Consider the following 57,671-nt stretch of genomic DNA (forward strand, 5'->3'; position numbering starts at 1 on the left):
TTCTAATTAGCAGAAGAACAAAAGTATTTCTTTTGTAGGAGAACATGTTAGACCATTAACTCGTAAGAGTTAAGGCTATGTTCGTTGAATCAGGAATCCCGTGACTTTTAGTCATGGGTAGTTCAAATGTTTTTGGTATTTAGTAAAAGAGCTGATGTTGATTTTTATAAAGATAGATTTTTTAAGGTTAGTTTTGAACAAAATTAATGATTAGATTTAAAAATAAAATGTAATTCATGGTAGTAGTTTATTTTTAAATGTAAAAGTAAACACACCAGGGGGTGAACTTAGATAATTTTATTGCTGTCGCTAAATTTATTCAAATCAGCATATTTATATATTATCCTTTTAATACAAGGAGTCACTTCATGTATTTTCAAATCAATCACACTCATGTTATTAAAAGTTTCATTTGGAGAGCATTATTTGAAATTTATATATTTATTTGACTTCTATTGTTATTTTTAGTATCATATAGTTAAGAGTGGGCATACTCTAGTAAGAAAGAAGGTTTAAAAATGAAAAAATTATCTACTATAAAACTTGCAGAAATTATAAAAATAAAACGTGAAGATAAAGAATTAACACAAGACCAACTAAGCGAACTTACTGGTATAAACCGAATAATGATAGGTCGCATAGAACGTAAAAATTTTATTCCTTCCATTATCCAGCTTCAATCTTTGGCTAGCACACTAGAATTTGAAATCACTGATATGTTTGTTGATAAAGAAGAAACAAATTCTTTTATTGCTATGCGCAGTGAGGCTTTAAGCAAAAGTGAAGAAGAAGGCGTAGAGAAACTTTTTGCCATGATGCTATCTCTTAGACAGCAAATATTGTTAAGGAGCAAATTTGAAAATGAATAATTCAGTCACGCTTAATGAAATACAAATTGAAGAAATATATAAACTTGCTGGTGAACAACGACGTACTTTGGGATTTGTAGGGGACCCAGCGATTGCAAATGATATTTTTACTATTCTAGATAATATGAACATCTTATTGCTAGAATATCCAATAGAGTCAGATAACGAAAAGCCTGCATTCTCTGCAGCACTCATGTACTCTACAGAAGGTGAAAGAGAATTTGTTTTCATCGGTCTAAATACTGCCGATTTTTTCGATAAACAAATTTTTGCAATTGCACATGAGCTATATCATTATTTCATAAAGACTGGCTCGCATCTTAGTCGCTTATCTGAAGAACAAAATGACCTAATTGAAGTTAAAGCTAATTTATTTGCGGCAGAATTTCTATTGCCTGAAAGTACATTAGCGAGTATTGTTCTTAATGAATTTAAAACGTCCAGTCTTCAACAAATACAAAAGAAGACATTACTACGGTTTATAGCCAGAATGCAATGCACTTGGTGGCTACCATACCGCTCGCTTGTAAGGAGACTTAGAGAAATTAAAGCTATTTCTGATGAGCAATACAATCAACTATATGAAATTGATGAGCGAGATATGAATGGTGAATACGTACGCATAGGAAAAGCTATTAACAAGGAAATATTTATAAAACTTAACACGGCCACAAATAATATTGGTACATCTCCCAAAAATATAGAAATTGTCATTCGTAATTTTGAAGATAATATTATAGATGAAGACCAATTTAATGATACATTAAGTCTCTTTGATAAAAGAACTGATGACTTTGGCTATGAAATTGAAGTTGCTCCCGAAGATATAGATGAATTTGAAGAATTCTTTAACGCGGAGACTAAACATGAAAATTGATTTAACCTCCTCAAACCCTGCATTAGAAAGCATTTTTAGTAATCCAAGCCAAATCATTACTTTAGATGCCAATTTTCTAATTCCACCGGATAGAAGTATTTTTGGAATAAGATCCTTTGATTTTAACACTTTTGAGCGCATATGGTTAGCACCAATATTTAAATCATTTCCTAATTTGGCTATCCATGAATCTGTGTATGACGAATTAATATCACCAACTGTTAAGGACTATATTAAGGCAACCATCAATGATATACCACCACGGTTATCTGTTCACAAGGATTCATCTTTGACATCAGAGGAACGTATACTCAGAGATTCAATTGAAGCTACAATCTCTCCTTATACCAAATATGATCCAATGCTTAATAATAAGGATGATCGAGGTGAAGTTAAATCTCTATCGTATATAGCTGTAAAGGGATTGCTTTATTTTGCTGCACATGATTACAATGCTATTCAATTGGTAAAAAAATCAGAAGAGTGGAATATAGGTTTGGATAATGTACAATCCATACAGATGTATGAACTCCTTTTTTATCTTTATAAGGCAGGTATTTGTGATAAAAAGAACCTGAAAATTCTGTATAAATATCAATATTATCTAACCAAAAATGAGAAAAGTATAAATCTAGAATGGGGTAAATTTGTTAAAAGAATGGAAGCGTTGTATCCCATCAATTTTATTCAAGAGTAGGAAAACCCACTAAGTATCGGTATATCAACTAATATGCCAACACAGTGGGTTTCTTTATTTCTTATTATCAATAAGCCAACTGAACTTAATACAAAAACACCAAGACCATGAAATAATAATCTTGGTGTTTTCCATATAGCCACATGTGGATGATGGAACAGTAGTATTTGTTCGCAAGAAATCTAGTGAAATAGTATCTATCAAGTTGAAAAATAGCTAATGAAGCTCTGGTGTTTTTGGCAAGCTAAAAACCATGCACAGCGGAACTTAATTTTTCCAGCACCTTATCCCCATTACTGGGGATTCATGGTTGAATGTGTTAATCGGTAACTTGGGCCGGTTATGCGAATGATATTAACGAAGATACATTCTCACTAAATTTAGGCTATAAATTCTTAGAAAGTTATTATGGAATATGAGCTGACATGAAGCTTAAAAATTCTTAGGTACACTCAGTTCGTACGATTAAAGTTTTACATGAATTCAAAAATCATAATAGATTTTACAAATGTCATCAACCAAAAGGTAAAGACTCTCCATGTCAATTCAATTCTATTTTAGAAGAATACATCCAGTTGCAACAGGTACTTCAATTAAGTAAAAGAACAATACAAGGCAAAAGAATAATGCTAATAAACTTTTTATCTTTTATATCCAAACAACAAGCGAAACGTATTCAAGAACTGACTTCTAAGCATGTTTTGCTTTATATTAATACCTTATCTACATAAAATATAAAATGGAAAAAGATAATTGCAATAATATACTATGTGTTATGCGTGCTAATGTTAACAAGTGGAATAGGTTTGTTTTTAGCATCTATTTCCCTTCCATTTATAATTTTTAGTATTAAAGATATTACAAAACAAAGAAGTAAAAAAGTTATATTAACACTCATCGGTGCTATACTAATATTCAGTGTAGGGGCAAAACTTAATGGAACAACTTCTGAAGACAAAATAGTAACTGCAACAAAAGAAGTTACTGCTCCTGTAGTTAAAGAAAAAACTCCAGAAGAACTTAAAATAGAAGCAGATGCGAAAGTAAAGGCTGATGCTGATGCAAAGGTAATTGCAGATAAGAAAATTAAAGATGATGCTGTGGCTAAAGTTATAGCAGATAAGAAAGCTATAGCAGATAAAAAAATAGCAGATGCAAAAGCAGCAATAAAAAATGCTTTAATTCAACCAGGTATGTATAAAGTTGGAACAGACATAAAAGCAGGAGAGTACGTTGTAGTCAGTGATCAAAGCGCTTACATGCAACTATCAAAAGATAGTACTGGAACTTTAGATAGCATAATCGCAAATGAGAACATACAAAACAGAACAATAATTACAATAAAGGCTGGCCAATATTTTGAAGTTAAAAATGGTGACATATATCCTATAAGTAAAGCACCTAAAGCAGTACCTACTAATAACCAATTGCCAGCAGGGATGTATAAGGTAGGATTAGATGTTCAACCAGGAGAATATAAGGTTGTGGCGGAAGGTACTGGTTACGTTGAAGTTTCAAATAATAGTTCGCATGACCTATATAGTATTGTTTCTAATGATAATTTTGAGGGTGAAAAATATGTTACCATAAAACAAGGCCAATATATAACATTAGGCAATGCTACATTAAAATTAAAATAATCTAAAGAGGATATAGCCTAGAGCTACATCCTCTTTCTATGTTTTTAGCTAAAACAATACATCAATTTTAATGCTATGCAATATGATTAGGTAATGTCACAAGGGTAATATAGTTAGATCACCATTAGATGCCAAATTTTAGAGGTAGTCTCCTAATGTAGTCTAAAATTAATCTACCTATACTAATAGTGAAGATAAGTGTTTTAATAATCCCCTTTTTCTTATTTTTATATATGATTAATTTTCTTGGAGTTGTATCTAAAGCCCATGCAATATTACATAACAGTGATAATTTTATGTCATATTTATTATTCTCAATTTCGCTTAAGAAATTTCTACTTACGCCAACTTCTCTGGTTAATTCTGTTTGTGTTAGTTTCTTAGTTAATCTTATTTCCTTGATTTTTAATTTATAATTATCCATAACTTAGTTATACAAACATAGTCGTACCCTTGTATAGTGGTAAGTTATGTAAGGTGTTGTAACCTTATGTGTCTTGAATGTGACTTAGGAGATTTATATAATATTTATATGGGGCGATGCCATGTTAGTAAATAGGGTTAGATTCGGTAGTTCTATGGATAAAAAGCTTGATAAAAAATTGAGAAAGTTATCTGAAAAATCTAGAATAACTATATCTAAATTATTGGATGAAGCTATAGAAGACCTTTTAATAAAACATTCTGCTGAAAAGTAGGATGCTTTGTAATTTTATGTAATGATTTAGTGCTAAAATGTCGAAACTGTCGGTGAGCTCGACGTAGTATCAACGCTTTAAAGTAATTATAATACCTATAATTACCATTGCATTTTGAATAACATTAGATAATAAGCGGACAATTTTCGGACAAGCGGACAAGCGGACAAAAGACGGACAAAAAACGGGCAAAAAAAAAGCGAGAAAACTAACAGAAATAGTGGGTTAGAGAAGATAATAATATAAAGAAAAGATAAGGAAAAGATAAGATTATAAATGATTATGAACAAGAATTTTGGTGCCAAGAGATTCACAAGAAGTTAGAAATCTTTATGGATTTCTTTGATGGTTGTAGATAATTGATGTATAATAATATCAATTACATAAATTTATGACAAGGAAGTTTCAATTTAAAGAAGAGCTTCTTTTTAAAGAAGAACTATCTTTGACCATTGTATAAATAAGTACACTAGATATTAAGAGGAGTGATGTATGAAATGAGTAAATATTATTATCTAAAATATTATGATAAAACAGTTTCAGAAATTGACATAGATAATAAAACAATGGAAATCATAAATTTAGATTTATTTTTTGATAGAAGAAATAAAAATATAATGAGTTCTGTAGAGTTTGATAAATGGGTTATGAATAGAATACGACCAGTAAGTCAAGTCGGATTTAATTCATTTCTAGCATCATTAGATTTAAAAGAAGATGAAGAAGATTTATATTTTAAGGTATTCATAGCGACCAGAGGAATAAATGTTAAGGATAAATTATGGTTAGCATTTGATGAAGATGAGAGCTATGAGGAATTCTCACCGTGGGCATCAATAATGATAGATGATGGAAAAGTAATAAATCATTCTTTTGATGTGATAAATTTAAATGCCACAAAGACAAAACTAAATATTGATGGAGCATGTAATAAAGACTTAGCAAGGATTAAAGGAAATTTATGTGTGGTAAAGGAAAGATTACAAACTAATTCATATGATAATATCGCAGAAGAGGTAGCATATGAAATAGCAAAGAGATTAGGGATAGAGTGTTCTCCAGCAGGAGCATTGCCCAATGGTTTATGTTTCTCAGTAATAGATGAAACTAAAGACTTAATTCCTGCCAATGTTTTAGTTGGATTAGATCAAGGAAGCTTTGAAGATTTTTATAAATTATTCACAAAGATTAAGTCGCCTAATAAGACTAAACTTGATGTACTTAAAATGGGATTATTTGATGTAATTACAAGGCAGATGGATAGAAATTATACTAATTTTTCCTTTTATAAAACGAATGGAATTTTACAATTATATAGGTTGTATGATAATGGGTTATCATTATTTGCATCATCAAGGTATAAAGAAGACTTAGATTGCTCCTTAGGCTATGGAGAAACTTTAGAAAGTAAACTAAAATTCATAGTACGTGAGTTAAAGAAAATAAATGTTGAATTTGCATTTTATGATAGACTAGATAAAGACTTTTTAGAAAAGATTAGCCAAAGTTATTCAGAGTATATAAAAGATACAAATGGAAATAACCTATTAAATGTTATTGATTGGGTATTGAAACAACAATCACAGGTTGAAAAAATGCTTAATGAAAATAATATTAAACTTACAGAATAGCAAAGAGCACATGGCCAGATAATATTCAAATTGTGGATGAGGAAAGAAAGTCGCTATATGAGTTACACATGTGGACGATAGAACAGTAGTATTTGTTTGCAAGAAATCCAGTTAAATAGTATTTATAAAGTTGAAAGGTAGCTAATAAAACTCTGAGGTAATCTCAGAGTTTTATTATTGTGCGCCCGGCATGGGCGCAATCTAATGGGTGAAAGTCCCTAGCACGGGTTAATAGTGCCAAATGCATAGCTTAAGACAAGGGTGTCCATCGCGAGACGGAATCTGAATTATCCGAGTAATACGATTATCCAAGTAATGTTTAGATATGATTGCCAACAGGAAACTTCAATAAAAACTACTCGTATAATCATATACTTCCATTTGAAGTTACTTCATTTTCATAACCTTTTCCAAGAACGGAAGTGTTAATTTGATTGAGGAATCTATTCCATCATCATTTACTACTGTTTCATTTAGAAAGTCTCGATTACGTAAATACTTATTGACTAAATCTTCATTCACTGTTGCATAAATCATGGTTGTTTCAATTGATGAGTGGCCCAAAAAATTCTTTATTACTGGTAATGGAACTCCTGATTCTAACATATGAACAGCGATGGAATGACGAAAGCTATGTGGTGAATAGTGTCTTTCAAGAAAAAGAAATGGCCACTCAATCCTTGCTTTTGAAACATACTTTTTAACAATACTTTCAACACATGAGATTGTCATATGTTCATGTGTTTGGCTTGAGAATACATGATGGCTTCGTTGCATTTCAGTATCTAGTTTATTACGTTTTAGGTGATTTTTAAGAAGCTTAGCACATTTATCCGGTATTGTAATTGTGCGTGCTTTATGCCCCTTTCCGATTAAACGTAAAGATGTTTTGCTGTCAAAACGGATATCATTTACCGTTAGATCGCATAATTCCTGACCTCTTGCCTCACTTGCATACAGTACACTTAGCAGCACTCTATCACGTTTTTCAATGTCTGTTATTGTATCCGGCATCCTTAGTAAAATCGAAACTTCTTCAAGTTTGAAATAAGAGGGATATTTCTTAGGCTTTTTCTTCTGAGGAATGTTTGATACTATCGTATTAAATGTAAGTGCAGACGAAAAATTCTTGTTTAGAGCATATTTTGAAAATGATGATATAGCGGCAAGGCGTTGATTTATTGTTATATAGGAAACAGCTTGCGGAAACCGCTGTGGATAACATTCTAGCTAAAAAATATATGGAAAAAATTAAATGAATATGAGATGATTAGAACATGAAAAAAAATAAAATTACTATAAAACAAATATTTGAAGATAATTATCAAGAATTTTGGAAATTAAATAAAAAAAAATATCCTAAAAAGATGAGAGAACACATTAATTGATTAGTAAAAGACCAGACAAAAAAGTGGAATACCTGAAAATGTTTAAAAATTATCCTAATGGATTCTACATAAATGTCAAATCGAGAATGAAAAGTGCAAGAGGTGCAGCAAGATATATAGGAAGGTACTTAGGGAGAGCAGCAATAGCAGAATATAGGATAATTAGTTATGATGGCAAAAGTATGGGTATATATATGATATGGGAACGTATTAAAAGTATTTTTAAAATTAAAAGTAAAATTAATGAAGAAGAGATACCATTTGACATGGGTAAACCTGATTAGGTGATACTTTTTAAATGTAAATAGTGTGGGTATGAAGAGGAAGTACTTGAATTTGTTGCGTTTGAATGTTATACGCCTGATGAATTTGACAAAGCAATACATTAACTAAGAAAAAATCTAACAAAAAAGCATACAATTCTTTTGATTTCCAACTTTAAAGTTAACCCGTCCTATTTTGTTTTAACCTCCATTAAAGTAAAAGCGGACAAAACAAAGAAAAGAACATTTAGGAAACTTTTTCCTAAGTGCTCTTTTCTTTTAAAAAATTGGTGCCGAAGGCGGGAATCGAACCCGCACGGTTGTTACACCTCTGGATTTTGAGTCCAGCGCGTCTGCCAGTTCCACCACTTCGGCATACCTGACAAAAATTATTTTAACATATATTTATAATTAATGCAATAGATATATTATATTTTTATTTAAAAAATTTGTACTTAACATCTTAAGTTACTCATAGTACTAATCCTCTATGCAATAATGCTAATTTTTATTTTTATATAAACAGTTGAAAATATCCATGGAGATATAGTATTATATGAGATGTAAACGTAAATACTATTTTAAAAAAGTGAATATTAGTGTATTTAAATAGTTAGGGGGACATCATGAAGAGAATATTAGATACTATTATTGAAAAAAATAGACATTTTACAAAGGAAGGTGCGGTTGCATCTTATATACCAGAACTTTTTAAAGCAGATGGAGAAGCTCTAGGCATTTGCGTAACTACTCTTGATGGAGAAGAATTTTTCGCAGGGGATTATGAGACGAAATTTACTATACAAAGCATATCAAAGGTTATCACACTTATGCTTGCCATAATTGATAATGGGGTAGATTATGTGTTCAGTAAAATAGGGATGGAGCCCACAGAAGCGGGCTTTAATTCTATAATAAATCTAGAGAAAAATATTGACCAAAGACCTATAAATCCAATGATAAATGCTGGAGCAATTGCAATAGTTTCATTAATTACAGGTGATACTGCAGAGGAAAAGTTTAATAGAATCTTAAAGTTTACTAGAAAAATAACAGGTAATCCTGATATCAATATTAATGAAGGGGTTTATGCCTCTGAAAAAGCTACGGGGGATAGAAATAGATCACTCGCCTATTTCATGAAGAGCACGGGTGTTATTGAGGGTGATGTGGAAGATGTTTTAGACGTATACTTTAAGCAGTGTTCAATGGAGGTTAATTGTAGGGATATAGCAAGAATTGGAGCTATGCTTGCTAATTCTGGTGTGATAATTTTTAGAAATGAAAGGGTTTTATCTAGAGAAGCCACCAGAATAATTAAAACAATAATGGTGACATGCGGCATGTATGATGGCTCGGGTGATTTTGCAGTACATATAGGAATACCAGCTAAAAGTGGTGTAGGTGGAGGTATAATGGCGGCAGTACCTAGAAGAATGGGTGTTGGAGTAATTGGACCTTCTTTAGATGTAAAAGGTAATAGTATTGGTGGTATAAAGGTGTTAGAAGAATTATCTAGGGAATTAGATCTAAGTATATTTTAAAAACAAATTAAGTTAGTTATTTTTATAAATTTATAAGGTCTAGATAATTTTCTGGATCTTTTCTTTTTTTTATGATTTATAAAACTAAAGAGAGGTTTGTTAGTTTTTGGGGTATATTATTGTTATAATACATTATAAAATGTTATAATTATATAAATGCTTAAATACTATAATAAATGTAAGTTAAAGCACAACTAGAAATGGAGAATTTAAATTGCAAATTTTTTTGAGAGCATGAGTTTTATTGAGGAGTTCTCAACGTTTAATATATAAAATTATAAACAAAGTAGAAAGAGGGAATTTACAATGGCGAAAGAAAGGTTATTGATTTTAGATGGTCATAGTCTGATGTACAGAGCTTTTTATGCATTACCAGCTCTAACAAATTCAGATGGAATATACACTAATGCAGTTTATGGGTTTACAAGTATGCTATTAAAGATGAAAGAGGAGTTTAAGCCAGATTATATTGTTACAACCTTTGATAGGAAAACACCTACTTTTCGTCATGAAGAATATAGTGATTATAAGGCCGGTAGAAAGAAAATGCCTGATGAGCTTATTGGCCAGTTTTCTATAGTTAGAGAACTTTTAGACAAGATGGCTATAGATATTTTTGAACTAGACGGATTTGAAGCAGATGATTTAATAGGAACACTATCTGTTATTGGAGAAAAAGAGGGACTAGAAGTTTTTATAGTAACAGGTGATAGAGATGCACTTCAGCTTGCTACAGATAATGTTAAAGTTGTAATAAACAAAAAGGGAATGTCAGAAAAAGAAATATATGATAGAAATCGTATAATAGAAGATTTTGGAGTAACCCCTACTGAGTTTATCGATGTAAAGGGCTTAATGGGTGATGCCTCGGATAATATACCAGGCGTTCCAGGAGTTGGTGAAAAGACTGCTTATAAGCTTATTAAAGAATATAAGAGCATAGAAAATGTTCTTATGAATATTGATAAAATTAGTGGCAAAAAACTTGTGGAAAATTTAACAACATACAGTGAACAGGCTATTTTTAGTAAAAAATTAGCTACTATTATTACGGCTGTGCCTATGGAAATAGATCTAGACTCAATTAAATCAAAAGAGAATTATGATATTCGGGCTGTTAAAGATTTATTTTATAAATTACAATTTAAATCTCTAATAAGTAAAATCCCAGATGATGAGGATTCCGTTGAAGAGTTATTTTCTGCTGATTTTACAGTAATAGATAAGCTGCCTGCACTTAAAGAGCTTATGCTAAAAATTAAAGATACAGTTTATATAATTTTTGATATTGCAAATACCAACGTATTTTCTAAAATAAGTGTTGAAAACATATATTTGAGTTATAAGGAAAAGAACTATTGTATTAAGGCCAATGACTTATTTAATGAAGATGAGGAAAAAACTATAAGTTATTTGAAACCTATGCTTGAGAATAATGATGTTAAGAAAATAAGCCATTCTGTAAAAAATGTGTACACAGCTCTTAATAAAAAGGGGATTGAGCTGCGAGCAGTAAAATTTGATACGGAGCTTGCTGCTTATTTGATTAGTTCAGCTCAAAAGGAATATAGCTTGGAAACTCTTATTGAGTCGTATCTTAGAATTAGTATTTCAGGTGAAGGCGATGAAAAAGAGATTAATAAAGTAGCATTACTAAAAAAACTTTATGAGATATTAGAAAAGAAAATTATAGAGTATAAAATGGAGCAACTTTTATATGAGGTGGAGCAACCATTAACAAAAGCAATTTCTTATATGGAGGCAGAAGGATTTACAATAGACAAGGATAGACTCACGGAACTAGGTAAAAAGTTCGCAATAGATATAGATGAAATGGAAACTACTATTTATGAATTAGCTGGAGAAAAATTCAATATAAAATCTCCAAAGCAATTAGGCAAGATATTGTTTGAAAAATTAGACTTACCTGTTATAAAGAAAACTAAAACAGGATATTCAACTAATGCGGAGGTTCTAGAGGCACTAGTGGATAAACATCCTATTATTGCAGAAGTTACACGTTATAGAGGGCTAACAAAGATTTTTTCTACTTACATTGAAGGACTACAAGCAGTTATTGATACAGATTGTAGAATACATTCAAACTTCACTCAGACGGTTACAACAACGGGAAGATTATCAAGTACAGAACCTAATTTACAAAATATTCCTATAAAAAATGAAATGGGAAGAGCCATAAGAAAGGTATTTATACCACACAATGACCAGTGTGTTATTTTATCTGCGGACTATTCACAGATAGAGCTCAGAGTGCTGGCTCATATATCTGGTGATGAAAACTTAATTCAAGCTTTTATTGACCATAGTGATATTCATACAAAAACTGCTTCAGAGGTATTTAATGTACCTATAGAAGAAGTTACAAAACTTATGAGAAGTAATGCTAAAGCTGTAAATTTCGGAATAGTATATGGTATTGGGGAATTTAGCTTAGCAAAGGATATAAATGTTTCTAGAAAAGAAGCTAAAATTTATATAGAAACATATTTTGATAGATATCCAAAAGTTAGAAAGTACATGGAAGATATAGTGGTTGAAGCAGAAAAAGATAATTGTGTTACTACTATTTTTAATAGAAGGAGAGCTATTCCAGAAATAAATGCTTCAAATAAAATTGTGCAGTCCTTTGGTAGACGGCTTGCTATGAATACACCTATACAAGGAAGTGCAGCAGATATTATTAAACTGGCTATGGTAAACGTATTTGATAAATTAAAGGAAGCTGGGCTAAAGAGTACTTTAATACTTCAAGTACACGATGAATTAATATTAAATGTATATAAGGATGAGGCTAAGCAGGTGGAGGCTTTGGTTAAAGATCAGATGGAAAATGTTATTAAGCTTCTAGTTCCTCTAGAAGTAGAAATAAGCATTGGCGAAACTTGGTATGAGGCTAAGTAAGTTAGAGCTTAGTCTGGAAGATTGAGAGAAACCCATAACTCTCAACTCTTAGCTATAAAAAATGGGGGGGGAGAAGAAGATGCTAAAGGTAGGTATAACAGGGGGTATCGGCAGTGGCAAGAGCACTGTAACTAATATGTTAAGAGATAAGCACTATCCCATTATTGATGCGGATATTGTAGCAAGGCAGGTTTTTGTAATAAATCCTGAAGTGATATATCAAATTAAGGGCGAATTCGGGTGTGAGTTTTTTGATGAAGAGGGGGAACTTAAGAGAAAAGAATTTGGTAACTATATATTTAAAAGTGATACTCGGAGAAAAAAACTTGAAGGTATAATTATGCCTTTTATAATAAGAGAAATATTTCAAAGAATAAAAGCTTATGAAGAAGATAATTGTAAATTATGCTTTTTGGATGCGCCTACTTTAGTAGAGAACAATTTACATACAAGTATGGATATAACCATATTAGTATGGGTAAATGGTGATGCTCAAATACATAGGACTATGCTTCGTGATTCTATAGAAATAGACGAAGTACTGGATAGGATAAGAGCCCAAATGCCATTGGATGAAAAGAAGAAGTTCGCAGACTTTATTATTGATAATGGAGGAAGCGTTGAAAACACGAGGGCACAACTAGATTTAGTTATTACGGAGTTAGAAAGGTTGAATGTGAAAATATGAAGTTTAAAACACTTATAAAAATGCTGTGCTTAATTCTTTTGTTTATTATAATGGTCAACATTAAAGGTATTTTTAAACATTTTTATCCAATAAAATATGAAGCAAATATAGTCAAGTACTCCCAAAGGTATGAGGTGGATCCATGTTTGATTGCAGCTGTAATTAAAGCGGAAAGTAATTTTGATGGAAATGCTGTGTCCAATAGAGGGGCCTATGGGCTTATGCAGATAATGCCTGATACAGGACTTTGGATTGCGAGTAATATGGAGTTAAAAGGCTATAAGGTAGAGAAATTGTATGATAACGAAATTAATATTGCTATGGGATGTTGGTATATTAATAATTTAAATACTGAATTTGATGGGAATATAGACTTGGTACTTGCAGCTTATAATGGTGGTAGGGGAAATGTTCAAAAGTGGCTTAAAGATAAGCAGTATTCTGATGATGGGAAAAAAATAAATAATATTCCTTTTGAAGAAACAGATAAATATGTAAAGAAAGTAAAGACAAATTATAATATTTATCTAAAATTATATGGTAATAGATTTAAGACAACTGGAGAAAAGAATTAATATACCTGGTAGTTACTTTTCTTCAGTTTCTTTAGATAATTAATTAAAAACAGATAAAAATATTGACAATATATACTATACTAATATATAATGAATCTTGTAGTCATCAGTTGTGTAAATATTTATGGCTATAAGATTTTATCCTTGTACTAAAAATAATTTTTGCGAGAGTGGCGGAATGGCAGACGCGCATGTTTAAGGGACATGTGGGAGACCGTACGGGTTCAAGTCCCGTCTTTCGCACCAAGAAAAACTAGTGGCATCAATACTTTTAGGGTATTGGTGCTTTTTTATTTGAAAAAAATTTTAAAGGAACTCATTTTGAGTTCCTTTAAAAAACATTAAATATCAACACTATTCTTTAACACAGCCAATATAAAACACAGATAATAATTAGAGATAAATGAATTTTAAAAAGAAATGTGGAAAAACTAACATCTGAAAGAGGTGTTATTTATGAAAAACAAAAAGAAAAATTCTAATGAAAAACAACAAAAAACTGAAAACAAAGAACGAAATCCAGTTACTATGAACGGTGATAGTAACATGAGTAGCCCTGTAAAAGGCCTTAAGTAGAAATCCCTGTAGCTACTCTAAAGGAATACTGCTTTACACCCAAAGTAATAAAGAAGATGTAACTTCATCTTCTTTATTTTATTATTACGTAAACTTCATTTGGAAAAGCCTTAGCAATTCTTAACTAATTTTATAAAAGGTACGTAAAGAAAAGTGCATGTTTGAGCGCCAGCGAGTTTGCACTTTTTAGTAGCTTTTATAAAATTAGTTTAGAATTACTTAGCGAAGTGAATTGCATTTGTAGTAATATATACTTTCTTTTATTTTTTAAATGCTAGTATCAAAACACTGTCTCTAGCATAAATTAGTAATGTATTAGTAATATGGCGATAGGGAGGAAAATGATGAATCTAGAGGACAGAAACATTGAGGATATAGACATGCAGGAAGAATATGAAATGATCCCATTCGAACCTATGATGTATGGATATGAGCAAATGAATATGAACCCAAATATGGGTATGAATTCTAATATGGGAATGAACCCAAATATGGAGATGAACCAAGGCATGGGAATGTGCCCATGTATGGGACTTAATCCATGGATGGGAATGAGTCAATTTAACGAAGGTTTGCCTACAAATGGGTTTAATCCTATGGGTATGATGTATGGTGATGCAACAATGAATGATCTAGAGGATGAAGATTCAAGACAATTAGATAAGTACCAAGATAAGGATTCTTATAAAGGTGGATATAACAATCCAAATAAGTTCAATCCAAAATATAATGATGTTGATTCCATTGTAAGGAGGATTGAAAGGTATAATCCTGCAATATTTAGGCTTTTAACTAGGTGTGGCATGTCTTATGTAGAAGCAAGGGAAATAGTTAGAAGAATTGTAAGATTGACACTTATGTATAGTGAGGAATAAAAAATAGTCAGCATTTAACATAGGTCTTATTGTGTGAATCATAAAATCTTTCAATTATAATATAACCCTATAAAAAATATAGGGTTATATTAATTTATAATCAATTTTAAGTATATAGCATAAATTTATAGAAATATATACTTTTTTATAGAAGGAAATTCAAGAGTAACGTAGAATTTAATCATTGAAAAGGAATTTTAAAAGTAACAAAGAATTTAATTATTCAAGAGGTGTAAATATGTTTAGTATAGATATTGTGTTTGATGATGTTAGCATCCAGAGTGTAGAGAAAGAAGATATCTTTAAAATTCAGAGTTGGATTAATAGACAGCAAGTTTTTAACATAGAGGCTGGTAAGAATTATGCTATTAAGGACTTTTATGAAAGGTATTTAGAATATTATGTAAGCGAAGGGGAGTATTTTCTTAAAATTTTATGTGGCAGTGAACTTATAGGAATTATTAAAGGCAGGATTGAATTTAAAAATCCAAATGAAGTGTGGATTATGTGTTATTTAATAGAACTTACTTTATATGATGATGGTCTAGCTACTAAAATTATAAATGAATTTGTAAAACATTTATATAAAAATTACGGAATATGCAACTTTTATACTTTTATTTCAGCTAAGAATCATGATATGTTGAAATTATGGAAAAACAATAACTTTGAGATAAGTAGGATAACAAGTAACTTTTTGGAGATAGATAGTGAAGACACGGATATATTGATTTTAAAAAAAGAAATCAACATGAACAAAATCTAATAATGGTTACATATACTAGTATGACATCAGGATTTTTGCTTACTGACACTTGTTTGGAAAAGCATTTATAATAAATCCAGCTGAATCCTATTTTAATATAGGTACGGAAGCTTTTGAAATAGATTTATCCCATTATATAGGTTCTCAAATAGGCGATGGGAGTTCAGTCCGACATTCATTGTCTGATTTTTTAATTTGTAAATTTTTAATAAATATTTCAACTTTTTCATTCTAAAAACAGTTTTTAAATAATAATATTTAAATGAAGATGTAATAAGTTGGGGGATGTTAAAGTGAGATATACTAGATATAATTATAAACCACCTAAAAAGAAAAATAATTTTATGTTTGTTATTATCTTAATTATAATAGCTGCAATAGCACTGGGAACAATTCTTTCTAAATTACTACCTAAAAACATTGCAAATACAGCTACGGGGGATAACATCACGAAAACAGATTTACAAAAGGATAGTGTAGGTGTTTCTGAAGCAATTTCTGTTAGCGGTATTAAAGGTTTTGTAGCAATACAATGTGGCTTTTTTAGTGATAAGGAAAAGGCTTTAGTTTTGAAAAATAGTTTGATGAAATTTGGCACACCCTTTATTATCGAAGAAGACAAATCCAATAGAGTTTTGTTTGGTATTTATCCTAAGGAGAGTATTGATGTTGTTATTAAACAACTTCAAGCAAATAAAATAGAGTTTGTTAAAGTTAATTTTCAATTAACTTCCAAGGATTCAACCAGTGCTCAAACAAATGAAATGATAAGTGCAGATATTAAAATATTGAACAGACTTTCAGAAAAAGACGCTAATGGATTTGATACAGTGGAATTTAAAAAATGGTTACTAGCTTTACAAGGAGCGGATGAAAAGAGCATAAATTATGCAAATATGAGTGAAATAAAAACATATTTGACAGCATTGCCTTCTGTGGTAAAAAAAGAAAAAGCAGAAGAAGGATATGTATATATATATAAATTTATAAAGAAAATATCCACATAATAAATTTATAACTATATTTGTAAACAAATTGTAATAAATTACACTTAAACATGATGTAAAATAGAATTAAGAATAATAAAAAAATAATAATACAAATAGATTAATTAAGTCTATTTGTATTTTTTTTAAGTGAAATATCTAGTTGTGATGGCTGAAATTTCATGAATAGTAATTATAAACTTTTCTTGAATAATATATTATACACTTGTTAATGAATTTATTAAATGTTAAAATGTATAAGATATATAAGTAAAGTGGGGTGTACAATTTGAAAAATGCAGAAAAAAGAAGTTCGTATTTTATTTTTTTTATATTGGTAGGAGCTATTTCTGGAAGCTTAATAGGTGAACTGTTAGGAAATAACATAGGTGCACTGAAATTTTTGAAGAGTACATACACCATAGGTATGAGAAATCCTATGCTTATAGATCTGAAAGTATTAGCGATAACTTTCGGTATAAATTTTAATATTAATATAATGTCTATAATAGGCATTGTTTTGGCAATAATATTATATAGAAAATATTAGGGGTGATGTAGTGGATATTATTTTAGCTTCTGCTTCGGTGCGGAGAGCGGAACTTTTAAAAAAGATAACTAGTAATTTTAAGATAAAGGTAAGTGAGTTTGAAGAGAGCAACATACCATTTTCCGGAAATTGTGGGGACTATGTTATGAACTTAGCAAGAGGTAAGGCTATGGACATTTGCAGTAGTGTGAAAAAACCAGCTGCTATAATAGGGTGTGATACTATTGTTTATTTTAATGGCGAAGTGCTTGGAAAACCTAAAGATAGTGACGAAGCTTTTCAAATGCTTAAGAATTTAAGTGACAATACACATGAGGTATATACTGGTATTGCTGTAATAAATACAGAAACTCAGAAAATTTCGACAGAATATGTTTGTACAAAAGTAAAATTTTCAAAACTCTCTGATGATGAAATAAACAAGTATATTGAAACAGGGGAGCCTCTTGATAAAGCTGGAGCTTATGGAATACAAGGAGCAGCATCTGTATTTGTGGAAGAACTAAAGGGTTGCTACTATAGTGTTGTGGGGTTACCAGTAAATAAATTGTATCATATGTTAAGGGAAATGGGGGTCAATCTATAAAGGAGTTGTTTTATGGGTATGACTTATAAAATTATGGATTTGCCTCAAAATGAAAGACCAAGAGAAAGATTGTTACGGTACGGTGCTGAAACACTGTCAAACAATGAGTTATTAGCTATAATACTTAGAATAGGTTCGAAAAACGAAAATATTCTAAGTCTTTGTGGTAGAATAATTTCTGAGTGTGGCGGACTAAATGGACTGTTAAATTCAAGCGCAGAAGAATTTATGAATTTAAAGGGTATTGGAAATGCTAAAGCAACCCAATTGTTAGCCCTTACAGAAATTTCAAAAAGATTTAGAAGTTTTAAATCTGGAGAAGAGTACAAAATTACCTCCCCAAAAGATGTTGCAGAGTATCTTATGGAGGAAATGAGATATTTAAAAAAAGAATATCTTAAATTAGTTATGCTAAATACAAAAAATGTTATTATAAGCATAAAGGATATTTCAATTGGTAATTTAAATACTTCGATAGTTCATCCAAGAGAAGTTTTTTATGAAGCTATAAAAAAATGTAGTGCTTCCGTGGTTATTTGTCATAATCATCCTTCAGGAGATCCAACTCCTAGTAAGGAAGACATAAGCATTACTACAAGACTTAAAGAATGTGGTAAATTGCTAGGAATAGAAGTGCTTGATCATATAATTATTGGGAATGGAACGTATACTAGCTTAAAAGAAAAAGGATTGCTTTAGATACGAAAGGAGAAATTATAATGGGAATATTTGGAACGTCTCGAGATATGGGAATAGATTTAGGAACAGCAAATACATTGATTTACTTAAAGGGGAAGGGAATTGTACTAAGAGAACCTTCTGTTGTAGCTATAAATATAAATACAAATAAAGTTTTAGCAGTTGGTGAAGAGGCGAAGCAGATGATAGGTAGAACTCCAGGTAATATTGTTGCCATTAGACCTATGCAAGATGGTGTAATTGCTGATTTTGATATTACTGAGAAAATGCTTAGGCACTTTATAAATAAGGTTAGTTCAAAAGGATTTACAAGTCCAAGAATTGTAGTTGGATTCCCGTCTGGAGTAACTGAGGTTGAAAAGAGAGCAATAGAAGAAGCAACTAAAAGAGCAGGTGCAAGAGAAGCCTACTTAATGGAAGAACCAATGGCAGCAGCTATTGGAGCTGGACTTCCTGTAAATGAACCAACCGGAAGCATGGTTGTAGACATTGGAGGCGGAACTACAGAGGTAGCAATAATTTCACTGGGTGGAATTGTAACAAGCAAGTCTCTAAGAGTGGCAGGAGATAAACTAGACCAGTCAATAATAGCCTTTGTTAAGAAGCAGTACAGTCTTATGATAGGAGAGAGAACAGCAGAAAATATTAAAATTCAGCTTGGATCGGCTTTTGTATTAGAGGATGACGAAACGGACATGCCGATAGTAGGAAGAGACTTAATATCAGGGCTTCCAAAAATTATAGAAATAACTCAAAAGGAAGTAAGGGAAGCACTCTGTGAACCAATACAAGCAATAATTGAAGCAATAATAACAACCCTTGAAAAAACTCCACCAGAGCTTGCATCAGATATAATGGAAAAAGGAATTATGTTAACTGGGGGCGGGGCGCTTTTAAAGGGAATAGATACACTTATAAACCGTGAAACTCATATGCCAGTACATATAGCAGAAAACCCACTTGATTGTGTGGCTATAGGAGCGGGGAAAGCTCTCGTTAATATAGACGTTATGAGCAAAAGAAGATAGATGAAATTTTTAAAGAATAAGCTGGCAGTAGTTATTATAATACTGTCAGTTACATTTTTATCCATAATAGGATATAGTGTAGGTAGAGAAAAAATGTCTTTTGCTGAAAATGGTGTTGGCATAACTATAAATTCAGTGCAAGGCATATTTTATGACGGGTTTTCTAGAATAAGAAATTCTTTTAAATTTATAACAAATCTTTCAGATGTTAAAAAAGAGAATGAAGAGCTTAGAAAGACTAATAGTGAACTGCAAACAAAAGCATTAGAATATGATACGGCGCTAAAAGAGAATATAAGGTTAAGGAAAATGTATGATTTTTCAAAAGATAATGTTAAATATAATTATATAGGTGCTGACATAAAAGGATTAAGTGGAAATAGTTTTTCAGACGGTTTTATAATAAATAAAGGTACAAAGGATGGTATAAAGAGAAGGATGATAGCTATAACAGGAGATGGGCTGGTAGGTCAGGTTACGTCTGTGAGCAGTAATTGGTCTATAGTTCAATCACTTTCTAATGAGAATATTGCAGTGGCAGGTCTTGTTCAAGAAACTAGGGATAATAACGGTATTGTTAAAGGCTATAAAGATGAGAATAATAAAATGCTTGCAGAGATTCAAGGTCTTTCTTTAGATTCAACTATTAAAAAAGGCAACATAATACTTACATCCGGTCTTGGTAGGGTGTATCCTGCTGGAATTAGAATAGGAAAAGTTCTAAGTGTTCAAGAGGATAAAGGTCAAGTAATGAAAAGTGCTATTATAGAGCCATATGTTGATTTTTCCAAAATTGAAGAGGTTTTCATTGTTGTGCAAAAAGATATTATGGATACTGGTGAAATAAAATATTAGGGGTGGTATTATGAAGAGAATATTAACAGTAGTTTTTTTATGTATTCTATTTCTAATACTAGATAATACACTAATGCCTTTAATTAAAATAAATGGTGCATATCCAAGTTTATTATTTGTATTTGCACTATGTTATTCTATTGTTAGTCCTCCAAAAGAAGCTGTAATAATTGGAGTTTTTACAGGCGCATTGCAAGATATATATTTCTTAAATGGGTTTGGGATAAACATGCTATCAAATATGCTTATGTGTCTTGTAGCTGCTCAAATAGGCAAAAGTATATTTATTGAAAAGTCATTTTTGCCAATAATATCTTCTTTTGCGTTAAGTATAGGAAAAGGCTTAATAGTATTTTCTATATTGTTTTTGATAAAGCAATATACCCATATGGAAACAGTATTATATCATGGAATATATAATTTAATAGTTTCTATTTTTATGTATAAATTTACATATAAACTTTCTCAAAAGGAATACATGAAGAAAGAGTGGAAATTTTAAAAGGTTGGTGAAATAGTGAGTAAGAAGAACAAAAGAGGCAATGAATTTTCTAGGTTTAATGTCTTGACTGCCATTATGTTAATGATTTTTTTTGCTATTATTTTGAGACTGATAAACATACAAGTAGTTAATGGTGAGTTATATAAAGAAACTGCAAATCAACAAAATCACAAGATAATATCAACAGTAGCTCCAAGAGGGGATATAATTGATAGAAATGGTAAGAAATTAGCTGAAAGCAAACAAAGTTACATATTAACCTTTACTAATACAAAAGAAAGTGAAGATAATTTCTTTCCAACTATGGACAATGTATTTAAAATTCTTGATGATAACAAGGCAGTTCAGGTGGATGAGTTTTTACTTAAAGTAAACACTAGTTCAGATAAAAAAACCGTAAAATATAGTTTTGATTTTAAGACCTTAGATAAGCCGTCGCAAAATTGGATAGAGCTTAGATTTAAAAAGGATAGAGGCTTTGAAGACATAGTTATTAAAAAGCTTTATAAGGATAAAAAGAAAGATGACTTATCTACTGCTCAGCTTAAAAAAGTTGATGAAGGTCTTTTAAAGATTACGCCTGTTGAAGTTTTTAATGTGCTAATTAAACAATATGGAATGGACAAAATTAAAGATTCTAAAAATAAAGAAATGTTGAGACGATATATGTTAGTTAAGGACACATTAAAGATGCAGAGCTTTTCTGGATACAAGCCTGTAACTATAGCTAACAATTTAACAAAAGATGCAGCAGGCATTTTTGAGCAATTGCAACCTGAAATTCCTGGTGTTAGTGTTACGACGGAGCCAATTAGAGTTTATGCTAATAAGGATTTAGGTTCAGCATTCCTAGGTTATATTTCTAAGATAAATGCTTGGGACAAAGATAAGTATGAGCAGCGAGGCTATGATATAAGTTCTGATTACATAGGTACTTCTGGAATTGAAGCAGCCTTTGAAGAGGTTTTAAGGGGAACTAAAGGGCAAGAAAGTATTGAAGTCAACAAACAAGGACGTAAGGTTAAGACTTTAGGAGAAATTGAAACATATCCTGGGCAAACGTTGCAGCTTAATATAGATAAAAACATGCAATATGCTGCAGAAAAATCTTTAGATGCAGTTATGCTTGATCTACAAAAGCAAGGAAATAATACTGGTCAAAGTGTTAATACAACTAATGCAAACAGAGGTGCAGTGGTGGTGATAGATGTTAATACAGGTAAGGTATTGGCCCTTGCAAGTAGACCTGGATATGATCCTAATTTATTTGCAGCATCTGGAGGACTAGACACTGAAATGAATGACTTGTATATAAATCCAAACATAGCAAAGATGGGACTAGAGTATATTCAAAAACGTGGGCTTGCAAATATTACTGGTGTATTAACTGATACAGATATGGCAGAAAAAACAAAAGCTGAACGAGAAAAAATAGTACTAGATTACATGTTCCCGATAGATAAAAACATAAAAGGTAATACTACAATTAGGAAGGATAATAATGATATTTTTCCAAAAGTGACTTTTAATTATGCAACCAAGTCTTTAATACCTCCTGGTTCTACATTTAAACCAGTAACAGCTGCTGCAGGACTAGAAGAAGGAGTTATAACTAAGGATAGTCAAGTATATGATGATGGACCATATAATAAGCGCTATTCCAGTGTCACTGCTGCTTGCTGGATATGGAATGAGTTCCATGGTTCTCATGGCTGGGTAAATATTCAAAAAGCCATGAGGGAATCTTGTAATTATTACTTTTACGATGTAGCTGATAAACTTTATGCAAAGGGTGGAGAGAATAAAACAGGGTTAGATCTACTAGCTAAATATGCATGGAAATTTGGTCTTGGAATAGAGCCTAATAGCGGTAAAAAACCGGCTACAGGTATAGAAATACCAGAAAATTTTGGGCAAGTATATAATTATGAATCTAGCAAAGAAATATTAGCCAATATTCATAGAAGTAATCTAGTGGGAAAGTTACAAACTATGCCAAAACCGTTTGATCTTGTATCACAAGAGGAAACTGGCACTGGCAGACAAACAGATGAAATAAGAAAATCAAATGAAAGTAAATCTAAGTTTCTTAATACCGTTAAAATGGAAATGAAAAAGGATAAGAAAAGTTCCTATGACTCAATAATAAAAAGCATGCAGATTTCTATTACTAAACTCATTGAAGATTCGCCAATATTAAAAAATAATAACTATACTGATGTGAATATTAGATCTATGGCTGAAGTAATAAATTCAGAAATAGGTGATGCTAATGTTGAAATTAGTTCTGCTGCTAATGCATATTACGCAGCCATAGGTCAAGGATTTAATGCTTTTACACCGTTACAGCTAGCAAATTATGTATCTACTATGGTTAATGGTGGGAATAGATATGAATTGCATTTAGTCCATAAATTTTTAAATCCAGATGGAAAAGTAATTAAAGAAACTAAACCTGTAATTTTAGAAAAAACTGGGATAAGTGCTGAGACAACTAATATAATTAAAGAAGGAATGCTAGAAGTTACTAGTGACCCTAAAGGTACAGCATATGGGGTTTTTCAGAATTTTCCAATCAAAAATGGAGGAAAAACAGGTTCTGCTACATTTAATGATGTTACTCAAACGGCACTAGGAAGGACCTCCTATGGTTACTATATAGGATTTGCTCCCTATGACAAGCCTGAAATTGCTGTTTGTGCAGTAGTTTTTGATGGGGGTCATGGTGGCTGGGTTGCACCAGTTGCAAAAGCAGTGTATGAGCAATATTTTAAAGCAGAATTGCTGAAAAGTAACCCATCCTATGAATTTATGTATGATGCAGATAAGAAAACTAGTAATATAGATTTAAATACTACTCTAACTGGCAATGGTCATGACTAGTCTTGCATGATTTATCCAGCAGGATTAAATTAGAATTATAGATAGACTCTGACATATTTATTTGTTAGAGCCTATTTAGCTTTAAACCGTTTTTATGTAGCTTAAAATAGTAGGAATTATCAAAAAAATAAAAAAAAAATATTTATATTTAAATTAAGCAGGATTTTAGCCATAATATGTGGAAATATTAGCTTAAGTTCAATTGTGGAGAAAAATAATTATTAATTGTTTATTAGCCAGAGGAGAACTAGGAGGTTAAAATATGGTTACAGATAAAATAGTTATTAAAGGAAATAAAGAGGGATTAAATGTAGTTATAAATATGAATCATTTCAGTGATTTTGATGATATGATGGAGTCATTGATTTCTAAGCTTTCACAAGGTAGAAAATTTTATAAGGGGAGTACTTTAAAAATTACTACTGAACTTAAATACATAAATGAAAAGGAAAGTAGAAGATTAAAGGACATATTATTTGATGAATTTTTAATTAGCGATTGCATTTTTCAGGATCAAGATGAAAGTACCGGAAGAGTATTTAATGGTATATATGAGGGGAAAACTAAATTTTTGAGAAAAACCATAAGAAGTGGACAAAGTATAAATTATCCTGGTAATATAGTTATAGTAGGAGATGTAAATCCAGGAGCCGAAATATATGCTGCAGGAAATATAATTGTGCTTGGTACCTTAAGAGGAGTGGTACATGCAGGGACTAATGGTAATGAAAAAGCTATAATTGCTGCATTTAAGTTAGAACCTCAGATACTCCAGATAGGGGACATTGTTACAAGAGCTCCAGAGGATGTCATTAAACCTGAATATCCTGAGGTAGCGAAAATTAAAAATGGAAATATTATAGTAGAGCCGTATTTAGAGAATAAATATATTTGATGGAGGTAGTGCACATGGGAGAATCTATAGTTATAACTTCGGGTAAGGGTGGTGTAGGTAAAACTACTACTACGGCTAATATAGGAACAGCTATTGCATCTATGGATAGAAAGGTAGTAGTAATTGATGGAGATACAGGTCTTAGAAATCTTGACGTTTTAATGGGACTTGAGAACAGAGTAGTATTTACTTTGGTAGATGTTATTGAAAAAAGATGCAGATTAAAGCAAGCATTGATAAAAGATAAAAGGTTTAGTAATTTATATTTATTGCCAACAGCTCAAACAAGAGACAAAAATGACATTAGTATAAAAGATATGCTGATGGTAGTAAATGAGTTAAAGGATGATTTTGATTATGTTATTATAGATTGCCCTGCTGGTATAGAACAAGGATTCGAGAATGCTATTGTAGGAGCTGATAGAGCTATTATAGTGGTTAATCCAGAACTCACTTCAATTAGAGATGCAGACAGGGTAATAGGCAAATTAGATTCCAAGGGAATAGATAGACATGAGGTTATAATTAACAGAATGAACTATGAGATGACAAAGAATGGAGACATGTTATCTGTAGATGATATTATAGAGTGTTTAGCAATTAAATTAATAGGAATTGTTCCGGATGATAGGAAGGTTACTATTTCAACAAACAAAGGAGAACCAATAGTTTTAGATGACAAGTCAGTGGCAGGAATAGCTTTTAAAAACATCGCTAGAAGAATAATGGGAGAAGAAGTAGCCTATGCCTCGCTAGATGGATCATCAAGTAGTGACACAGGATTTTTTGCTTCTTTAAGAAAAATATTTAAAGGAATATAGGAGGGGACATTATGAATCTATTTAAAATGTTTTCTAGCAAAGTTTTCTCGAAAGATATTGCCAGTGATAGATTAAAACTGATTTTAATACATGATAGAGCAGATCTTTCACCAGATTTTTTAGAAATGATTAAGGCTGATATCTTAAAGGTAATTTCAAAATATGCTGATATAGAAGCTGGGGAAATTGAAGTTAGATTAACCAAAACGGAAGAATATGAAGGAAGTTCACCAGCATTAATCGCTAGTATTCCTATCAAGAAAATCAAGAGATAAATTGTAAAAGCTATGCATAATTAACAGCTTGCGCATTGCTTTTATGATATAATCATACTTGAGATGGAGGTAGGTAATGCATGAAGATTTTAGAGAAGCTGAAGCTTAACAGGAAGCTTTTAAGAGAACTGGATTATAGTGTAATTATATTAGCAATATGTATTGTGGTTTTTGGATGCATAAATATTTATAGCGCAACGTATAAGAATGGTGGAAATTATGTTAAGATGCAAATTATGTTCATGATATTAAGTTTAATTACGGTGTATGTTATTTTGCTATTTGATTATATGTTAATAGAAAATTATGCTGTTATAATATATTGGGCAGGAGTTATATTGTTAATAGTTGGGGATGTTTTTGGAAAGGTCACAAATGGTGCTAACTCTTGGTTAAGAATTGGTGGTATAGGGATACAACCTTCAGAATTCGCTAAAGTTGGTATGATAATAATACTGGCTAAGAAATTAGATGAAATGGAAGGAAAAATTAATGAACCTAAAAATTTTTTCCAGCTATTATTTTATGCTGCGGTGCCAATGTTATTAATAGTTGTTCAGCCGGATATGGGAATGACTATGGTTAGCTTTTTTATAGTGTTAGGGATATTTTATTGTATAGGCCTTAATCAGAAAGTTATACTGGGTGGAATAACTTCAATTGTACTGATAATTGTAGGTGTATGGAATTCAGGACTTATTCAATCTTATTGGAAGGGAAGACTCAACTCTTTTCTACATCCAGAGCAATTTGAACTAACCTATGGACTTCAGCTTGCCCAATCAAAACTTGCTTTAGGCTCAGGAGGAATTCTTGGACGGGGTTTTGGAAAAGGTGTGCAATTTAAGAATATTCCGGAAAACCATACAGATTTTATTTTTTCTGTTTTAGGAGAAGAATGGGGCCTTATTGGTGCATTAGTATTGATACTTTTATATGGAATTCTTATATATCGTTTGATAAAAATTGCAAAAAGTTCTAAAGATATTTTTGGAACTGTAATATGTGTGGGATTTATCTCAAATTTATTGTTTTCCATAGGGCAAAACATAGGTATGACAATGGGACTTATGCCTATTACGGGGATAACCCTACCATTTATGAGTTACGGAGGAAGTTCTCTTTTAGCAAGTTTTATGGCACTGGGGCTTGTACTTAATGTAGGTATGAGGAAGAAGAAAATAAACTTTTAACAACATTTTGGAAGCTGCAAGTCTGTCATCTTCTATAAGTGGAAGTTGCACAGCATAAGAAAGTTGCTTTGGTAGTAGGATAACAATTGATAATTGTTATCTACCCCAGAGGTCTACAAGGAGGCAAATTTGCTTCCAAAGTTGTTAATATTGCAGCTTCGCACAAGATGATTTAATCACTATAGGCTATTACTAGCTGTGTCGATTATAAATTAACTACTTTTTAGGAGGAAAAATATGAGAATAGCACTAATAGCACATGATAAAAAAAAGGATGATATAATAGACTTTGCAAATAGGTACAAGGATACGTTAATGCAGCACGAATTATATGGAACGGGAACGACAGGGAAATTAATAACTGAAAAAGTTGGACTGAATGTTTTTAGATTTTTATCAGGGCCAATGGGAGGCGACCAGCAAATAGGTGCAAAACTTGCACAAGGAGAATTAGATATGATAATTTTCCTCAGAGATCCACTTACTGCTCAACCTCATGAGCCAGACATTTCAGCACTTCTTAGAATATGTGATGTCCACTGTGTACCACTTGCCACCAATTTAGGTACAGCAGAAATTTTGATTAGAAGTCTACAAAAACATAAATAATAAGGATATATCCTAACAAGCACTGCAATTTTGCAGTGCTTGTTTTTTTAGCGCCGGATTATATACGTGCTTTTTTAAAAATATGTAATATAAACAGGAAGATTTAAATATATATAAATAGTAAAACCATTGTAAGAGGGGGAGAAAATGGGTAATTATAATACGCAATATCAAAGCTATTATAATAATTTAGCAAAAAAACAAAGGGGTACAAATAATTTTGTAAGTGAAGGTAAAAGACAAAGTAAAATGCGGGAACTTTATATTAAGAGGTTAACTAGGGAACTTATTGGTGTTTTAGCACTGCTTGTTATTGTACTTATTTTTAAGGTAGTAGTTACACCCAAAACTCAGTATGTTTATAATTATTCTAAGGAAGCAATAAATAAAAAATATGATTATAGTACATTAATAGTAAAAGCTAAGAGTCTCAAATTCAAGGATATAGAGGTAATTACAACAAATATTATAGAAAAATTCAAAAATACAATTTCTGTGGGAAATCAGATAAATAATTAAAATTTTAGCAATTACTATGGGGGATTAATTGATAAAAATAAGCAAGCTATTTCTACCGTATGTTATTTTATTAATAATATTAGGATTTAAAGGTGAAATTGTAATAGCTTTTGTTTTTGTATTTATACATGAGTTAATGCATTATTTAACTGCCAGAATTTTAGGCTTTTCGGGTTTTGATATAGAAATACTTCCTATAGGAGCTGTGCTTAAGTTAAAAGATTTAGATGAGGCAAGTCCGAGGCAAGATATGATAATTTCACTATCAGGACCCTTGCTAAATTTATTATTAGCTGCTATTTTTTATGTGTTATTTTTGTCATTTCATAAACCTTATTTGCTTTTAATATGTAATAGCAATCTAGCCATAGGAATATTTAACCTTATCCCGGCCTTTCCTTTGGATGGAGGTAGGGTGCTTAGGGATATACTTAGTATTAAAACATTGTATAGAGTGGCTAATGGAATTTCTATTAAGGTTAGTATGGTCCTTGGAAGCATTTTCATGTTTATATATTTTGTAAGTGTAGCAGCAAATAAAAGTAATTTTAATTTGGGCTTAATTTCTATATTTATTTTAATATCTTCAATTAAAGAGAAGGAAAGGATAGTATATTTGATTATGGGTTATATTATCAAGAAAAAATATAAATTTATTAAAAGAGGATATATAGAAAACAGAAGTATTTCTATCTTTTGTAAAAAAGATCTATTGTCGGCGCTAGGAATGATTGATAAGAATAAGTATAATGTATTTACAGTACTAGATGAAAATATGAGTGTGCTAGAGGTAATATATGAAGAGGAAATAATTCGCGCCATAAAAACATATGGTAATATAAGCTTAAGCGAATATATTGGTGCTAAAAAAATGAAAATACTTTATGATAAGGCTACTTCAAAAGATAACTAGTGAATATATAGATTATTGTAGTCTATATATTCACTAGTTATTTTAATTCTATAGGAAACAGCTTGCGGAAAATAATGTGGATAACTTTTATACTCCACCGTATGGAGAATTTGTTTTTTACACAACTCGATTCTTTTATACGCGTAAAAAGAGTATTTATTACGTATAATGCATTTGAATAAGCTTTAGAACTTCTTATTTTATTTTGAGATTTAACCTTCATGTGTTAAAATAAAATAATGTACTATGCGTAAGGTGGATGGAGTTACAATTATTTGCTACCTTAGAGAAAAAACCAGGAGGGATTTTTATGAACAAAATTTCAGATGATATTTTATTTAAAGTTGAAAAGCCTGCCAGATATGTAGGCGGAGAACTTAATTGTTGTTATAAAGATATAGAAAGCGTTGATATAAGATTTGCTTTTTGCTTTCCAGATGTGTATGAAGTGGGTATGTCCCATTTAGGAAGTCGAATACTTTATCATGTTTTAAATGCTAGAACCGATACTTATTGTGAAAGAGCTTTTGCTCCTTGGCCAGATATGGAAAAAGAAATGAGAGAAAATGATATAGCACTATATGCACTAGAAAGTAAGGATTCACTAAATGAATTTGATTTTTTAGGGTTTACTCTTCAATATGAGATGAGTTATACCAACATACTTAATATGCTAGACATGTCTGGAATAACTATAAGAGCTTCAAAGAGAGGCAAGGATGAACCTATAGTTATGGCAGGTGGACCTTGTGCGTATAATCCTGAACCACTACATGATATAATTGATTTCTTTGAAATTGGTGAAGGCGAAGAAATAATGAATGACGTGATGGACGTTTATAAAAAGTATAAAGGCAAAGGTAAGAAAAGGGAATTTTTGAGAGAAATATCTAAAATAAGAGGAATATATGTGCCTTCATTATATGAGGTATCCTACAATGAAGATAATACTATTAAGGAATTTAAGCCTAAATACGATGATGTACCAAAACGTGTTGTGAAAAGATTTATAGCGGATTTTAATAAGGTTACTTATCCAGAAACAATGGTAGTTCCATATATAGAAATAGTACATGATAGAGTAATCCTGGAGACATTTAGAGGATGCACTAATGGCTGTAGATTTTGCCAAGCTGGGATGATATACAGACCAGTAAGAGAGAAAACCACGGCTACACTTGTAGAGGCAGCAGATAAGTTATTAAAGAGTACTGGATATAGAGAAATATCACTAAGCTCACTAAGCATTTGTGATTATTCAGATATACGAAACCTCATAGCTACACTTATAGAAAAAAACAAGGAAAATCACGTAAGTATATCATTGCCATCTATTAGAATAGATTCTTTTTCTGTGGATTTAATAAATGAAATACAAAAGGCAAGAAAAACTGGCTTAACTTTTGCACCAGAAGCAGGAACACAGAGAATGAGAGATATTATAAATAAGGGTGTAACAGAGGAAAAAATATTAGAAGCAGCTAACAGCGTTTTTGCTTCAGGGTGGTCAACTATAAAGCTTTATTTCATGGTGGGACTTCCTTATGAAACCATGGAAGATGTAAGGGGAATTGCGGAGTTATCAGATAAGGTTGCAGGGGAGTACTTTAAAATTCCTAAAGAGGTAAGAAAAAGAGGGCTAAGAGTTACTGCAAGTTCTGCTATATTTGTACCAAAACCTTTTACTCCTTTCCAATGGGCTGCGCAGTGTACAATGGATGAAGCAGTAGAAAAAATAAAAGCAGTTAAGTATGCTATAACAAGTAGGGCGGTTATCTACAATTATCATGAATCTGTAGTTTCATACCTAGAGGCAGTTATAGCTAGAGGCGACAGAAGAGTTTGTGATGTTATAATAAAGGCTTTTGAAAAGGGTGCAAAATTTGATGGGTGGTCAGAGTATTTCAAATTTGAATACTGGCAAGAGGCTATGCAGGAATGTGGAGTTGACGGTAGCTTCTATGCTTATAGAGAGAGAAGCTATGATGAAGTGCTTCCATGGGATTTCATAGATATTGGTGTGGATAAGGAATACTTAATTTTAGAAAATGAAAAAGCTAAAAAAGGAGAACTAACGCAAAATTGTAAAGAGGGCTGCACAAACTGCGGTATTAATGTTAATTTTAAAGAAGGGACGTGTTTCCATAGTGCGTTATCTAGTAAAGTATAGTAAAGACAGTGAGATCAAATTTATTGCTCACTTAGATTTAATGAGAACTCTTCAAAAAATAATTAAAAGATCAGAACTTCCAATAGAGTATTCAAAAGGTTTTAATCCTCATATGGCAGTGTCAATTGCACAACCATTGTCTGTAGGAGCACATTCTAGTGGCGAATATATGGATATAGTTTTAAGTTGCCATATGGAAGAAAAATATATTATGGATAAAATGAATGAAAATTCGCCCCGTGGAATTAGAATTTTAGATGTGGTAGAAGTTGTTCCTGTGGAGGGGAAAAAGAAGTCCCAAGCTATGGCAAGTATAGATGCTGCAAAATATACAATTAAATTAAAATGTTTAAGGGAAGAGGAAGTAAAAGAGAAATTACACAGTCTTCTTGCCGGTAGTGAATGGAATATTATTAAGATTAGTAAAAAAAGTGGAGAAAAAATGGTTAACATAAAACCCTTAGTACACAAATTCGAATATGAGGTAAGCGGAGGTATACTTGTTATAAAGACACTTGTTGCTTGTGGAAGTCGAGATAACTTATCTGCACAGTTATTAGTAAAGTATATTGTGGATAATGTCCAGAATATAAATAAAGAAGCTTTTGTTGATATTCAGAGAGAAGAAATGTATGGAGTTAAAGATGATAAATTAGTTACCCTTAGCGAGTTTTTCAAAAATTAGTAAAGCAGGAGCTGGGTTAAAGTGAAAGAAATATATATTGAAAGACAAGAGGAATTTCTAAGAATAGCTATAAAAGAAAATAACAAATTAAAGGAATGTTTCATAGAAGAGGATTCTAGTGGACCAATTCCCGGAGAAATATATAAGGGCATAGTAAAAAATATTGTACCAGCAATTAAGTGTGCTTTTGTAGATATTGGGCATAATAAAGATTGCTACATGTACCTTGATGCGCGATTTAATAATACAAACATAAAAAAAGGCGACGAAATAATAGTTGAAGTTCTAAAAGAACAAATAGATAAAAAAGGTGCTAAAGTTACTAGTGCGTTTGGTATTCCAGGTACATATTCAGTGATTGTAAATATTAACAAGGACATAAGTTTTTCAAAAAAAATTAATAATAGTTATTTTGAAAATATGGTGTCTAAAGAGTTAGTTAAGCCAGAGGATATAGGGGTAATGATTAGGACCAATGCATTTAATGTGGATATAAATGTTTTAAATGATGAAGTTAGGGCACTATATGAGATATATAAAGGTATTATGAAACGCGCCGAGTATTCGAGAAATCCCATTTTGTTATTTAGTGATGCTGGAGCAATAAACAGAACCCTACGTGATATTTTAGATAAAAACACATTTAAAATAGTATTGAACAATAAAAGTGATTTTGAATATGCAAAGAAATTTACAGAGGATAGGTCCGATATTTCAGTAAAAGTGGAATTCCATAATGAGAGCAGAATGCTATTTGACTATTATGGAATAGAAAAAGAAATACTCAGTCTTCGCAATCATAAAATTCCACTAAAATGTGGAGGTAATATTGTAATTGACAAAACTGAGGCTATGTATGTGATTGATATTAATTCTGGGAAGAATGTAAAAAGCCACTCACTTCGAAAAACTGCTGAGAGCACTAATATTGAGGCAGCAGAAGAAATCGCAAGACAAATAAGACTTCGGAATCTAAGCGGTATAATTATGATAGATTTTATTGATATTGAGGATTTAGATGTGAGAAAAAGCATATTGAACGTTTTAAGAATGGGTTTTGCTGATGATAAAAACAAGACTGTTATTTATCCCTTTACAGAACTTAACTTGGTTCAAATTGCAAGAAGGCGAAGGGGAAAGTCTATTTACGAGTTTATTGAAGAATCCTGTAAATGCTGTGACGGAAAGGGTAGGAGGGTTAAACTATCCTATATTCAATTCTTGATTAAAAATGACATTTTTAGGATGCAAGCTGAACAGGGTATAAAAGATATATATATTGAAATTGACCAAGTTTATAAAAAAGATATTATGGGAGACGTTTTAGAATTCGCACGTCTTATAGGAGCACTAGAAGATTGCGTTTATGTAAATTTTATTCCTCATTTAGAAAAATTTAAAGTGGAATCGTTAATTTTTGCAAATCAAATAAGAAACTTGCAAACATATAAGATATATGGGTAAATATGCTTTACAAACATATGAATATATGTTAAAATGGCTTTTGTAGACCGCTCACGTAAGGTTATAAACATACTTACACATAAACAAGTTTACATAGTGGTATGTACCTGGGATGGCGAGACTGGATCAAGGAGGTGTATTTTATGTACGCAGTTTTAGTTACTGGTGGAAAACAATACAGAGTTCAAGAAGGAGACGTTTTATTCGTTGAAAAGTTGAATGCTGAAGTTGAAACAACAGTTGAATTTAATGAGATTCTTGCAGTAGGCAAGGAAGAGGGATTAGTAGTTGGAAAACCTCTAGTTGAAGGAGCTACAGTTGTTGCTAAAGTTTTAGCGCAAGGAAAAGCTAAAAAGGTTATAGTTTTTAAGTTTAAGAGAAAGTTAGATTATAGAAAGAAACAAGGACACAGACAATCATATACTAAGATTCAAATCGAGAAGATTGAAGCTTAATTATGATAAAAGTAGAATTTGTTAAAAGCTTAGGTAAAATAGTTTCTTTTAAAATAAAAGGTCATGCTGCTCCTAAGGAAGAACAATTAGATGTAGATTTAATTTGTTGTGCTGTTTCAGCAATTTCTCAAACTACAGTTATTGGGATTGAGGAAGTTTTAAAAATTAAGGTTAAGTATGAGATAAAGGATGGATTTTTGAATTTAAATTTAGAAGGTCAAACTTTAGAAGATATCGAAAGATGTCAAGTTTTATTAGAGACAATGATGCTTGGACTTAAGAGTATAGAAATTATTTATAGTAACTATATAAAACTAGAAACAGAGGAGGTGTGAAACTATGCTAGTTATTAACCTTCAGTTATTTGCTCATAAAAAAGGAGTAGGTAGCTCAAGAAATGGTAGAGATAGTGAATCTAAAAGACTTGGTGCTAAACGTGCAGACGGTCAATTCGTTCTTGCAGGTAATATTTTAGTAAGACAAAGAGGAACAAAAATCCATCCTGGAACTAATGTTGGAATAGGTGGAGATGACACTCTTTTCGCTAAAGTTGATGGAATTGTTAAATTCGAAAGATTGGGAAAAATGAAGAAAAAAGCAAGCGTTTATCCTGTTGATTTAGAAACAATTGCAATGGCTGAATAGTTTAAGGCACCCCTAAAGGGTGCTTTTTTAAAATTCTCTTTCGGAGGATAGAAATGAATGAACTAGAAGAGTATATAAGTCTACTTAGAAAACAAAGGCACGATTTTATGAATGATTTGCAAGTTATATACGGTTATTTGCAAATTAAAAGACCACAAGGTGCTTTGGATTATATAGAGAAATTATCCAAAGAAAATCAAATTATTAGTGAAATTTATAAGTTAGAAGATAATAGATTTTCACTATGTCTTGAAAGCAATATTAAGAAATTATGGGCAAATGAAGTAAAAGTAGAAGTAGATATTGAGATTAGTAACTTTAAAAATAAAATCTTTGTAAATGAATATACTAAAAAAAATGATTTAGTCAACACTATATTTATGGAAGTAGAAAAGACTAATAAGAAGTTTGTTTACATTTATATATTCCAAGATGAATTAGGCGAAAGTTTACTTGTTACTAATAATGAGTCCATGATAGGCGACATAAGTTGGATGGAAGAATGGCAACAAATAAATACACAAATAGATGATTTTAAAATTTATAGATATGGGTTTGATAATAATATAGCTTATAGATTAATATTCTAAGAAATTAGAATTTAGTAAATAGATTAAAATACAAAATAGAAAATGCGGTAAGGTAAGGTGAAATATATGTTTATTGATACAGCCAAGATTTTTGTTAAATCAGGCAACGGTGGAAATGGTGCCGTTTCGTTTAGAACAGAAAAATATATACCACTGGGTGGACCAGATGGTGGAGATGGTGGAAATGGTGGAGATGTAATACTGGTAGTTGATGCTAGTATGACAACTTTATTAGATTTTTCATATGCAAGAAAATTTGTAGCTAAACCTGGAGTTCAAGGTTCTGGCTCTAAGTGTTATGGAAAAGCAGGAGCAAATTTAGAGGTTAAAGTTCCAATGGGGACAATTGTAAAAGACTTTGAAACAAACAAAGTAATGTGTGATTTATCTCGCGTTGGTCAAACTTATGTAGTTTGTAAGGCTGGAAAAGGCGGCAAGGGTAATGTTAAGTTTTGTACACCTACAAGGCAAGCACCTAATTTTGCTGAACCTGGAATGCCAGGAGAAGAAAGATGGATTAGACTTGAACTTAAGCTACTAGCTGATGTTGGGCTACTAGGATTTCCAAACGTTGGTAAATCAACTTTGCTTTCAGTAGTATCTAAAGCAAGACCTAAAATAGCTAACTATCATTTTACTACTTTAAAACCAAACTTAGGGGTAGTAAGTGTTAAAGGTGCACATAGTTTTGTTATGGCTGATATACCAGGAATAATTGAAGGAGCAGCTGAAGGAGTAGGTCTTGGAATAGGTTTCCTAAGGCATATAGAAAGAACTAGAATGCTTATTCATGTAGTTGATATTTCGGGAATAGAAGGTAGAGATGCTGTAGAGGACTTTGTTAAAATAAATGAAGAACTTAGAAAATATAGTATTAAACTATGGGATAGACCACAAATAATAGCTTGTAACAAAAGTGATATGCTATTTGATGATGAAGTCTTTGAAGATTTTAAGAAAAGATTAAATGAAATGGGATATGATAATAGTAAGATATTTAAAATATCTGCAGCTACAAGTCAAGGTGTAGAAGCACTGATGAAAGAAGCAGCTAGAATGTTATCTACTATTCCGGTTACGGAACTTGTAATAGAGGAAGAAGATAAGTTTGTAATAGAACAAAAGAGATTTACCTACACTATTGAGGTAGATGAGGAAGGAACTTTTGTTGTTGATGGAACCTTTGTTGATAGATTGTTAAATGCTGTTAATATTAATGAACCGGATTCTCTTAAATATTTCCACAAAGTTTTAAAAAACAAGGGAGTATTTGATGCATTAGTTGCAAAAGGAATTCAAGATGGGGATTTAGTAAGATTACAGAAGTTTGAATTTGAATTCTTATTATAGTGGATAATATATTAAAATTGTTATCTTATAAGAATGTAGCTAGGAGGATATTATGATTACAAGTAAGCAAAGAAGTTATTTAAGAACTATGGCAAATACATTACAACCTATATTTCAGGTTGGAAAAGCTGGAATAGAAGAAAACTTTTTAAAACAGGTAAATGATGCACTGGAATCTAGAGAACTTATTAAAGTTAAGGTTCTAAATAATAGTGGATTAACTGCTAGAGAAGCTTCAGATATAATTTGTGAAGCCATAAGCGCTGAGGCAGTTCAAGCTATTGGAAGCAAATGTGTATTCTATAAAAAGTCTTTAAAAAAGCCTAAAATTGAATTACCATAAAAGCATGTAAATTTACATGCTTTTTCCTCTATGAAAATTATAACTTGTGTTATTATTTTCCAAGCTATTTTCAGAAAAAAATGTATTCATCCAGTTTAATATTCTATTATTGACTAGTTCATTTCAGATGCCTTACTACAGTATAAAGAGGGTGCTATATTGAAAAAAGCTATTTTTGGAGGAACTTTTGATCCAATTCATATTGGTCACCTTCATATTGCCTATGAAACATTGTATAATTTACAACTAGACAAAATTTTATTCATGCCTGCAGGGAATCCACCACATAAAAACAATAAAAAAATTACAGATGCTAAAATTAGATATGATTTGGTTGAAAAGGCCATTGAGTCCGAAGCTTACTTTGAAATAAGTGATTATGAAATAAATAAAAGTGAAAATAGCTATACCTATGAAACTATTGAAGTCTTCAGCGAACTGCAACCTAATATAGATTGGTATTTTTTAATTGGGGTTGATAGCTTAATGTACTTAGATAAGTGGAAAAACGTAGAGCGGATTCTAAGTAGTTGTAAGTTAGTGGTTTATAACAGGGCAGGTTTTACAGTGGAAGCTGTGGCTAATCAGTTAAGATATATAGAACAAAAATTTCATAAAAAGATAATTTTTATTGATATGCCAATTATAGACATATCTTCAACGAATATTAGGAATAATATAAAGGTTGGTAGAAATGTTGATTATCTACTTCCAAAAGGTGTAGATGAAATAATTCATGAGCTTAATCTATATAAATAGTAATATTGGGGGGATTTAAATGTGGAATGAGGGTGAAATGCTCTGTTATTTGCAATTAAATTTAAGTGAGGGTAGATTGCAACATAGTTTAAATGTTAGTGAAACTGCAGTAGCACTAGCAAAAAAATATGGAGAAAATATAGAAAGTGCTAGAATTGCAGGACTAGTCCACGATTGTGGTAAGAATATGAAGGATGATCAGCTTTTAAAAGTGGCCAGTGAGCATGGAATTCATAATGACGAAATATATTTACATAATCCTTCAATTTTGCACGGATTAGTGGGGAGTATAATTGCCAGAGAAATAATGAATATCGAAGATGAGGATATTTTAGCATCTATTCGCTATCACACTACAGGTAGAAAAAACATGAGCATTTTGGAAAAAATTATTTATATTGCAGATTATATTGAACCATTAAGAGTGTTCGAAGGTGTAGAAAAACTGAGGCTTTTAAGTTATACAGATTTAGATGCTGCTGTAATACAATCTCTTGAAAATACAATAAAATATGTTATAAGTCGAAAAGAATTGTTACATATGGATACTGTAGAAGCAAGAAATTATTTATTAAGTAAAAATAAGGTGAAAAGATGAGAGAAAATAAAAAAAAGAAAAAAAAGAAAAAAATAGTAAACTATAAAAGATTTGCGTTGGTTATCACCACTTTAGTGGTGTCTGTTTTTTTATTGATTTTTGGGTATTTTTATGTTTACTTAGATAGTTTGAATAATAATGCAGTAGATTTAAATAAAATAGATGTAAGTTCAAATTTAAACAAGGATGAAATAGATAAACTAAAAAATGATGGGAAATCCTGCAACATACTTGTTATGGGTGTAGATGTCGGTACTGCTGGTTCTACTAATGCTAATGATCCGAAGAGGACAGATACAATGATCGTGGCACATTACAATGCAGAGGATAAAAACATTAGTTTGGTTTCAATTCCTAGAGATACACTAATTAAAATAAATAACAAAAATCAAAAGATTAATGCTGCCCATGCTATTGGTGGTGTAACTTACGCGGTTGATGCTGTAGAAGAACTTTTAGGTATTAGAATTGATTACTATGGTAAAATCAATTATGAAGGCTTTAGGAATGTGATTAATGCTATAGGTGGTATAGATATGGATATAACAAGGAACATGCATTATGATGATTCAACTCAAAACTTGAGCATTAATTTTCAAAAGGGTACTACAGTTCATTTAGATGGTAAGAAAGCTGAAGAGTTTTTCAGATGGAGAAAAAATAACGATGGTACTGGCCTGGCAGATGGTGATTTAGGTAGAATAGAAAATCAACATTTGTTTATTACTAAAGTAATGGAAAAATTAAAAAGTCCTATTATAGTGCTTAAAATTCCAAGTATTTTATCAGCAATTCAAACCTCAGTAGAAACAAATATGGATGCTAAAGATATATTTAAGTATGGATATATATTTGCCACCATAGATAAGGATAAATTTTCTATGGATACTATTAAAGGTGAATTAAAGACTTTAAATGGTCAATCGTATTTAATATACGATGAAGCTCAAAATAAATCCATTCTTTCAAAATTGTATGATGAGAGCGCATTAAGCATTGATAAGTCAAAGCTTAGAATAAAAGTAATTAATGGCACTAAGAAGGCAGGTCTGGCTAGCGATTTTGCAACGTATCTTCAGCAAAAGGGATACAAAAAGCCTGAAACATCAAATGGTGATAGCACCAGTAAAACTAAAATTTTAGTATACAATGGTAATGAGGGCATAAAAACTTCACTAGTAAAAGATTTTAAAATAGATAATATTGAATTTTCATCGTCAAAGCAGGATAACTTTGATATAATAGTTATGTTAGGTGAAGATCATAAGTATATGAAATAATATTTTTATCTAAAAGCAATATATAGTGGATAGGGTTAACTTTATCTACATTTATGAGGAGGAGAAAAAATGGAAAAACACATTGTAAGCACAAGTAAAGCACCAGCAGCTCTTGGACCATATTCTCAAGCAGTAAAAGTTGGGAACTTATTATTTACTTCAGGATCATTAGCAATAAATTCAACTACTGGTGAATTTATAAATGATGATATAAAGAAAGCAACAGCACAATCTTTAGAAAATCTAAAATTTATACTAGAAGAAGCAGGTACTACCTTAGACAAGGTGGTAAAAACTGTTGTATTTTTAAAGGATATGAATGATTTTGCTGAGATGAATGAAGTATATGCAAAATATTTCACAAGCAATCCACCAGCTAGATCTTGTGTTCAGGTAGCCAAACTTCCTAAGGATGCATTAGTAGAAATAGAAGTTATTGCAATTGCCGAATAATAAATTAGTTCCGAATAACAAATTAGCATTGGATAATAATTTAACCTACGTGGTGGGAGAAAACATTAAAGATATAAAGTTAAGAGATTATCTAAAATATACAGAGAATTTATCTAGTAGATTTATAAAAAGCTCAGGTATTAGTGGAAAAATAAGGGTAAATGGTAAAGTGGTTAAGCTCAATCACAGAATAAATTCAGTTGATAAAATAGAGATTGATATGAAGAAAGATGAGCATCAAAACATTGAACCTGAGAAAATGGATTTAGATGTGGTATATGATGATATAGATCTTATTGTTATAAATAAGAGTCCAGGTATAGTAGTTCATCCCACTCGTGGAGTTCCCTTTGGAACTCTAGCCAATGGAGTTTCATATTATTTTAAAGAAAGAAATGAAAATTGCATTGTTAGACTAGTGAGTAGACTAGACAGAGATACTTCCGGTCTTATAATAATTGCAAAAAATCAATTTGCACATATGGCATTAGCTAGAGACATGCAAAGTAGCGATGTTGGGGTCATAGAAATGCAAGGGAAATCAGCACAAGGAATAGATATGCAAGATAAAATTTTTGAGAAGAGTTACATGGCTGTTGTACATGGTAATATGGAAAACAAGTCAGGGACTATTGATTTGCCCATTGGGAAACCCAATGAAGATTCTATAAAAAGTGAGGTTTTCGAAAATGGACAAAGAAGTATATCTCATTATGAAGTTATAGATTCTTTTAAAAATGCTGATTTGGTAAAAGTTACTCTGGAAACTGGTAGAACACATCAAATTCGTGTTCATTTTAGTCATATTGGTCATCCGCTTTATGGGGATAGCCTTTATGGAACACCTGAAAGTCAGTATATTGATAGGCAGGCATTACATGCTTATAAATTAATCTTTCCACATCCAAGAACTGGTGAGCAGCTTATACTCCAGTCAAAACTTCCAGAGGATATAGAGAGTTTAATAAGTAAACTAAAAGCTGAAAGTTAAAGCATCTCTTACTGAGCTGTTAATCATCTCTTACAGAGTTGTACAAAAAAACACTAACTATAAACTGTTAACAGTTTATAATTAGTGTTTTTTAAATATTACCTTTTATTTTTAATATTTTGCATTAATCTCCTCAATTTGTTTTTCTTTTTTCTTCTTATATTTCTTACTCTCAGAAAGATTAATATTAAGGCAAGGACAATTGCAGAATATTTTATTATGTTCATTTTGAGAGAAGATTGTGTAAAGTATTTTGTACTATTCTTAAGAAATGAAGCGCTGGGAATAGAGACCTTTTTACTGTAATTCATTCCACTAGATAAATCTAGATTATAGGAATCACTCCCAAAAGTAATTAGTGCTTTACTTATATCATCACCTTTTTTTATGGAGGAGAGATCTAAATTCATTTTCTCAGTTTTAATATTAGGTGCTATTGATGAGCCTTTAGTTTTAACAATATAAAAATCTTTTGAAGCAAGTAGGGGAATTACTGTGCCATCTTCTAATGTTAAATTTGATACTTTAGCACCTTTATCAAAATATTTAGAGAGCTCAAAATTATCAAAGCCATAATTCAATAGTTTTACACTGTCTGGAAAAAAAGTTTTTATAGAGTCATGTACAAGAGCTACTATAAGTTTTTGACCATTTTTAGTGGCTACAGCAATATAAGAATGCTTTGATTGAATAGTATAGCCTGTTTTTCCACCCTCACAATACTCATAATAGTATTGGTCATCTTTATGTATTAATCTATTGCCATTCCAAAGGGGACGTTTTTCCTTGCACTTATTTGTTGATGCCATTATATACGAAGGGGTTGTTGCAATCTTCTTATATTCATCATGTTTAATAAGCTCCTGCATAATCAAAGCTAAATCATAGGCCGAAGTTTTATGATTTACATCATATAGTCCATTTGGATTGACAAAATTAGTGTCTTTACAACCTAATGAAGCTGCCTTTTCATTCATAAGTATTGCAAATTTATCTGTGGAACCACTTATATGTTCTGCTAAGGCTACAGCACAATCATTAGCAGAAGCCAGTATTAATCCATATAACAATTCTTTTACAGATATTTTTTCGCCTTGCGTGATATATATTTTTGATCCATCAGTTATTTCTGCGTTTTTACTTACGGTTACCACATCGTCTAATTTAGAATTTTCTAAAACTAGAAGTATAGTCATTATCTTAGTGGTAGAAGCTGGAGGGTAAGCAGAATTCTTATTTTTTTCATAAAGTAACTTGCCCGTGGTTGCATCCATTAAAACTACACTATCAGCTGATACTGTTGGTGGTTTTACTAATGCTTGGACTGATGGGGCTGTGTTAAAAAGTAACAAAAATGATGCAATTATTATTGTGATTAATTTTTTCATAGATTACCTCCAGTTTTCAATAGTTACATTATATCAATAAAATTCTTTCTTAGCGACAATATTTATGAAAAGTTGTCAATAATTTTATATAGGAAGGTAAAATAAATTATAAGTTGTTACGTTTACAGAGCTAACAAGGAGGAGTTATGAAAAATAAAGAAAAAATAATTGGATCTATAGCTATTTTGTGCATAAGCATTATTTTTATAATTACTGGTTTCGCATTGTCAAGTCAGAAGGGAAATGTTAATGCTGCAGATTATAAGGATATATTTGTAGAAGATGATAAAACTACAGAAGCTTATAAAATTGCAGAAAAAAAACAAGCAGCTGTAGTTATTGCACCCTCATCCAATATAGTAGAGGATAGTAATATTAAAGTGGATATAAAAGGAGAAGTGAAAGCCCCAGGTGTTTATGAAATAAAAAAGGAAAGTAGAGTAACTGATCTTATAAAACTAGCAGGCGGGGTTACAGATGCTGCTGACCTTGATGCTACTAATCTTTCTGAAAAACTAAAGGATGAAGAGTGTGTTGTGATTTATAAAAAAGGGGAGAAAGATAAAGTACAAAATTTACAGGGTAATATTACAACTCCTACAGTTTCAATCTCCACTGTGAAAGAAGCCATTATTAACTTAAATACTGCAACCAAAGAAGAGTTAAAAACTCTTACAGGTATAGGAGATGTTAAAGCTGATGCCATAATTAAATATAGAGAAGAAAATGGAGGATTTAAAACAGTAGATGAACTAACAAAAGTGGGTGGTATTGGGGAAAAGACCTTAAGCAAATTCATTGATAAGGTAGACATAAAGTGACTAATGGTATAAAATTATCTTGGAGATTTAGTAAAAATGAATGTGTTTTATTTATCTTTGAAAATACAATGAGGGAAAACAATTAGTAATTGTTTTCTACACCAGAGCACTAGAAGGAGGACAATATGGATAAGAGACTTACAGAATTTTCGAAAACCTCTGGCTGAGCAGCTAAAATAGGGCCGGGGGCCTTGGCGGAAATATTAGATAAATTACCTAAAATGGAAAGTGAAAATTTGATTGTTGGAATAGAAACATCGGATGACGCAGCAGTATACAAATTAAGTGATGAAATTGCAGTTATTCAAACCTTAGACTTTTTTACACCTGTGGTTGACGATCCATATATCTTTGGACAAATAGCAGCAGCAAATTCATTAAGTGATGTGTATGCTATGGGAGGAAAACCAACACTTGCATTAAATATAGTATGTTTTCCTAATTGTTTAAATATAGATATACTTGGAGAGATTTTAAAAGGTGGAGCAGATAAAGTACTAGAAGCTGGAGCAATAGTAATGGGTGGCCATTCAGTACAAGATGATGAACCTAAATACGGTCTATCAGTGATGGGAATTGTGCATCCTGATAAAGTTCTTAGAAATTATGGCTGTAATGTAGGAGAGGTATTAATTTTAACAAAAACATTGGGTACTGGTATAATCAGCACAGCAATAAAAGCTGAAATGGCATCGAAAGAGGCTTATGATATTGCAGTAAAAATTATGAGTACTTTAAACAAATATGCTGGAGAAATTATTATGGAGCATCAAATAAGTGCTTGTACGGATATAACAGGCTTTGGTATTATGGGCCACTGCTATGAGATGGCCCAGGGATCAAATATAAGTTTGAAATTATTTAAAGAAAACATACCATATATAAAAGAGGCCAAAGAGTATGCAAAGATAGGTCTAGTACCTGAAGGAACTTATAACAATAAAGCATACTTAGAAGGTAAATATCAGCTTAATAACATACCAGAATGGTTAGAGGATATACTATTCGATCCTCAAACTTCGGGTGGACTTTTAGTATCTTGCACAAAAGAAGAAGCAAAAAAACTTATGATTAGGTTAAATGAGTTAGAACTAAAATCTCAAATCATTGGAGAAGTAATACCACTGCAAGATAAGTATATTATCGTTGAATAATTTAATTAATAGAATGATTTAATTAAAAGAATAATTTAATTACAAAATAAATTGGGGGTGATTGCAATGAATACAGAATTATTAAGAAGTTTACCTAAGGTAGATGAACTGCTTCAAGAAGAGACAATAAAGCAGCAGTTGGAGATTAGTATGAGAGTTCTTGTATTAGATTCATTAAGAGAGGCTATAGAAGATTTTAGAAAAGCAATTTTAAATGATGAAATACAGTCATTAACAAAAGAAGAGGTAATAATCCATTTTATTAAATTACTAAATAAAAAAAACCTTCCAAAGCTTAGAAAAATTATAAATGCTACGGGAACGGTGGTTCACACAAATTTAGGAAGATCTCTTTTATCAAAGGATGCAATTGACAGGGTAATTAATGTTGCTGAAAATTATAATAATCTTGAATATGACATAGAGAAGGGCAAAAGAGGGTCTAGATATTCACATATAGAGGATATTCTTATAAAAATAACTGGTGCAGAGGCCGCTATGGTGGTAAACAACAATGCAGCGGCAGTAATGCTTGCGCTAGATACACTTTGTAGGGAAAAGGAAGCAATAGTATCTAGAGGACAATTAGTTGAAATTGGGGGATCTTTTAGAGTTCCTGACATTATGAAATTTAGTGGAGCTAAACTAGTAGAAGTAGGTACAACAAATAGAACCCATTTATATGATTATCAAGATAATATTACTGAAAATACAGGAGTACTATTAAAAGTACATACTTCTAATTTTAAAATCGTGGGATTTACGCAGGAAGTATCTATAGAAGCCTTAGTAAAGCTAGGAAATGAAAACGATGTGCCAGTAATTGAAGATATAGGTAGTGGTGTGCTAATAGATTACTCTAAATATGGTTTTGTTTATGAACCAACAGTTCAAGAAAGTATAAGAAAAGGTATAGATGTAGTGACATTTAGTGGAGATAAGATGTTAGGTGGTCCTCAAGCTGGAATTATAGTAGGAAAAGCCAAGTATATTAATAGAATGAAAAAAAATCAATTAACTAGAGCTCTAAGAATAGATAAAATGACTTTGGCGGCTTTAGAAGGTACACTTAAGTATTATCTAGAAGAAACTGAGGCTATTAAAAACATACCAACATTAAATATGCTTTTATGCCCTCTCGATATGCTTAAGAAAAGAGCACAAAAGCTAAAAAGAAAGCTTCAGAATAAAACTGATAAATTTACTTTTACAATAGATAATGACTATTCAATGGTTGGTGGTGGTTCCATGCCCACAGAAAAAATAGAAACTTACGTCATAAAAATAAAAAGTGAAAGTTTTACTGCACCACAAATAGAAGAAAATTTAAGAATGAATGAAGTAGCTATAATCACCAGAATTAATAACAATGAGGTAATAATGGACCTTAGGACACTATTCGAAAAGGATTATGGAATTATTACAGAGGCTTTTAGGACAATGTAAAAATAGGTTGCATGCCTATATTTTTATAGAAAGGATGTTGCTTAAATGAAGCATATTATTATAGGAACAGCAGGTCATATAGATCACGGTAAAACAACTTTAATTAAAGCTTTAACGGGTAGAGAAACAGATACTTTAAAAGAAGAAAAGGATAGAGGAATTTCTATAAATTTAGGATTCACCTATTTTGATTTACCATCTGGTAGGAGAGCTGGAATTATTGATGTTCCGGGTCATGAAAAATTTATTAAGAATATGCTAGCAGGTATAAGCAGTATAGATGTGGTTCTACTGGTCATAGCAGCGGATGAGGGGATTATGCCTCAAACCAGGGAGCATTTTGAAATATTACAATTGTTAAATGTTAAAAAAGGAATTATAGTGCTTACAAAATCTGATTTAGTGGATGCTGAATGGATTGAAATGATTAAGGGGGATTTGACTCAGGAATTTAAAGGTACATTCCTAGAGAATGCACCTATTCACGCAGTATCATCAAAAACTAAAACAGGCTTTGAAGCTCTAGTTGTGGATATAGATAAAATAACAGAAGAAGTTGCGGCCAAAGATACGGAAGGACATTTTAGGTTGCCTGTGGATAGAGCATTTTCTATAAGTGGGTTTGGCAGTGTTGTGACTGGAACAATAATAAGTGGAAGAGTAAAAGTAGGAGATACTATAGAAGTATATCCTTCGAAAATAGTTACAAAGGTTAGAGGTATCCAGATTCATGATAAACCTTGTGAGTTCGGAGAAGCAGGTCAAAGGTGTGCTATAAATCTAGCTAATATAAAATTAAGTGAAATAGGCAGGGGAGATGTGGTTTCAAAAGTAGACATAATGGAACCTTCTTTCTCAATTGATTGTGTGCTTTATTATCTAAAAAGTGCAAAAAAACCACTAGTTAATAGGCAAAGAGTTAGATTATATCATGGAACAGATGAAATTTTGTGTAGAGTTGTTATTTTAGATAAAGAGGAAATAGCCCCAGGAGCAAGTGCTTATGTACAATTAAGATTAGAAAAACAGATTAATGCTCAAAGAAACGACAGATTTGTGCTTAGAAGCTATTCACCTATGTACACTATAGCAGGGGGTATGATTATCAATCCTTCCGCTGAGAAAGCTAAAAGATTTAATGAAAAGTATATTGAGGACCTTAAGATTAAAGAGAGTGGAACAACTGAAAATATTTTAGAAAATACGCTTATTAAATTAAGTGGAGATTACCCAGATACCGCTGTGATATTAAAAGCACTAGGTAAAAATGAACAAGGCATAGAAGATAAATTACAAACCCTGGTAGAGGATAATATAATAATTAAACTAACAGCCTTGGATAAGACCATATATATACATAAGGATTTTATAAAGCAAAAGATAGAGGAAATAGAGCGAATTTTAAAAGCATATCATAATGAAAATCCACTTAAGGGTGGAATGCCAAAAGAAGAAATTAAGAATAAAATTTTTGGAAAAAATATAAAGCAAAAGACTTATGATGAATTATTGATGTTAATGGAAAATAGAAATGCTATAAAAGTATTTGAAAAATTTGTATCTTTATACGATTTTAGGATAGAATATACAAATGAGCAAGAAAGCATAAAAGAAAATATTATTTTAGCCTATGATAAAGGACAATATAGTCCTCCTAAATATAGTGATTTAGTCCAAAGTGAAAAGGATAAAAAGAACTTTAAAATGGTTTTTGATTCCCTTATAGATAATGAACAATTAATAAAAGTAGCTGAGGATTGTGTATTTACAAAGCAGCATTATGAAAATGCAAAAGTTTTAGTGTATGATTATATAAAAGAAAATGGTAGCATAGCAGCATCCACCTCTAGGGGAGTCTTTGATACAAATCGAAAATTTGCTGTAGCCCTTTTAGAACATTTTGATAGCATAAAATTAACTAAAAGAGTAGAAAATGATAGGGTGCTGTATAAGGAAATTTAGATTAAATCTAATGTAATTAATAATTCGACAAAATTGTGCATAATGTTATTGATGTTAGAAACATTATGTGTTACAATGAATACTGAAAACAAAGCTAATGGGAGTAGATAGGTGCTGGTGTGCCTGCCAGTCTTCAAAACTGTGTTGTCGTGCTAATACCACGATGGGTGTGTTCGATTCACACATATTCCCGCCAATTAATTCGACATATTGCGGCTCAGATACATAATTTTTATGTTATCTGGGCCGCTTTTTATTTTTTGAAATATGATTGTAATGTTATTATATGAAATTATTTATTTCATCAATAACCATTTCTTCATTATCTATAAAGGAACAATGCGCTGCGTTTTTTATAACTGAAACTTTTGCATTTATACCTATATCCGTTGCTATATTATATGCAGAATCGATAGATAGAATTTTGTCATGATCACCAATCAGCACTAGGGTAGGCATTGTAATTTTGTCCACTTCATCTGTTCCATCTTTCACACCATTATTTGTATGTGATATGTTAAATATCTGAGCAGGCCAAGCTACATCAGGAAAGTTTACAACAGTCATAGTTTCGTCTATTAATTCATTGTAGTAATTTTCTTTAGGTGCTTTAAAACTAAAAACTGTAGCATCTAGAATTGCCCTGATAATTATTCTGTCTTTATTTTTTAATGCTATAGCACAAGGAATTAACTGAACTTTATCACACATAACCTGCTCACGAATTGTCCAATATTTATTGAGAAGGGCATGACCCTCATTGTCTTTGGCAGGGAAAGGATAGCCTTTACATGTGGGAGAATCTATTAGTATTAATTTTTCAACCATATCTGCATGATCTGCGGCAAACTGCAAACAAATAGTGCCGCCCATAGACAAACCAACTAGATTAAAGCTTAAAATACCTATCTTTTGCGCAAACATCCAGATGTCTTCTGAAAATTGTCTCATATACTCTACAGGTGTATTGTATGAAGAACCACCTGCACCCCTTAAATCAATTGCATATGCTTTATAGTCCTCTGGTAGATTTTCCATAAAGTGTTCCCAATATTTTGATGTAACAATATTACCATGCACCAATAATAAAATATTCCTGCCTTTACCACTTTCCCTATAGGCCACTGCTTCTCCATTAGCTATAATAACTTTTTTTAATTCAACTTTATTCATAAATGTACCTCCTTTAAAAATATGTTATATACAATAAGTAAGCAAATATTATGCCACTGAAAGAATGAACAAGGTACTATGATGCATAATAAAATATTTGAAAAACATATGTAACATAACGTTACATATGTACATAAATATTACACATATTTGCAGGCAATATTATTACATAATGGTTTTCTAGTGCTTAAAATTACCAGCTTTTATCAATATATTTGTTAATAACGTAATTGGCATAGTAATTGCTCTATATATAATAAAAACAGTTACATATTTATACGAGGAGGAATAGTTAATGATAAATTTAAAAGAAGGTTACGACAAAAAAGTAAAAACTATTAAAGAAGCTTTAGGTTTAATTAAATCTGGTGATTTTATAATTGTTGCTCAAGCAGGTGCAGAACCTATAGCATTATTAGATGAACTTCATACCATTAAGGATAATGGGGTTAGAGGAGTTGAAATTCAAACTTGCTTGCCAATGAAAAACTATGAATTTATGAAAAACCCTGATTTGAAGGATGTTATTTTCAATCATGGTTGGTACTTTACCAAAGCATTAAGAGATGCTCAAAGAAATGGTAATGCTACCTATACACCTCAACATGCTCACATAGCCTTATGGAAGAAACTTTCAGGGCTTAAAGGAAGGAGAGTTGTATTATTTTGCACATGCTCTCCAGTAGATAAGCACGGGTATTTATCTCTTTCCATAAGCAACATATATGAAAGGGAACTAATAGATGCGGGTGCACATGTAATATGTGAGATATCACCAAGTTACCCAAGAACATTTGGTGATAATATTGTTCATGTAAGTGAAGTTGATGCAATAGTTGAAACAAACAGATCCGTCCCAGAAGTAAATTTAGCGCCTTATACAGATACTGATAAGAAAATTGGACAATATATAGCAAACATTGTTGAAGATGGTTCTACAATTCAGCTTGGTATTGGAAATATACCTAATGCAGTGGCAGTAGAACTTAGGACTAAGAAGCACCTTGGTATCCATACAGAAATGTTCACAGAATCAATGTTGGATTTAATAGAGTGTGGTGCTATTGATAATTCTCAAAAAGGATTTTATGATGGCTATTCAGTTTGTGCATTTGCATTTGGTAATAAGAAACTGTATGACTTTTTAGATGATAACCCCACCGTGTTATTTAAAGCAGGTTCTTGGGTAAATGATCCCTTCCAAATAAAAAACAATAAGAAATTTGTTTCAATAAATGCTACTTTAGAAGTGGACTTAACAGGACAGTGTGCATCTGAATCCATAGGAAGTATACAATATACCGGTACTGGTGGACAGGCTGATACAGCAATTGGTTCACAAAGGTCTGAAAATGGAAAATCAATTATTGCAATGCATTCCACATATACCACTAAGGACAAAAATGGCATAGAAACACTGCAGTCTAAGATAGTTCCGTTCTTAAAACAAGGATCAATAGTGAGCTTGTCAAGAAATGATACAGATTATGTGGTAACTGAAAACGGAGTGGCATGGCTTAGAGGATTATCTGTAAGAGATAGGGTAGATGCACTTATTAATATTGCACATCCTGACCTAAGAGAAAAATTAAGATTTGAAGCTAAGAAAAATTATATTTGGTAGTCTAAATTAACGGATAGGAGGAGTTATTATGGTAACTAAAAAGCCTGGTATTTTTTATGGTTGGTGGATAGTATTAGTGGCATTTCTTTCAGTGGGTATTACATATGGCACAAAAGGTGCTTATGGAGTTATTCAACTATCAATGCTAAAAGACCTAGGGTGGACAAGAGCACAGGTAGCAGGAGCATTCTCTGCTAATATGTTTATATATGCAATTGCCGTATTATTTATGGGAAAAATTATGGATAAAATAGGTGTTAAAAAAATATTGATGATTGGTGGAACTCTAACAGGTATTGCTTATTATTTGATGACTATTGTTAAAACACCAGTACAATTTTATTTATGCTATGGTGTATTACTAGGACTATCAGGCAGTTGTATGGGAATGGTTCCTGGTCCTACATCAGTTAGCAGATGGTTTACTAAAATGAGAGGACGTGCTTTGGCATTGACTTTAGTTGCATCACCATTAGGTGCAGCTATCTTCACAATTCTTGCAAAAGGTTGGTTGGTTTCTATAGGGTGGAGAGGAACATTTAAGATAATGGCAATATGCTCATGGGTATTAGTAATTCTTCCTGCATTCTTCCTTATGAAGAATAGGCCAGAGGATATAGGGTTAAATCCCGATGGAGCGGTTGAAGCTGTAGTATCTAAAAACAAAATAAATACTTCAGTAGAAGATGAAGAATGGACATATGGCAGAATATTCTCATCACCTAAAGCTTGGTTATTAATTTTAGCCTATTTCTTATTTGGAGGAAATGGAATTGCACAGCAGGTACATCAAGTACCACATTTAATCAACAATGGGTTAACACTTGGTCAAGCAACAGATGTTTTAGCTTTAAATATGTTTTTATCTGTGATATCAATGCTTATTTGGCCAACAATATCAGATTTTATTGACAGAAAAAAGGCATTGGTAGTTTCATTAATGTTACAAGTAGTAGGTACAATTATTCTTATGAATGCACATACGGTTTCAATGGCTTATGTGTTTGTCTTTGTAATGGGACTTTCATATATGGGAGCATTTGGACTGTTCTCAGCTTTAGCAGCAGATTTGTTTGGAAGAAAAAGTCTTGGCACAATAAATGGTGTTATGGCTACAAGTGCTTCCTTAGGAGCAGCAGTTGCAATTTATTTCGGGGGATATATTTACGATGTAACAAAATCATACAATACATTGTGGCTGGTTTGTATAGGAGGATTAGTATTAGCTATAGTACTTACTGTATCTCTAATAAAAATATCTACTTTGAAAAAAAGTACCAGTGTAGAAATGTAAGTAGTGCTGATAATTTAATAATCTAAATATAATATGTAGCAAATAATTGAGAATTCGAATTATTTGCTACATATTTTTCTTTATTGTATAATTATTGTATACAGTTTTAAGGGGGAGTAAAACATGTCTAACTTCATTGAAACTAAGGAGTTCCTAGAATTTTGCCATAGTGCTTTTGACAATATTCCTATTGCGGTAGATTTTTTGGACAAAGATGGAAGAATGATATATATTAATAAAATTTTTTCGGAATTCTTGCAAATATCGATTGAAAACATGGTTGGTAGAATTGTAACGGATATAAATCCTACTTCTAAGTTCTTAATTTCATTACAGAATAGAAAGGCTGATATTGCTATAAGACATAAATTTCCAAATGGCAGAGAAGCTATATGTCATAGAATACCCATAATAGATAATTCAGGTAATTTGCAAGGGGGTTTTGGTATGCTGTTATTTGAAGAAGTGCAGCAAATGAAAACTATACTTGATAAATGTAAATTATTGGATAAAGAATTAAAATTATATAAAAATGAAATCGCACGAGTTAATAGAGCCAAATATCAATTAAACGATATTATAGGTGAATCTTCAGCAATAAAAAAATGCAAGAAGGATGTTAAAAAAGCAGCAAGAGTTAATCTAAATGTAATCATTACTGGTGAAAGTGGAGTTGGTAAAGAGCTTTTTGCTCATGCAGTACATAATGAAAGTGAAAGATCAAATGCACCTTTTGTATGTATTAATTGTTCATCAATACCAGAAAATTTATTCGAAGCTGAACTATTTGGCTATGAAGAAGGCGCTTTTACCGGTGCTAAAAAATCTGGCAGTGTAGGTAAGTTCGAAATTGCCAATGGTGGAACTATCTTTTTAGATGAAATAGGAGATATGCCTTATCACATGCAGGCAAAAATTTTAAGAGCACTGCAGGAAGAAGAAATAGTAAGGGTAGGAGGAAAACAAGTTATACCCTTAGATGTGAGAGTTATAAGCGCTACTCATAAAGATTTAATGAATATGATTAAAGAAAATAAATTCAGAGAAGATCTTTATTATAGGATTAATATATTAAATATTGAAGTACCTCCTTTAAGAGACAGAAAAGAAGATATACCAATACTAATAGATGAATTTTTAGCAAAGTTTTATAAAGAATCAGGAATATATAGAAAAATCCCGGGAAATATTATGAAAATATTAATGAACTGTTTTTGGCATGGAAATGTAAGAGAATTAAAAAATGTGGTAGAAAAAACTTGTGTAAATGCAGAAAATGTGAATGTTAATATTGACGATATACCAAAATATTTATTAAACGATTCCATAAATGAAATAAGTAATGAAAATGAAACAGGTTTGAATTCTGTTGTTAATAGTGTAGAAAAGGAGCTAATAGAAACAGCTTTAAAACAGAGTAACTATAATAAAAGTCAAGCATCTAAAATTTTAAAGATTTCGAGAGTTACATTGTACAGAAAAATGAATGAATTGGTAATAAAGGATAAATGAAATACTTCTATAAATAGTTTTAAATATGATATTGAATGTGCAACTGCGTTTTTACTATGATTTACAGGCTCAAATTAAAAAAGAGCATAAGCTCTTTTTTAATTCTCTTCAATATTTTTATTTTCTTCAATATTTTTATTTTCTTCAATGGTATCATTCTCTTCAATATTTTCGTTTCCTTCAACTATCTCTATTCCTGTAGGCTCAATTTTATAATTCCCTCTTACTGCTTGTTTGGTTATAAGTCTCTTTTTCATTAGTGATTCAAGAGAAGATTTGAATACTCTAAGATTACCTTTGCCGTTGCCTAAATTAATAGCTAACTTAATTTTTGCTAAGCTTTGTGGGGAGGCGGTTCTACTTTCATAAAGATAGTTCAATACACTATCTTCAACTTCTTTTATATCATCTTTCATAAATATTCTCCTTTGTTATTGTATTTCGCCATAATGTATAAGTATACTACATGATGCAACTAATAAAAAGGGAATATTTCTTAGAAAAACTCATTTTATAGGGGTGTACCTGCGATAAACATAGCTAAAGTCAGCTAATCACTTAATATATCTTAATAACACTCAAATTCATTGCTAAATGCTTGTATTGTGACTAAAATGGATTTCGACATTATGCTTTAAGGGTAATATAATGAAAAGATACTCATTATCCATTATTATAATGAAAATCAAAATCATGTATTATTTTAAAAATATTGGGGGGCGATGCTTTGGAATTTGTAATGAATAAAATAATGAGCATAGATAAAGATGCTGAAAGCTATAGAAGTGGAATAGATGAACTGCTAAAAAAGAAACAAGATGAACTTGAAAAAACAATAGTGGATATGAAAAGTAGCTGGGAAGAAGAATCTAAAAATATTAAAAGCACTATAAGCAATGAAAAAATAATTGAGGCAGAGGAAAAGGCTAAAAACATAAGATCAGAAAAAGAAGAAGGATTAAATAAAATTAATACTAAATATCAAAGCAATAAATTAGTTATAGTAGAGGAAGTATTTAATGGAATAATAGAGTCGCTATAGGAGTTGAAATATATGGGGAGTGTTGTTACGTTTAGTGCCGTAAATTCTAAAGTAAAGGCTTTAATGGGAAAGATGCTTAATGTCGAACAGTATTCAAAATTGCTAAATTGTAAAGATTTTAAAAGTACTGTTAAAGTATTAAAAGAAGAAACTAATTATGCGCAGCTTTTAGAACCATATAACACAGATAAGATTCACCGGGGTGATTTAGAGATTATTTTACATAAACATTATATAAATATTTATAGTAAATTTATAAATTATTTTAATGGTGAATATAGGAAGCTTATAAAATCCCTTTTTATAAGATGGGAAATAGAGGATTTAAAAGTAATTATTAGAGGTAAATATTTAGGTCGTAGTTACGACGAAATTGCAATGAAGCTAATTGCCAGAAGTTCTCTAAATACAATAAATTACGATTATTTATTAGCTCTGAAAAATGTAGAAGAGGTTGTGGAGGGATTAAAAGGAAGCATATATTACAAGAGTTTAAAAAATTTATCTAAAGACATAACTGAAAAAGGTTTGTTTAGGATTGAAACAGAACTTGATTTTGTTTATTTTACAACCATAAGGAAAGAACTCAAACATCTAGACAAAGAGAATAGTGAAGTAGTGCATAGCATAATTGGTTTTGAAGCAGATTTATTAAATTTAAGCTGGATATATAGGGGAAAGACTTTTTACAAAATACCACCAGAAGAATTGTTTAACTATACTATATACAATGGATATAAACTATCAAAGGAAGAACTTAGAAAGCTTTGTTATGTAAATAATATTGATGAATTGCATAGTTTAATAGAAACAACACCTTATGCGCATATATATGAAAAAGATGATCCAAATTCCATTGAGAAACAGAGGAGGGAATTCGAAAAGAAATATTTAAAGAAAATTCTTAGAGAAAATAAGACTAACATTGGTATGGTAATGAGCTATCTTATGTTTTATAGAATTGAAGTAAGTGATATTATATCTATAATAGAGCAAAAGAGATATTCTATTGCAATAGAAGAAGGTATGAATTATGTTTCTGTTAAAATCTAAAATATTATCTACCACAAAGGATCGCAGGAGGTGATTTTGTGTCTATAGAAAAAATGCATATGGTTAATTTAGTTGGGGCCATTACAGATTTTGATAAGTTAACTAAAATGTTAGCATTAGAAGGTTGTATGCAACCAGTGAGTGCTTTGCATGAAATAAATTCGTCAGATTTTGTACTTAAAACCTCTACAGATAATATGGAGGCTTTAATGGACGTAAGCTATATAAGACCTTACGTATATGATAAGGATTATAATATAAGTTTAAAACATATGGAAAAACTTGAAGAGGCTCAAACTAGCTTTGGTATAGTAAAAGAATATATTAAAGAGATAATTTATGATCCTGATACTATGGAAAAAAAGTTATCAGAGGTATATAGTAAATATAAGCTTTTAAACATAAAATTAGAGGATTTAAAAGAAAAACAACAGCATCTTAAAAATACCCATAAGGCGCTAAAATTTTTAACGAATGTATCTCTTCCTATGGAAGATATCACTAATATGAAGAATTTTCAAATGGGGTTATATAAAGTGCCAGTGCAAAATATGGCTAAAATAAAAGCTAATTATGAGAATATACCCTCAGTAATAAAATCTGTTTATAACGAAACGGATTCGGTTATATTTATATCATTTACTCCATTACTTTTGGTGGCAGAGACAGAAAGAATTTTTAAATCAGCGAATTGTGAAAAGATACCAGTTCCGGATAATTACATTGGAATGCCTAAGGAAGTGCTGGCGACAGTAGACGATGAAATAAATTCGGTACAACAATCTATAGAGAAAATTGAAAAGCAACTTGCTGATTTCCTAGATGACAATTATAAAACTATAAGAAATCTTCAAAACAGTTATGAATTGGAGCAAAAATCTGGGGAAATCAAAAAAAGTGCTGCTTGCACAAATGAATTTTTTTATCTTTCAGGTTGGATACCTAATAGTTTTATGGAAAGCTTTAATAAGCTACTTTCAAGTTTTAATGACAGGATATTGATTATTAAAAAAAATCCTAATGAAAGAACCAATAAAGATATAAATCCACCAACAATGCTTAGAAACAATAAATTGTTCAAGCCTTTTGAGAGCATGGTTGGAATGTATGGTGTTCCTAGTTATGATGAAATTGATCCCACCATGTTTTTGGCAATAACTTATACAATTATGTTTGGTGCTATGTTTGGAGATGCAGGACAAGGATTAGTTCTGCTTTTAGCAGGATTCATATTAGTAAGCAAGTTTAAAAGACCTAATTTGGGAGGCGTTTTTGAACGGCTTGGGATAAGTTCTATAGTATTTGGATTTTTATATGGGAGTGTGTTTGGTTCTGAAAAGGTAGTTCCAGCACTACTAATTAGGCCTATGGAACATATTAATGATATATTAATTACTGCAATAATATTTGGATGCGGTTTATTGCTTATAGGTTTTGTGCTAGGAATTACAAACAGTTTAAGACGAAAAGACATAGAACGTGGGATTTTTGGAAAGGAAGGACTAGCAGGTTTTATGTTCTATATTGGAGCATTAATACTAATAGTTTCTATAGTCTATAAAAAGCCATTATTACCAACAACGATTTGGATAATATATTTTATCTTTTTCCTATTATTGATATTGCTAAAAGAGCCACTTGCTAATATGATTTTAGGTAAAAAAACATTATTTGAAGCTGGAATTAAGGATTATTTTATAGAATCAAGTTTTGAGGTAGTAGAAACACTTTTATCTATGTTTACTAATACACTCTCATTTATAAGAATAGGTGCCTTTGCATTGAATCACGTTGGACTCTTTGTTGCATTTGCAGCAATGGCTGCTATGACTAAAAATGGAGTTGCTTCGGTACTAATACTAATACTTGGAAATGTAATAATTATATGCCTTGAGGGGCTCATAGTATTTATACAAGGGTTAAGGCTTGAATATTATGAATTATTTAGTAAGTATTATGAAGGTGCGGGGGTTACTTTTGAGCCTGTGAAGGTTAGACTTAAGTAACACATATAAAAGAATATAGATTAAAAGTTAATATTTTGTTTATGTATAAAATTAATGAAACTTATTAGTGCAGAGTTTAGTGTACTAGAT

The 57,671-nt window shown here is 31.3% G+C and carries 57 protein-coding genes and 3 tRNA genes; 54 read left to right on the forward strand and 6 right to left on the reverse strand.

The features are described from left to right. The first annotated feature begins 518 nt into the window (after nucleotides 1–518). The 4 genes from ACREVU_RS11265 to ACREVU_RS11280 all read left to right on the forward strand — a co-directional run bounded on the left by ACREVU_RS11265 (nucleotide 519) and on the right by ACREVU_RS11280 (nucleotide 4,083). Nucleotides 519–869 carry a helix-turn-helix transcriptional regulator gene (locus ACREVU_RS11265; protein WP_431551697.1) on the forward strand — a complete coding sequence of 117 codons (351 nt, stop codon included), beginning with the start codon at nucleotides 519–521 and terminating at the stop codon, nucleotides 867–869. Next, complete coding sequence (locus ACREVU_RS11270; RefSeq protein WP_431551698.1) at nucleotides 862–1,746, forward strand: ImmA/IrrE family metallo-endopeptidase; 885 nt, start codon at nucleotides 862–864, stop codon at nucleotides 1,744–1,746. Before ACREVU_RS11265 ends, ACREVU_RS11270 begins: the two co-directional genes overlap by 8 nt. Further along, the gene (locus tag ACREVU_RS11275; RefSeq protein ID WP_431551699.1) at nucleotides 1,706–2,443 is read left to right on the forward strand and encodes a hypothetical protein; all 738 of its coding nucleotides are present in this window, start codon (nucleotides 1,706–1,708) and stop codon (nucleotides 2,441–2,443) included. Before ACREVU_RS11270 ends, ACREVU_RS11275 begins: the two co-directional genes overlap by 41 nt. 785 nt (nucleotides 2,444–3,228) lie before the next feature. Beyond that, entirely contained in the window at nucleotides 3,229–4,083 is an 855-nt protein-coding gene (locus ACREVU_RS11280) for an Rv1352/Rv1906c domain-containing protein (RefSeq protein WP_431551700.1), read from the forward strand. A 124-nt stretch (nucleotides 4,084–4,207) separates the two neighbouring features. Here the strand turns inward: ACREVU_RS11280 and ACREVU_RS11285 are convergent, their stop codons facing one another. Further along, nucleotides 4,208–4,507: a helix-turn-helix transcriptional regulator gene (locus tag ACREVU_RS11285; protein WP_431551701.1), complete on the reverse strand. Its 300-nt coding sequence runs from the start codon at nucleotides 4,505–4,507 to the stop codon at nucleotides 4,208–4,210. 121 nt (nucleotides 4,508–4,628) lie between these two features. On the opposite strand from ACREVU_RS11285, the gene ACREVU_RS11290 reads away from it, so the two are divergent. Together ACREVU_RS11290 and ACREVU_RS11295 are read left to right on the forward strand one after the other, a co-directional pair. After that, nucleotides 4,629–4,781 carry a ribbon-helix-helix domain-containing protein gene (locus tag ACREVU_RS11290; RefSeq protein ID WP_431551702.1) on the forward strand — a complete coding sequence of 51 codons (153 nt, stop codon included), beginning with the start codon at nucleotides 4,629–4,631 and terminating at the stop codon, nucleotides 4,779–4,781. A 497-nt stretch (nucleotides 4,782–5,278) separates the two neighbouring features. Continuing rightward, nucleotides 5,279–6,412 (forward strand): hypothetical protein, encoded by a 1,134-nt coding sequence (locus tag ACREVU_RS11295; RefSeq protein WP_431551703.1) that lies wholly within the window; start codon nucleotides 5,279–5,281, stop codon nucleotides 6,410–6,412. Nucleotides 6,413–6,799: 387 nt separating this feature from the next. Here ACREVU_RS11295 and ACREVU_RS11300 read toward each other — a convergent pair whose 3' ends face one another. After that, nucleotides 6,800–7,510 carry a tyrosine-type recombinase/integrase gene (locus ACREVU_RS11300; RefSeq protein WP_431551796.1) on the reverse strand — a complete coding sequence of 237 codons (711 nt, stop codon included), beginning with the start codon at nucleotides 7,508–7,510 and terminating at the stop codon, nucleotides 6,800–6,802. Between the two features lie 286 nt (nucleotides 7,511–7,796). Between ACREVU_RS11300 and ACREVU_RS11305 the strand changes: the two genes are divergently transcribed. Next, entirely contained in the window at nucleotides 7,797–8,084 is a 288-nt protein-coding gene (locus ACREVU_RS11305) for a transposase (RefSeq protein ID WP_431551704.1), read from the forward strand. 267 nt (nucleotides 8,085–8,351) lie between these two features. On the opposite strand, the gene ACREVU_RS11310 is transcribed toward ACREVU_RS11305, so the two are convergent. Then, nucleotides 8,352–8,438 (reverse strand) — tRNA-Leu (locus ACREVU_RS11310). 251 nt (nucleotides 8,439–8,689) lie between these two features. Between ACREVU_RS11310 and glsA the strand changes: the two genes are divergently transcribed. The 36 genes from glsA to ACREVU_RS11490 all read left to right on the forward strand — a co-directional run bounded on the left by glsA (nucleotide 8,690) and on the right by ACREVU_RS11490 (nucleotide 41,106). Next, the gene (gene glsA / locus ACREVU_RS11315) at nucleotides 8,690–9,607 is read left to right on the forward strand and encodes a glutaminase A (RefSeq protein ID WP_431551705.1); all 918 of its coding nucleotides are present in this window, start codon (nucleotides 8,690–8,692) and stop codon (nucleotides 9,605–9,607) included. A 306-nt stretch (nucleotides 9,608–9,913) separates the two neighbouring features. Then, nucleotides 9,914–12,529, forward strand: coding sequence for a DNA polymerase I (polA, locus tag ACREVU_RS11320; RefSeq protein WP_431551706.1), 2,616 nt, complete (start codon nucleotides 9,914–9,916; stop codon nucleotides 12,527–12,529). Between the two features lie 79 nt (nucleotides 12,530–12,608). Beyond that, nucleotides 12,609–13,217: a dephospho-CoA kinase gene (gene coaE, locus ACREVU_RS11325; protein WP_431551707.1), complete on the forward strand. Its 609-nt coding sequence runs from the start codon at nucleotides 12,609–12,611 to the stop codon at nucleotides 13,215–13,217. Then, complete coding sequence (locus tag ACREVU_RS11330; RefSeq protein ID WP_431551708.1) at nucleotides 13,214–13,792, forward strand: lytic transglycosylase domain-containing protein; 579 nt, start codon at nucleotides 13,214–13,216, stop codon at nucleotides 13,790–13,792. The genes coaE and ACREVU_RS11330 overlap by 4 nt, the downstream gene beginning before the upstream one ends. A gap of 164 nt (nucleotides 13,793–13,956) precedes the next feature. Next, nucleotides 13,957–14,038 (forward strand) — tRNA-Leu (locus ACREVU_RS11335). 674 nt (nucleotides 14,039–14,712) lie between these two features. Continuing rightward, nucleotides 14,713–15,243, forward strand: coding sequence for a hypothetical protein (locus ACREVU_RS11340; RefSeq protein ID WP_431551709.1), 531 nt, complete (start codon nucleotides 14,713–14,715; stop codon nucleotides 15,241–15,243). 238 nt (nucleotides 15,244–15,481) lie between these two features. After that, nucleotides 15,482–16,009 (forward strand): GNAT family N-acetyltransferase, encoded by a 528-nt coding sequence (locus ACREVU_RS11345; protein ID WP_431551710.1) that lies wholly within the window; start codon nucleotides 15,482–15,484, stop codon nucleotides 16,007–16,009. A gap of 293 nt (nucleotides 16,010–16,302) precedes the next feature. Continuing rightward, nucleotides 16,303–17,016, forward strand: a complete 714-nt coding sequence (locus ACREVU_RS11350) for an SPOR domain-containing protein (protein WP_431551711.1) — start codon at nucleotides 16,303–16,305, stop codon at nucleotides 17,014–17,016. A gap of 268 nt (nucleotides 17,017–17,284) precedes the next feature. Beyond that, nucleotides 17,285–17,545 (forward strand): DUF4321 domain-containing protein, encoded by a 261-nt coding sequence (locus ACREVU_RS11355; protein ID WP_431551712.1) that lies wholly within the window; start codon nucleotides 17,285–17,287, stop codon nucleotides 17,543–17,545. A 10-nt stretch (nucleotides 17,546–17,555) separates the two neighbouring features. After that, on the forward strand, nucleotides 17,556–18,131 hold the full coding sequence (locus ACREVU_RS11360; RefSeq protein ID WP_431551713.1) for a Maf-like protein: 576 nt from the start codon (nucleotides 17,556–17,558) through the stop codon (nucleotides 18,129–18,131). Nucleotides 18,132–18,143: 12 nt separating this feature from the next. Continuing rightward, nucleotides 18,144–18,830, forward strand: a complete 687-nt coding sequence (gene radC, locus ACREVU_RS11365) for a RadC family protein (protein ID WP_431551714.1) — start codon at nucleotides 18,144–18,146, stop codon at nucleotides 18,828–18,830. 20 nt (nucleotides 18,831–18,850) lie between these two features. Then, nucleotides 18,851–19,858 (forward strand): rod shape-determining protein, encoded by a 1,008-nt coding sequence (locus ACREVU_RS11370; RefSeq protein WP_431551715.1) that lies wholly within the window; start codon nucleotides 18,851–18,853, stop codon nucleotides 19,856–19,858. Next, entirely contained in the window at nucleotides 19,859–20,713 is an 855-nt protein-coding gene (mreC, locus tag ACREVU_RS11375) for a rod shape-determining protein MreC (protein WP_431551716.1), read from the forward strand. It abuts the gene before it with no gap. Between the two features lie 10 nt (nucleotides 20,714–20,723). Beyond that, complete coding sequence (gene mreD / locus ACREVU_RS11380; RefSeq protein ID WP_431551717.1) at nucleotides 20,724–21,215, forward strand: rod shape-determining protein MreD; 492 nt, start codon at nucleotides 20,724–20,726, stop codon at nucleotides 21,213–21,215. Nucleotides 21,216–21,230: 15 nt separating this feature from the next. Further along, on the forward strand, nucleotides 21,231–24,098 hold the full coding sequence (locus ACREVU_RS11385; RefSeq protein WP_431551718.1) for a penicillin-binding transpeptidase domain-containing protein: 2,868 nt from the start codon (nucleotides 21,231–21,233) through the stop codon (nucleotides 24,096–24,098). 262 nt (nucleotides 24,099–24,360) lie between these two features. After that, complete coding sequence (gene minC, locus ACREVU_RS11390; RefSeq protein WP_431551719.1) at nucleotides 24,361–24,993, forward strand: septum site-determining protein MinC; 633 nt, start codon at nucleotides 24,361–24,363, stop codon at nucleotides 24,991–24,993. A 14-nt stretch (nucleotides 24,994–25,007) separates the two neighbouring features. Further along, nucleotides 25,008–25,814 carry a septum site-determining protein MinD gene (minD, locus tag ACREVU_RS11395; protein ID WP_431551720.1) on the forward strand — a complete coding sequence of 269 codons (807 nt, stop codon included), beginning with the start codon at nucleotides 25,008–25,010 and terminating at the stop codon, nucleotides 25,812–25,814. An 11-nt stretch (nucleotides 25,815–25,825) separates the two neighbouring features. Then, on the forward strand, nucleotides 25,826–26,089 hold the full coding sequence (gene minE / locus ACREVU_RS11400; RefSeq protein WP_431551721.1) for a cell division topological specificity factor MinE: 264 nt from the start codon (nucleotides 25,826–25,828) through the stop codon (nucleotides 26,087–26,089). A gap of 86 nt (nucleotides 26,090–26,175) precedes the next feature. After that, entirely contained in the window at nucleotides 26,176–27,282 is a 1,107-nt protein-coding gene (gene rodA, locus ACREVU_RS11405) for a rod shape-determining protein RodA (protein ID WP_431551797.1), read from the forward strand. A gap of 237 nt (nucleotides 27,283–27,519) precedes the next feature. Continuing rightward, entirely contained in the window at nucleotides 27,520–27,891 is a 372-nt protein-coding gene (gene mgsA, locus ACREVU_RS11410) for a methylglyoxal synthase (RefSeq protein ID WP_431551722.1), read from the forward strand. 147 nt (nucleotides 27,892–28,038) lie between these two features. Then, a complete protein-coding gene (locus ACREVU_RS11415) occupies nucleotides 28,039–28,410 on the forward strand; it encodes a hypothetical protein (RefSeq protein WP_431551723.1) in 372 nt (123 codons plus the stop codon). 28 nt (nucleotides 28,411–28,438) lie between these two features. Next, nucleotides 28,439–29,323, forward strand: coding sequence for a M50 family metallopeptidase (locus ACREVU_RS11420; RefSeq protein WP_431551724.1), 885 nt, complete (start codon nucleotides 28,439–28,441; stop codon nucleotides 29,321–29,323). 310 nt (nucleotides 29,324–29,633) lie between these two features. Continuing rightward, nucleotides 29,634–31,493: a TIGR03960 family B12-binding radical SAM protein gene (locus ACREVU_RS11425; RefSeq protein ID WP_431551725.1), complete on the forward strand. Its 1,860-nt coding sequence runs from the start codon at nucleotides 29,634–29,636 to the stop codon at nucleotides 31,491–31,493. Continuing rightward, complete coding sequence (locus tag ACREVU_RS11430; RefSeq protein WP_431551726.1) at nucleotides 31,438–32,178, forward strand: TIGR03936 family radical SAM-associated protein; 741 nt, start codon at nucleotides 31,438–31,440, stop codon at nucleotides 32,176–32,178. Before ACREVU_RS11425 ends, ACREVU_RS11430 begins: the two co-directional genes overlap by 56 nt. Before the next feature lie 21 nt (nucleotides 32,179–32,199). Further along, nucleotides 32,200–33,642 carry an Rne/Rng family ribonuclease gene (locus ACREVU_RS11435; RefSeq protein WP_431551727.1) on the forward strand — a complete coding sequence of 481 codons (1,443 nt, stop codon included), beginning with the start codon at nucleotides 32,200–32,202 and terminating at the stop codon, nucleotides 33,640–33,642. A 143-nt stretch (nucleotides 33,643–33,785) separates the two neighbouring features. After that, nucleotides 33,786–34,097: a 50S ribosomal protein L21 gene (gene rplU / locus ACREVU_RS11440; RefSeq protein ID WP_431551728.1), complete on the forward strand. Its 312-nt coding sequence runs from the start codon at nucleotides 33,786–33,788 to the stop codon at nucleotides 34,095–34,097. Nucleotides 34,098–34,099: 2 nt separating this feature from the next. Continuing rightward, complete coding sequence (locus ACREVU_RS11445; RefSeq protein ID WP_431551729.1) at nucleotides 34,100–34,432, forward strand: ribosomal-processing cysteine protease Prp; 333 nt, start codon at nucleotides 34,100–34,102, stop codon at nucleotides 34,430–34,432. Nucleotides 34,433–34,436: 4 nt separating this feature from the next. Further along, on the forward strand, nucleotides 34,437–34,742 hold the full coding sequence (rpmA, locus tag ACREVU_RS11450) for a 50S ribosomal protein L27 (RefSeq protein WP_431551730.1): 306 nt from the start codon (nucleotides 34,437–34,439) through the stop codon (nucleotides 34,740–34,742). Between the two features lie 53 nt (nucleotides 34,743–34,795). After that, a complete protein-coding gene (locus ACREVU_RS11455; protein ID WP_431551731.1) occupies nucleotides 34,796–35,332 on the forward strand; it encodes a Spo0B domain-containing protein in 537 nt (178 codons plus the stop codon). Between the two features lie 66 nt (nucleotides 35,333–35,398). Then, on the forward strand, nucleotides 35,399–36,682 hold the full coding sequence (obgE, locus tag ACREVU_RS11460) for a GTPase ObgE (protein ID WP_431551732.1): 1,284 nt from the start codon (nucleotides 35,399–35,401) through the stop codon (nucleotides 36,680–36,682). 52 nt (nucleotides 36,683–36,734) lie between these two features. Beyond that, nucleotides 36,735–37,025: a ribosome assembly RNA-binding protein YhbY gene (yhbY, locus tag ACREVU_RS11465; RefSeq protein ID WP_431551733.1), complete on the forward strand. Its 291-nt coding sequence runs from the start codon at nucleotides 36,735–36,737 to the stop codon at nucleotides 37,023–37,025. Nucleotides 37,026–37,181: 156 nt separating this feature from the next. Beyond that, nucleotides 37,182–37,784, forward strand: a complete 603-nt coding sequence (nadD, locus tag ACREVU_RS11470) for a nicotinate-nucleotide adenylyltransferase (protein ID WP_431551798.1) — start codon at nucleotides 37,182–37,184, stop codon at nucleotides 37,782–37,784. Between the two features lie 19 nt (nucleotides 37,785–37,803). After that, entirely contained in the window at nucleotides 37,804–38,382 is a 579-nt protein-coding gene (yqeK, locus tag ACREVU_RS11475; protein ID WP_431551734.1) for a bis(5'-nucleosyl)-tetraphosphatase (symmetrical) YqeK, read from the forward strand. Further along, complete coding sequence (locus tag ACREVU_RS11480) at nucleotides 38,379–39,662, forward strand: LCP family protein (RefSeq protein ID WP_431551735.1); 1,284 nt, start codon at nucleotides 38,379–38,381, stop codon at nucleotides 39,660–39,662. Before yqeK ends, ACREVU_RS11480 begins: the two co-directional genes overlap by 4 nt. A gap of 69 nt (nucleotides 39,663–39,731) precedes the next feature. Further along, on the forward strand, nucleotides 39,732–40,115 hold the full coding sequence (locus tag ACREVU_RS11485; protein ID WP_431551736.1) for a RidA family protein: 384 nt from the start codon (nucleotides 39,732–39,734) through the stop codon (nucleotides 40,113–40,115). 28 nt (nucleotides 40,116–40,143) lie between these two features. Then, nucleotides 40,144–41,106 carry an RluA family pseudouridine synthase gene (locus ACREVU_RS11490; protein WP_431551799.1) on the forward strand — a complete coding sequence of 321 codons (963 nt, stop codon included), beginning with the start codon at nucleotides 40,144–40,146 and terminating at the stop codon, nucleotides 41,104–41,106. A 98-nt stretch (nucleotides 41,107–41,204) separates the two neighbouring features. Here ACREVU_RS11490 and ACREVU_RS11495 read toward each other — a convergent pair whose 3' ends face one another. Beyond that, nucleotides 41,205–42,494: a serine hydrolase gene (locus ACREVU_RS11495; protein ID WP_431551737.1), complete on the reverse strand. Its 1,290-nt coding sequence runs from the start codon at nucleotides 42,492–42,494 to the stop codon at nucleotides 41,205–41,207. 146 nt (nucleotides 42,495–42,640) lie between these two features. Between ACREVU_RS11495 and ACREVU_RS11500 the strand changes: the two genes are divergently transcribed. From ACREVU_RS11500 to ACREVU_RS11520, 5 genes are all read left to right on the forward strand, one after another. Further along, the gene (locus ACREVU_RS11500; RefSeq protein ID WP_431551738.1) at nucleotides 42,641–43,315 is read left to right on the forward strand and encodes a helix-hairpin-helix domain-containing protein; all 675 of its coding nucleotides are present in this window, start codon (nucleotides 42,641–42,643) and stop codon (nucleotides 43,313–43,315) included. 125 nt (nucleotides 43,316–43,440) lie between these two features. Then, entirely contained in the window at nucleotides 43,441–44,469 is a 1,029-nt protein-coding gene (selD, locus tag ACREVU_RS11505; protein ID WP_431551739.1) for a selenide, water dikinase SelD, read from the forward strand. 66 nt (nucleotides 44,470–44,535) lie between these two features. Then, on the forward strand, nucleotides 44,536–45,915 hold the full coding sequence (selA, locus tag ACREVU_RS11510; RefSeq protein ID WP_431551740.1) for an L-seryl-tRNA(Sec) selenium transferase: 1,380 nt from the start codon (nucleotides 44,536–44,538) through the stop codon (nucleotides 45,913–45,915). A 45-nt stretch (nucleotides 45,916–45,960) separates the two neighbouring features. Then, nucleotides 45,961–47,877 (forward strand): selenocysteine-specific translation elongation factor, encoded by a 1,917-nt coding sequence (gene selB / locus ACREVU_RS11515; protein WP_431551741.1) that lies wholly within the window; start codon nucleotides 45,961–45,963, stop codon nucleotides 47,875–47,877. Nucleotides 47,878–47,976: 99 nt separating this feature from the next. Next, nucleotides 47,977–48,073: transfer RNA gene (locus ACREVU_RS11520), tRNA-Sec, on the forward strand. Nucleotides 48,074–48,159: 86 nt separating this feature from the next. Here ACREVU_RS11520 and phaZ read toward each other — a convergent pair. Further along, on the reverse strand, nucleotides 48,160–49,050 hold the full coding sequence (gene phaZ / locus ACREVU_RS11525) for an intracellular short-chain-length polyhydroxyalkanoate depolymerase (protein ID WP_431551742.1): 891 nt from the start codon (nucleotides 49,048–49,050) through the stop codon (nucleotides 48,160–48,162). A 295-nt stretch (nucleotides 49,051–49,345) separates the two neighbouring features. On the opposite strand from phaZ, the gene ACREVU_RS11530 reads away from it, so the two are divergent. The 3 genes from ACREVU_RS11530 (at nucleotide 49,346) to ACREVU_RS11540 (ending at nucleotide 53,480) form a co-directional block, all read left to right on the forward strand. Beyond that, nucleotides 49,346–50,674 carry an acetyl-CoA hydrolase/transferase family protein gene (locus ACREVU_RS11530; RefSeq protein ID WP_431551743.1) on the forward strand — a complete coding sequence of 443 codons (1,329 nt, stop codon included), beginning with the start codon at nucleotides 49,346–49,348 and terminating at the stop codon, nucleotides 50,672–50,674. 28 nt (nucleotides 50,675–50,702) lie between these two features. Further along, nucleotides 50,703–51,968, forward strand: a complete 1,266-nt coding sequence (locus ACREVU_RS11535; protein WP_431551744.1) for an MFS transporter — start codon at nucleotides 50,703–50,705, stop codon at nucleotides 51,966–51,968. 123 nt (nucleotides 51,969–52,091) lie between these two features. Beyond that, nucleotides 52,092–53,480, forward strand: a complete 1,389-nt coding sequence (locus tag ACREVU_RS11540) for a sigma-54 interaction domain-containing protein (protein WP_431551745.1) — start codon at nucleotides 52,092–52,094, stop codon at nucleotides 53,478–53,480. A gap of 98 nt (nucleotides 53,481–53,578) precedes the next feature. Here ACREVU_RS11540 and ACREVU_RS11545 read toward each other — a convergent pair whose 3' ends face one another. Beyond that, the gene (locus ACREVU_RS11545; RefSeq protein ID WP_431551746.1) at nucleotides 53,579–53,896 is read right to left on the reverse strand and encodes a hypothetical protein; all 318 of its coding nucleotides are present in this window, start codon (nucleotides 53,894–53,896) and stop codon (nucleotides 53,579–53,581) included. Nucleotides 53,897–54,207: 311 nt separating this feature from the next. Here ACREVU_RS11545 and ACREVU_RS11550 point away from each other — a divergent pair, with 311 nt between their 5' ends. The 3 genes from ACREVU_RS11550 to ACREVU_RS11560 are packed head-to-tail and all read left to right on the forward strand — an operon-like array spanning nucleotide 54,208 to nucleotide 57,581. Then, the gene (locus ACREVU_RS11550; protein ID WP_431551747.1) at nucleotides 54,208–54,522 is read left to right on the forward strand and encodes a hypothetical protein; all 315 of its coding nucleotides are present in this window, start codon (nucleotides 54,208–54,210) and stop codon (nucleotides 54,520–54,522) included. 12 nt (nucleotides 54,523–54,534) lie between these two features. Beyond that, nucleotides 54,535–55,575 (forward strand): V-type ATPase subunit, encoded by a 1,041-nt coding sequence (locus ACREVU_RS11555; protein ID WP_431551748.1) that lies wholly within the window; start codon nucleotides 54,535–54,537, stop codon nucleotides 55,573–55,575. A 38-nt stretch (nucleotides 55,576–55,613) separates the two neighbouring features. Continuing rightward, the gene (locus tag ACREVU_RS11560) at nucleotides 55,614–57,581 is read left to right on the forward strand and encodes a V-type ATP synthase subunit I (protein WP_431551749.1); all 1,968 of its coding nucleotides are present in this window, start codon (nucleotides 55,614–55,616) and stop codon (nucleotides 57,579–57,581) included. Nucleotides 57,582–57,671: the final 90 nt, after the last annotated feature.

The organism is Clostridium sp., assembly GCF_050717535.1.
Lineage (GTDB): Bacteria > Bacillota > Clostridia > Clostridiales > Clostridiaceae > Clostridium_AD.

Excerpts from the sequence above, each read along its gene's own strand:
- ACREVU_RS11265 (WP_431551697.1), top strand. The coding sequence starts at position 519 with ATGAAAAAATTATCTACTATAAAACTTGCAGAAATTATAAAAATAAAA.
- ACREVU_RS11270 (WP_431551698.1), top strand. The coding sequence starts at position 862 with ATGAATAATTCAGTCACGCTTAATGAAATACAAATTGAAGAAATATAT.
- ACREVU_RS11280 (WP_431551700.1), top strand. The coding sequence starts at position 3,229 with ATGTTAACAAGTGGAATAGGTTTGTTTTTAGCATCTATTTCCCTTCCA.
- ACREVU_RS11285 (WP_431551701.1), bottom strand. The coding sequence starts at position 4,507 with ATGGATAATTATAAATTAAAAATCAAGGAAATAAGATTAACTAAGAAA.
- ACREVU_RS11290 (WP_431551702.1), top strand. The coding sequence starts at position 4,629 with ATGTTAGTAAATAGGGTTAGATTCGGTAGTTCTATGGATAAAAAGCTT.
- ACREVU_RS11295 (WP_431551703.1), top strand. The coding sequence starts at position 5,279 with ATGAGTAAATATTATTATCTAAAATATTATGATAAAACAGTTTCAGAA.
- glsA (WP_431551705.1), top strand. The coding sequence starts at position 8,690 with ATGAAGAGAATATTAGATACTATTATTGAAAAAAATAGACATTTTACA.
- polA (WP_431551706.1), top strand. The coding sequence starts at position 9,914 with ATGGCGAAAGAAAGGTTATTGATTTTAGATGGTCATAGTCTGATGTAC.
- coaE (WP_431551707.1), top strand. The coding sequence starts at position 12,609 with ATGCTAAAGGTAGGTATAACAGGGGGTATCGGCAGTGGCAAGAGCACT.
- ACREVU_RS11330 (WP_431551708.1), top strand. The coding sequence starts at position 13,214 with ATGAAGTTTAAAACACTTATAAAAATGCTGTGCTTAATTCTTTTGTTT.
- ACREVU_RS11340 (WP_431551709.1), top strand. The coding sequence starts at position 14,713 with ATGAATCTAGAGGACAGAAACATTGAGGATATAGACATGCAGGAAGAA.
- ACREVU_RS11345 (WP_431551710.1), top strand. The coding sequence starts at position 15,482 with ATGTTTAGTATAGATATTGTGTTTGATGATGTTAGCATCCAGAGTGTA.
- radC (WP_431551714.1), top strand. The coding sequence starts at position 18,144 with ATGGGTATGACTTATAAAATTATGGATTTGCCTCAAAATGAAAGACCA.
- ACREVU_RS11370 (WP_431551715.1), top strand. The coding sequence starts at position 18,851 with ATGGGAATATTTGGAACGTCTCGAGATATGGGAATAGATTTAGGAACA.
- mreC (WP_431551716.1), top strand. The coding sequence starts at position 19,859 with ATGAAATTTTTAAAGAATAAGCTGGCAGTAGTTATTATAATACTGTCA.
- mreD (WP_431551717.1), top strand. The coding sequence starts at position 20,724 with ATGAAGAGAATATTAACAGTAGTTTTTTTATGTATTCTATTTCTAATA.
- minC (WP_431551719.1), top strand. The coding sequence starts at position 24,361 with ATGGTTACAGATAAAATAGTTATTAAAGGAAATAAAGAGGGATTAAAT.
- minD (WP_431551720.1), top strand. The coding sequence starts at position 25,008 with ATGGGAGAATCTATAGTTATAACTTCGGGTAAGGGTGGTGTAGGTAAA.
- minE (WP_431551721.1), top strand. The coding sequence starts at position 25,826 with ATGAATCTATTTAAAATGTTTTCTAGCAAAGTTTTCTCGAAAGATATT.
- mgsA (WP_431551722.1), top strand. The coding sequence starts at position 27,520 with ATGAGAATAGCACTAATAGCACATGATAAAAAAAAGGATGATATAATA.
- ACREVU_RS11415 (WP_431551723.1), top strand. The coding sequence starts at position 28,039 with ATGGGTAATTATAATACGCAATATCAAAGCTATTATAATAATTTAGCA.
- ACREVU_RS11425 (WP_431551725.1), top strand. The coding sequence starts at position 29,634 with ATGAACAAAATTTCAGATGATATTTTATTTAAAGTTGAAAAGCCTGCC.
- ACREVU_RS11430 (WP_431551726.1), top strand. The coding sequence starts at position 31,438 with ATGTTAATTTTAAAGAAGGGACGTGTTTCCATAGTGCGTTATCTAGTA.
- rplU (WP_431551728.1), top strand. The coding sequence starts at position 33,786 with ATGTACGCAGTTTTAGTTACTGGTGGAAAACAATACAGAGTTCAAGAA.
- ACREVU_RS11445 (WP_431551729.1), top strand. The coding sequence starts at position 34,100 with ATGATAAAAGTAGAATTTGTTAAAAGCTTAGGTAAAATAGTTTCTTTT.
- rpmA (WP_431551730.1), top strand. The coding sequence starts at position 34,437 with ATGCTAGTTATTAACCTTCAGTTATTTGCTCATAAAAAAGGAGTAGGT.
- ACREVU_RS11455 (WP_431551731.1), top strand. The coding sequence starts at position 34,796 with ATGAATGAACTAGAAGAGTATATAAGTCTACTTAGAAAACAAAGGCAC.
- obgE (WP_431551732.1), top strand. The coding sequence starts at position 35,399 with ATGTTTATTGATACAGCCAAGATTTTTGTTAAATCAGGCAACGGTGGA.
- yhbY (WP_431551733.1), top strand. The coding sequence starts at position 36,735 with ATGATTACAAGTAAGCAAAGAAGTTATTTAAGAACTATGGCAAATACA.
- yqeK (WP_431551734.1), top strand. The coding sequence starts at position 37,804 with ATGTGGAATGAGGGTGAAATGCTCTGTTATTTGCAATTAAATTTAAGT.
- ACREVU_RS11480 (WP_431551735.1), top strand. The coding sequence starts at position 38,379 with ATGAGAGAAAATAAAAAAAAGAAAAAAAAGAAAAAAATAGTAAACTAT.
- ACREVU_RS11485 (WP_431551736.1), top strand. The coding sequence starts at position 39,732 with ATGGAAAAACACATTGTAAGCACAAGTAAAGCACCAGCAGCTCTTGGA.
- ACREVU_RS11495 (WP_431551737.1), bottom strand. The coding sequence starts at position 42,494 with ATGAAAAAATTAATCACAATAATAATTGCATCATTTTTGTTACTTTTT.
- ACREVU_RS11500 (WP_431551738.1), top strand. The coding sequence starts at position 42,641 with ATGAAAAATAAAGAAAAAATAATTGGATCTATAGCTATTTTGTGCATA.
- selA (WP_431551740.1), top strand. The coding sequence starts at position 44,536 with ATGAATACAGAATTATTAAGAAGTTTACCTAAGGTAGATGAACTGCTT.
- selB (WP_431551741.1), top strand. The coding sequence starts at position 45,961 with ATGAAGCATATTATTATAGGAACAGCAGGTCATATAGATCACGGTAAA.
- phaZ (WP_431551742.1), bottom strand. The coding sequence starts at position 49,050 with ATGAATAAAGTTGAATTAAAAAAAGTTATTATAGCTAATGGAGAAGCA.
- ACREVU_RS11530 (WP_431551743.1), top strand. The coding sequence starts at position 49,346 with ATGATAAATTTAAAAGAAGGTTACGACAAAAAAGTAAAAACTATTAAA.
- ACREVU_RS11535 (WP_431551744.1), top strand. The coding sequence starts at position 50,703 with ATGGTAACTAAAAAGCCTGGTATTTTTTATGGTTGGTGGATAGTATTA.
- ACREVU_RS11540 (WP_431551745.1), top strand. The coding sequence starts at position 52,092 with ATGTCTAACTTCATTGAAACTAAGGAGTTCCTAGAATTTTGCCATAGT.
- ACREVU_RS11545 (WP_431551746.1), bottom strand. The coding sequence starts at position 53,896 with ATGAAAGATGATATAAAAGAAGTTGAAGATAGTGTATTGAACTATCTT.
- ACREVU_RS11555 (WP_431551748.1), top strand. The coding sequence starts at position 54,535 with ATGGGGAGTGTTGTTACGTTTAGTGCCGTAAATTCTAAAGTAAAGGCT.